Genomic DNA, 57,671 nt, shown 5'->3' on the forward strand with positions numbered 1-57,671 from the left:
TGTCGGTGCCGCAGTTGAGGACGCCGCGCTGCTTGACGTTGTCGAGGACGGCGGCGGATGCGCCTGAGGTCCACAGCGATGCCGCGGCAAACGCAGCCACCAGAAATTTGGAACGAGCCATCCGAGAACCCCTCTGTTGTCGTCACTCATCTCAGCCGGGCTTGGGATTTGGTCCTCTTGTGAAGCGCCCGGACTGCTCTGGACATGAAGGCTACAGGGGCAAAACAATTCTGGTCTACTTAATTAATTTTGCCATATACATTAGAAAATATGCATGATTGCGTTCTGGGCATTTGCTGGAGCTAACCTATGGATTTCGCCCGACTCCGCACGCTTCGTGAGCTTTCGCTGCGAAAAACAATGGCAGCGGTGGCCGAAGCCTTGTTGATCTCTCCGTCGGCCGTTTCGCAGCAAATCGCGCAGCTCGAGGACGAGACCGGGGTTGAGCTGGTCGAACGCAGGGGCCGCGGCGTGCGTTTGACGCCGGCGGGACAGCGGCTGGTGGACCATGCCGGACGTGTCATTGGCATTCTGGAGGAAGCGAAGACCGATCTTGCGGAATTGAAGAAGACCGTCGCCGGCGAGTTGCGCGTCTCGGCGTTTCCCTCCGTCGCCGCATCGCTGATTCCGCCGACGATCCGCGCGATGTCGGCGCGCTTTCCTGATCTCGCGACGATCTTCGAGGAGCTGGAGCCCGACGACAGCCTGGCGGCGCTGCGCGCCTGGCAAACGGACGTCGCGATCGTCGACGACCTCACGACGTCGGCGGGCCTTTCGGAGACGCAGGTCGAGATGCTGCATCTTCTCGACGACCATCTCCACGTCCTGCTGCCGCGCGACCACCCGCTGGCCGAGCGCCCTCACCTCACCTTGCCTGAGCTTGCGGCGGAGCGATGGGTTCTCGATACGACGTCGGCCACCTATTCGGACGTGATCGTCGGTGCCTGCCGCAATGCCGGCTTCGATCCCATCGTCAATGCCCGCTGCCACAGCTTCGAAGTGGTCAGGGCCATGGTCGAGGCGGGCTGCTCGGTCTCGATCAATCCGGGGCTACGCGGGCGCGATCATATCGGCACGCTGCGTCTCAAGGAGATCCGGCCGATCATCACGCGGCGGATCTTCGTCGCGTTTCGCACCGGTGAACGGCGCAATCCGGCGATCGCCGAATTCGTCGGCGAGCTTCGCGCGGTGGCGGCGTCGATGACGGCGCGGCGGTGAAGGGCTAATCTTCGTCATTGCGAGCGCAGCGAAGCAATCCAGAATCCCCCCGCGGAAAGACTCTGGATTGCTTCGCTGCGCTCGCAATGACGATGTGGAAAGAGCGCGCCTCGCTGTTCGATGCGCGCCTCGGACGCAGCGTAGCGTCAGCAATTTCTGGACGCTACGCTCGCAATGACGTGCGACGACTATTCCTGATCGACGAGATCGTCTTCCAGGATCGCCATCTGGAACTGGAACGAGCGATCGTCGTCCTCGTCGTCGACGAAGAGCACGCCGATGAATTCCTCGCCGATGTAGACCTCGGCGGAATCATCCTTCTTCGGCCGCGGCACGACGCGGATCTTGGGATTGCCGAATACGCGCTTCAGATACGCGTCCAGCTTTCTGACTTCTTTGACGTCCACGGCAAGTCTCCGATCGAAATTGGCTGGCCGCGTTTTAGGACGAGACGCGACGAACCGCCAGCACGAATTGCCAAAGAATTTGGGGACGAAAAGGGCTGGAGAATCCGGCCCTTAACTCACGAGCTTAAAGGCCCATGGCGTTGATCATCTGATCCATGGTGCGTGACGGTTCGGCGCAGCCGGCCTCGCCGACGATCTTGGCGGGCACGCCGGCGACCGTGACGTTGTGCGGCACGGGCTTGACCACGACCGAGCCGGCCGCGATGCGCGCGCAATGTCCGATCTCGATGTTGCCGAGAATCTTTGCGCCGGCGCCGATCAGAACGCCGTGACGGATCTTCGGATGACGGTCCTCGTTCTCCTTGCCGGTGCCGCCGAGCGTGACGCCGTGCAGGATCGAGACGTCGTCCTCGATCAATGCCGTCTCGCCGCAGACGAAGCCGGTGGCGTGGTCGAGGAAGATGCCGCGGCCGATGCGCGCGGCGGGATTGATGTCGGTCTGGAACACCGCAGACGCACGGCTCTGAAGATAATACGCAAAGTCCTTGCGGCCCTTCAGCCAGAGCCAGTGCGCAAGGCGATGGGTCTGGATGGCGTGAAAGCCCTTGAAGTACAGCAAGGGGTCGATGAAGCGCGAGGTCGCGGGATCGCGGTCGTAGACGGCGACGAGATCGGCGCGGAAGGCGTTGCCCAAGTCGGGATCGTCGCGCAGCGCTTCGTCATAGGTCTGCCGCACCAGATCGCCCGACAGCGCGGAATGATCGAGCCGGTCGGCGACACGATGGATCACCGAATCTTCCAGGCGGCTGTGATGCAGCACCGTCGAATAGATGAAGGTCGCAAGCTCGGGCTCGCGGTGGACGATGTCCTCCGCCTCGCCGCGGATCCGATCCCAGATCGGATCGAGCGTTGCGAGCTTTCCTCCCGGATTGACCTGATGCACTGCCATGGAATCTGCTCTTCCGATTGCTCGTTTGGCTGGCTCTATAACACAGTCTAGGCGACGAAGTCCTGACGGGCTTGCCTGAGAGTGAACAGCATCTTGCCCCGCGAAAGCATGCCAACGCGTTGAAACACAACAGTTTCTTTTGGCGCCCCCAAGCGGCAAGTCGGCTCAAAATGGTCAGGGTTTCGCCAAATTCAAGCCGGGCGGCCTCAAACTATTGGTGAATTCTCTCCCTACCTCCGGTGCGGGCATGGTCCGGACGAGGACGGAGCGGATTTGAGCATCACCACCGAACAATCGCGCGCACGCGCCGCGGATACCCTTGGCCTGCGGCTGGCGGCGATGGCCCTGCCCCTGCTCCTGATCGCGCCGGCGTTCTGGAACGGCTATCCGCTGTTGCAATGGGATACCGGCGGCTATCTGGCGCGCTGGTACGAAGGCTATCTCGTCCCCAGCCGCTCCACCGTGTTCGGCCTCTATCTGCATTATGGCGAAAGCTTCGGCTTCTGGATCAACCTCGCGGTCCAGTCGCTGGTGACACTGTGGCTGCTCCAGCTCACCTTGCGCGTGCTCGGCCTGATGCAGACGTTTCGCTTCGTTGCGATCAGCCTGCTCCTGATCCTGTCGACGGCGCTGCCCTGGATTGCGAGCATGCTGCTCACCGACATCTTTGCCGGGCTCTCGATCCTGTCGCTGTTCCTTCTGGTGGTTGGCGCAAGCCGGACCTCGACGTTCGAAAAAATCTCGCTGTTCGTCTTCACCGCCTTTGCCGCCGCGACCCACAGCGCCACGCTCGGCGTGCTGCTCGGGCTGTGCGTCGCCGGCTGGATGGCGCGGCCGTTGCTTGGGCGCCGTCTCCCGATTGCCGGCTTGGTGCGAGCGAGCCTGACCATCGTCGTGGGCGGCCTGATGCTGGTGGTGGCGAACCACGCGCTGTCGGGCAAATGGGCCTGGACGCCAGGCGGCTACGGCGTCGCCTTCGGCCGCATGATGCAGGACGGTATCGTCGCGCGCTTCCTCAGCGATCGCTGCCCGCGCGAGCACTTCAAGCTCTGTCCCTATCGCAACGAATTGCCGGCGACCGCCGACGAATTCCTGTGGGGCAAGAGCATGTTCAACACGCTCGGCCGCTTCGAAGGCATGAACGACGAGATGGGATACATCGTCGTGCATTCGCTCGCCGACTATCCGGCCTGGCAGGCCGGTGCAGCGCTGCGGGCGATGGGCCAGCAATTGGTGCATGTCGCGACCGGCGAAGGCGCCAGTGTCTGGCTCGGGCACACCTGGGGCATCATCGAGCGCTACATCCCGGGGCAGGTCGCGCAGATGCGCGCGGCGCGGCAACAAAATCACGGCCTCGATTTCGATTACGTGAATTGGCTGCACGTCCCGGTCGCGCTGGCCTCGATGCTGGCACTGGTCGCGCTGCTCGCGCATGCGCTGGCGAACCGCCGGTTCGACGATTTGACGCTGCTGGCCGCGACCGTCACGCTGGCGCTGCTCGGCAACGCCTTCATCTGCGGCGTGATCTCCGGGCCTCACGACCGCTACGGCGCGCGAATCGTGTGGGTCGCGACCTTCGTGGTGCTGATGGCGCTGTTCCGTACGTTCGGCGACGACAGCAAAGCGGACGATCCATCAGCCGCGGCGTGAGAGAAAATCCAGCACGCCGGTCTTGTAGACCTTGTCGCCGACCGCACGCATGTGGTCGCGGTTCGGGATGTCGAGCACTTCCGAACCCGGAATGATCGCGCCGAGCGCGCTGGCGGAGCCCGCGACGTCGTCGGTCGAGCCGACCGCGATCAGCACGGGCACGTCGATGCGCGCGGCCTCCTCCTTTGTCATGAGATCGCGCGTGCCGCGCAGGCACGCGGCAAGCGCCACGCGATCGGAGCGGGTCTGATCGGCGAACGCACGAAACGTGCGGCCGACGGGATCGGTGACATCGTCGAGCGAGGGTGCCTCCAGCGCCTTCGCGACATTCTCGCCGGGACCGGTGCCTTCGATCAGGCCGCCAATGCCGATGCCGCCGAGGATCGCCGAGCGCAGGCGCTGCGGTTCGTTGAGGGAGAGCCAGGCCGTCATCCGCCCGCCCATCGAATAGCCCATGATGTCGGCCTGCGGGATCCCTAGATGATCCATCAGCGCGAGCACGTCGCCGGCCATGGTCGGGATCGAGTACTGCGCGGGCTCGTAGAGCTTTGCGCTTTCGCCATGACCGCGATTGTCGAGCGCGATGACGCGACGGCCGTTCTTGCGCAGTTCCGAGACCCAGGTCGGATAGACCCAGTTGACGTTCTTGCTGGAGGCAAAGCCGTGCACCAGGATGATCGGATCGCCCTTGCCTTCATCGAGATAGGCAATTTCAACGGCGCCGTTGTGAAAGCTCGGCATCAGCAGTTCCGTGGTGTTGTGGGGAGGAGTTGATCTTAGGCCGTCGCGGCCGCATTCGCCAGAGCGGCTTCAGCGGCGGCCTGCGCCCGGCGAAGCCGCCGCGCCCGTCTGCGATCGCACCAAGCCTGGGTCAGACGCTCGGTCATGGCCTTGATCGAGGACAACAGGCCGAACAGCGTCAGTGCCGCGCCGAACAGCCAGAGCGCCAGATCAAACATGCCGCCGACCAGCAGCAGCGCGCCGCGGCCGAGCAGCTTCATGATCGCGCGCGTCTTGCCCCCTTGCGCTTCCGCAAGCCGGGCCGCGCGCGCGACGTCCTTGGGGCCTTCGGCGATGCGCAGCGTATCCATGGCGCCGCGGGTGCCGGTCTTTTCGGCGACGCGGGTGACGTCCTTGCCGAGCCGCACCAGCGCGCCGGCCTTCTCGACGCGGAACGCGGCCTTGATCGCGCTGACGGTCTCGCCGGGACGGAACACGGAACCCTTGGCGACCGCGTTCTGCAGCATCGGCCCATCGATGACCTCGCGCGCCGACCTGCCGGCCCACACGGCAAGTCCCTCGCCGAGCCGCCCGACCTTGCGCGCATCCTTCACCAGCGTCAGACCGGCCCGAACCGGCGCGGCACCGCCGACCGACACGTAGGTCACGGCCGTCACCGCAAGGCCCGCGGTGGCCAGACCGAGCACGAGGTGGTCGGTGTCCTCGCCCATCGCGAGGTGCTTGCCCTCGCGCACGACGTCCCTGATGTCGCCGATCACGAAGAGATCGCCGGCGACGGTTCCGGACAGGCTCGCGACGTCGTCGGCGGTGCCGGTGACGAGACCGGTCGCGAACCGTTTTGCGAAGTACGACGTGGAATTCTGGTCCTTGACCGCGTCGCTCACGCGATTGAGCAGGTCGTCCGGCAGCGCGATGTTGCGGTCACGCGCCAGCGCGACGAAGCTGTCGGCGAGATCGGCATCGCCGGCAGCGAGCGCGGTCTCGATCTGGTCCTGAACCAGCCGATCGTTCTGCTTCAGCAACGCGTCGAGCTTGAGCTCGGACAGCGCGGCCGGATCGTCCTGGGCGGCAAAAAGCGCACCGGCCTCGCGGGCATGCGGCGCGACCTGCGCGAGCACGAAGCCGAACGCGGCAATCCCGGTCAACGCTGTGCTGATTCGCAGCCACTTCATGTCGTGAGCCTGGACGGTCCTGAGATCATTTGCCTGAGATCAGTTGCGGTCGATGGTTCGTCTTTCGTCGCAATTTCGCTCGTCCCCAGACATAGTATGCCAAAATTGCGACACAACGTCCCCGACGAAAGAAGGGCTTCTCTCAGGCCGCAAGATTGTGTCGAATTTGCATGAGCAAATGAGCATGGGGCAATTGCGAACCTTTCGGTTCCGCTGGACTAGCAATCATCAACACCCGCCAGTATGGTCCGCGGCGCCTTAAAGATGCCGCGTCAGTTTTTGATTGTATCTGCCGCCATTGCCACTCCAGGATGAACTACGATGTCCGACCATGTCGTCCCGCACTTCCATAACGATGCCGGTGTCCCCGTCATCGAGATCGGCTCGCAAGAGTTCATGTGCGTCGGCGCCAACCCTCCGTTCGATCATCCGCACGTCTTCCTGGACCTCGGCAACGACAACGAGATCATCTGCCCCTATTGCTCGACGCTGTACCGTTTCGCCGCCGACCTGAAGCCGGGCGAAGCCCGTCCGCCGGAATGCGTGCTGAAGGACAAGGTGGCCTGACCGCGTCCCCGGTCAGGGGTGGCGCTCTCCCGAACGATTGTCATCGCCGGTGCCGGCATCGGTGGACTGACGGCCGCGCTGGCGCTCGCGGCCCGCGGCTTCCGCATCGTCGTGCTGGAAAAGGCCGAGCGGCTCGAAGACGTCGGCGCCGGCCTGCAACTCTCCCCCAATGCCAGCCGCGTGCTGGTCGGACTCGGCCTGACCGAACGCCTCAAGCTGCGCGCCGTCACGCCCGAGGCGCTCTGCGTCATGAGTGCACGGGCCGGCGGCGAGCTGCTGCGCATGCCGCTGGGTGAAGCGGCCTCGGCGCGCGCGGGTGCCCCCTATTGGGTGGTGCACCGTGCCGATCTGCAAGCGGCGCTGGCCGGCGCGGTTGCCGATCATCCCGACATCGACCTGAAGCTGGGTGCGACCTTCGAGGATGTCGCGCCCCACGCCAAGGGACTGACGGTGGTCCATCGCAGCGGCACGATCCGCCGCAGCGATCTCGCCAGCGCGCTGATCGGCGCCGACGGCATCTGGTCAACGGTCCGCCAGCATCTGTTTCCCGAGGTGCAGCCGCGCTTCTCCGGCCTGATCGCCTGGCGCGGCACGCTCGACGCGACGCAGCTGCCGAAGGATTTTACCGCGCGGCGGGTGCAGCTCTGGATGGGGCCGAATGCCCATCTGGTCGCCTACCCCATTGCGGGCGGGCGCCAGATCAACGTGGTCGCGGTGCTGCCGGGCACCTGGAACAGGCCGGGCTGGAGCACGCCGGGCGATCCGTTCGAGGTGATGGACGCCTTCGCCGCGCCGCGCTGGCCACCGGCAGCCAGGATGATGCTCACCGCAGTCGACAATTGGCGCAAATGGGCGCTGTTCGGCGTGCCCGACGGCTGCCCCTGGAGCGACGGTCCGGTCGCCCTGCTCGGCGATGCCGTGCACGCGATGCTGCCTTTCGCCGCGCAAGGCGCCGGCATGGCGATCGAGGATGCCGCCGTGCTCGCGCAGCATCTGAGCCTCGAGACCGCCGAGAACGCCGCGGGCATCAGTGCGGCGCTGAAGCAATATGGCCGCGCGCGTCAGGCCCGTGTCAGGAAAGTGCAGCGGACGGCGCGGCAGCAGGGCCGCATCTATCATCTCGGCGGACCGCTCGCGCTCGCGCGCGATCTCGCGATCCGCGCGCTCGGCCCGGAGCGCATGCTGGCGCGGCAGGACTGGATCTACGGCTGGCGCGTCTAAAGCGCGATGAATCGTCATCGCGCTTTAGGTTGTTGTTTGCACATGATGTTTCCGGAAAACCGCTTCGCACTTTTCCGGATCATGCTTTGGCACGGACGCACCCGTGGCCCACTCACCGATTGGTGCTGCCGGGCTTTGGGGCGGGCTTGATGTCCGGCCGTTGCGGCGGCGCAGAGGCCGGCGCCGGCGCACCGGGCGGCGTTTCCCGGCACCTGTTGCGGCGCCAGGCGTCTTCGGCGAGCTGCGCCCGCCCGCGCACCGCAACATAGTCGTTGCGATAGGCGAGCTCGGAGACGACGGCGCCACCGGCCCCGGTCTCGGCCTTTTCCATCAGCTTCTGCAACTGCTCGGTGCGGGCCGCGAGCGACTTGCGCTCGGCCTCGAGCTGCTTGCAATCGTACAGTTCGTACGCCCCGGGGTCGGCAAAGGCCGGAGCGATCGTCTCGCTCACGCCGGCGCAGCCGGACAGCACGGCGCCCGCCGCAAGCAGCGCGAGAAGCGCGCCCGCGCCGCGCAGGCGATGAGACAACGAAGCAGTCATGAGCGATGAATAGTCCCCGTGGATTGAGAATGCCTAAAGCAACAACAGATGTCCGGATTGAGGCTTTGCCTTGCGCGGCCGGCTCGCTTAAGGAAGAACCACCCCTCCGGCCCGCGCAACACCAATTCCAGACGGCCGGCAAGGGACTTAAGTCTTTGATCTCCTTGGATCAAGCGGGCATGGCGGAATTGGTAGACGCAAGGGACTTAAAATCCCTCGGCGCGCAAGCGCTGTGCCGGTTCGACCCCGGCTGCCCGCACCATCGGAGCTGATTGGCAAGACGCAGAATGGAAGCACCCAAGAGCAGACCTCCGCGGTAACGAGGCGAACTGCCCGCCAGGCACACGGGGTTGCGTAATCCCGAAGCGTGCCCGCGCAAGTACGTGCGTCGGTGGTAGTGTGCACTGTCACCGTAATTCCGAGGGTTGGACATTTTAACTCCTTGACGGCCGAAACGTGCAGGGGATCGCCGAATGAATTTGTCACCAAGCCAATCGCGCTTTGCGAGCATAATTTATGGCCAGCCACCTAGGAGTTGCCTATAATTTCCAAGATGCCACAATTCTACATTCACAGGAAACTGCATCGGAGCGACACGCTCGTTGAAGACAATGAGCTCATCGGGCGAACCGGCGTATTCGTCGTGTTGGCGGAACCGGGCGCCGGCAAAACCGAACTGCTCGACTTTTTCAGCCGCAGCTATGGAGTCGCCCGTGAAGCAGCTAGCCTCTTCGTTCACAGATCGCCCACACAGCAGACCGTTTTAATAGTCGACGCCCTAGACGAAGTCGCTCGCATCGGCGAAGAGAGAATCAACGAGATCATCGTTAAAGCCCGCGCAACGTCGGCAGGTACAATCATCTTTGCTAGCCGTTCTTACGTTTGGGATCAGGCCCGCAGCGCAACCGTACGCGACTGCTTCGGAAGCGAACCAACAGTCTTGCGGCTCGAGCCTTTCGACGATGATGAACAACACGCCCTTTTTACCAACTATTTGCCGTCAGAGAGCTTCCAGGTATTCAAAGCGGAAGTAGCCCGCTTCGAACTGTCACCTCTGCTCGGTAATCCTCAGTTCCTGAAACTATTCGCCGACGCATACATCGAGGGTGGAAGACGGTTCACGTCTAAGAAGCAAATCTACACTGACGCTGTACGCAGGCTCGCAAGCGAACGAAGAACGGTGGCGACCGCAACGCAACGGCCAGAAATAAGGGCTATCATAGCCGCTGCGAGTGAAATCTTTTCCAAGCTGCTTCTTTCCGGAGCGACCGGCGTTTCTGTCAGCGAGGAGATCGACGGCAACGACTATCCCTACTCCCGCGTTGTCAGCTCCGACGCCCACCTTGCGGCTTACGCCTTGGACACGCGTCTTTTCAAGCCGACGGATTTCGTCAACCAACACGACCCCGTGCATCGCATTGTCGCTGAATATTGTGCCGCCGACCATCTCGTCGGGTGCATCGAAGCGCCGACAAACACACTTTCACTCAAGCGGTGCCTCGCTGTGATCGCGCCAAACTCAACAGTGAGAGATGAACTTCGAGGCCTTTTAGGTTGGATGGCATCGTTGGGTAGTCGCGATATGCAGGAGACCATTGTTAAGCTAGACCCGTATGCTGTCTTTGCGAACGGCGATGCATCACAACTTCATCCGTCGATCAAACACCTCTTGCTGGATGGACTACGGACACTCGCAGAAGACGATCCGTTTTTTCGACGCATGGACGCGTGGCGAAGGTTCAATGTCGCTGGCTTTTTCACCGCGGACATGGTCGCACACGTCCGGCCCCTACTCTCCCCAAAGCATTCCGACACACACTTGCGCGGGCTGATGCTAGAACTTCTATACGACACTGAAGCCGGCAAGGGTCTTGAATCGGAGTTTCGGCAAATTCTTCGAGATACTGGCGCTGAAGAAACTGAGCGACAGCAGGCGTATCAGAATCTTGCCGTTATATCGAAGCCGGGCCTAGGCGGTGATTTTGACGCATTGGTCAAAGAGGCTTCGCGCGACTCTCTCGATATCGCTTCCACGATGTTGAAAGAAAACGGAATACATTATTTTGGTCAAACCCGTACTTCAAGGCTACTTGACGCACTCTCAAGGCTATACCGCACCGTTAAAAACCCCGGTTATCGCGATGGGTCGCGATACTTCATCAGGCGGCTGATATCGACCTTTGGCCTAAATGACACGCAGCACTTTTTGGATGCCATCTCACGAAACATCCGCTGCACCTGCGGACAAGCGAATCAACACCGCTGCACGTGCCGAAGAGGTAATAGCAAAATTGCCGGGTATCTTCTTGATCGCTACTTTGAAACAATGGTCGGTCCGCACGACCCGCGCCAGATCAAACGATGGACGGAACCGCTTCATTTCCGCGGACGTGTACACGCGGATCAGAGCTTCTCTGTCGGCGCGCTGACGCGCGATACGGGACTCAGAAGAGCCGTCCAACTGTTGATGCTCGACGGGCTCACCGAGCTCGAAGAGATAGGCGACAGGATGGTGAACTTTTTCATGAGTTCGACCCATTCCGGCTTAAGCTTCTGGGACGGAGATTATGAAGCACTGGTTGACCATGCGATGGCGACCAACAACTACGCTCTCTGGCAGCACCTAATTGTAACTCATAGTCCCTACGATTCTCGGAAAGGACCCTACCCGCTTCGCGCAAAAATGCGTTCCCAGGCGCGTTCCTCTCTCCACCTGCTTCAGGTTTGGTCGAAGGTGAACCGCGATCATCGCATACGTCAGCAGCGGGATTTTGTTAGATTTGGTCGCTCAAACAAACGACTTCGCCGGGAAAACGCGGAGCGAAAGGCTGCTTTACTTTCTAATTTTGAAGAAAATCGCCAACTTATCGAAACTGGACGCCACTGGGGTTGGCTGAGAGCTTTAGCGCAGCGCTTTCTTTTCGGCGCTCATGAGGATGACTTGGTCATTGAGGATCAAGTTATAGAGTCCGCCTTACTCAACTGCTTCGACTTCTTGGCCTCGGTAATCCCCTCGCTGGAGACTTTAGCCGAGCGCGGAAGAACTGACATTCAAATGGCACTAGAAGCAGCGTGCCTTATGACTTTTCGCAAAACGGGCAGGCTCGATAACATCTCACACGATATTTTGCGTGCGGTAAAGGCGGGAACTATCGGTGGATCAGCATACCGTGAGGGTGAAGCAGGGCAGCTTGAGGACCATATTGATTCACTTATTTTTCTTTCCGATGCGGACCGGATTGAGTTTGCCAGGCGACTCATCGAACCCCATGTCAACCGCACCGGTGATGCGCCCACTAATGTGCCGTTGCTTAACCACCGTCATACCTTCGACAGCGTTAAGGGCGCTCTCGCGATTGATTGGCTGACTCGCTATCCTGCCATGCCGTGGTATGCCCTCGAAACGCTTTTCGGTATCGCCGCCACTCACGCTGACAGGTTCGATCTTCACGCCTTAATCGAGGCGCGCTGTAATGACCCAATTGACCGGTCAGAAAGCGGTGCACAGCGGCGCACGTTTTGGCTACTCCGTCACTTCTTTTTCATCCTTCCTACCTCTGATGAGAAATGGACCGAGCTCAGCGCATGTTCGAAGGCCATTTTTGAGATTGAGCGTTACGCTGGAAGATTTGAACGCCACGACGCGAAAGGTTGGCCTCAGCTCAACGCCCGGCAGGTTTTCCGGGTTCTCGACGCATTCGTCGTGGCATGGCCTAAAGTGCCGCTGCCGAGCAGTTGGGGTACTGGAGATCCGGAAGAGGAAACGGCTTATCGATTCTTGACTGACGTGATTTTCCTCATAGGACGGGATAATCCTTCAAACGCGATCCCGATATTCGATCTGATATTGGCCGGTCAAAAATTTGAAGGGTTCTATAACGCCATAAAGAGCCAGCGCGCAGATGCAGTTAGGAAACAGGCGCTTTCGGGCTTTCGTCCGCCTGCTCCAGAGGCTGTGGCCAAGCTGTTGGATAACAACAAGATTGCATCGGTCGAAGACATGCGCGCTCTCCTCGTAGAGCTGCTCGATGAACTTCAGCACCGACTTAAGGGAGCCGCGACAAATCCCGTTAACGTCTTTTACGCGGGCGATAGGCGCGTAAACGAAAATACGGCGCGCGACCGCGTTGTTGAAATGCTAGACGCTAGGCTCCGCGCCTTGAATCTTGGAGTTGTGGTTGAGCATCAGATGGTCGATTCAACGCGTTGCGATATTACCGCCTCCACCGTCATCGACGGCATCCCTGTCGTCCTCGTGACTGAAGTCAAGGGACAATGGAATCCCCAGCTCTTTACCGCAGCCTCCGTTCAGCTTGCCCGCCGATATACAATTTATCCTGGAGCCGCAGACCAAGGTGTGTATCTGATCTTGTGGTTCGGCGATGATGTCACTGTCGCGGGACGCAAAATGCCGTCTCTCAATACACCCGCGCTGCTTCGCAGTGAGACCATCGGGAAAATGCCCGCTGAGCTCAAAGGCCGCATCGACGTCTACGTGCTCGATGTCTCTCGCACAAAGGCCGCAAACTCGAAGAGGAAAAAGGTAGCGAAGAAGATCCCGCCGCTGAAGTCGTTTGCAACGCGGCCAGCGAGATCTCGAAAAAAGGCTGGCCCAAAGCGGTTGGAACAGCCATCGCAAAATGATGCACCTAAGTTTCTCGCGAAGAGACACACGAAAGGAGCAGCAAAGTCTGGCGCAGGGAAACTGAGGGCTACCTCACCGCGGACTAAAAAGATCAAGACAAAGAGAACTAAGAAGTCTCATGGCTGATGAGGCACTGAGTGGACGATCGCTAGAGTCTCGCTACGCGCGCGTATGAATTGATGGGCCGGGCTGGATTGCCGCTGAGCTTCGACATCTCCCGGTCAATGCGCTCGGGATAGCAGAACATGCTCCCGCCCTTTAAAATCCGGACCGTGCGGATGTTCCCCGACCAGTCATAGACATTCTGGAACAGGTGCCGGTGAATGGCCCGGTAGTGGTGGTATGTCAGCTTGCCGGGCGGAAGAGGTCCCTCGGCCCTTGAGCGACGATTTCCGCCTCAAATGCGTCGAGGTCCCGCTGGGCCTTAAGGTTGAGCTTGTTCTTGAGAACCGTCGTGCCCGGATAGCAATACGGGTCTTCACCGGCATCATACATTGAGCTGACTAGCCCTTCTTGTGGGCTTTGACGATTTCGCGACGCCGTTCTGCGGCAGACAATCCGAGGCGGCCGAATTGCGCTACGCGCTTCCGCATCGCCGTTGACGGCGAAATGCCCTCAACGGCACTGATCTTGGCAAAGCGCTCGCGGCCGATAACGACCTTGGCAACGCGCTTCTTGGCGGAGGACTTCTTGGCGGGCATGGGCGAGTTATACCACAAGTCGCAACGCACGCCACTTCGGCGCACAACCGCTGTGCTGGTTCGCCCCCGGCCGCGCGCACCATCGGAGCTGACGTCCGACGCGGCGACGTTCGTCACGATTACGAGCCTGCTGTCTCCAGCCGCGTCGGCTCAGCGCGAAAGTCGAGCAGTAGAATCCAGAAGCCGATGAGCGCGATGATGAGGAGGATGAAGCTGCCTTCGAATGGCGTCCCCAGCAGAGAGATCAGCGCCGGGAATGCGAGACCGGCGGCGAGGAAGGCCGCGAGTGCCATTGCCGGAAGATCGACGATGAGAACCGCGGCATAGAGCGCGAGTTCGAAGAAGGCATATTCCTTGAGGCGCGGCGAGCTGAGATAGAGCGCGAACATCGCGAACACCGTGATGCGCATGGCGGCACGGGGATGATCCATCAGCCAGCGATCCAGTCGCGCAGGAAGCCGCTCCCCTGCTTGCGCCGGCCGGCTCGCGACCGCGCGCAGCACGGACAGCGCAAACGGCACCACGACGAGCGCCAACGCGGCGAGCGCATAGATTACGAGCGCGACCGGCTTGCTGTCACCGAGCCCGATATGAGCCATCAGGTCATGCGCCGCCAGCAGCAGCGACGGATTGAGTTCGAAGAGATCGACGAGGTGCTGGTCGGGGATCTTGCCGGCCATCGCCAGCTGCCAGCTCGCGAACAGATCAGGGTATCCCAGCCGCGATATCAGGATCGGCAATGCGAAGCCGACCGTCGCCGCTGCGATCAGCGTCAGCTTGCGGCCGCGCGGCAGCGGCAGGAAATAGAGCGCGGCCAGCACGGGAAAGAACACCAGCTTGAACGACATCACGACGCCGAGCAGTGCCGCCCCCGCGAGACGCAAGGCGAAGCTTTGCTTCTCTGACGCTTCAGGTGTGAGAGGAAGCAGCAGAAGCCTGAGCGCGATCGCGGTCATCACGCCGCTCAGGATCGCGAAATTGCCGGACGCCTGCACCCACTCGAAGCCGACGAACGCACCGAATACGCAGAGCAGCCTGAGCGCGACATCGCGTGCGCCCGGACGCGTGCGGCCGAGACCCGGCAGCAGGAGCCCGCAGAGCACGGCGAGCACCGGAAAGATGCTCTTGAAATGATCGACCAGAAACCCGCCGGCGCAGAACGGGCGGAAGACGTCCAGCGTCACCGGCAAATAGGGATAAGAGAGCTTGGTGCCCTTCAGGTTCTTGACGAAATAGGGATCGAGCCCGTCGGCATAGGCATCGACCGCCGCGCAATTGACGCGGGTGTCCCAGCCATACTTCATGTCGAGCGTGGCGTCGTTGGCGAGATTGCCGAACACCAATAGCGCCGTTAGTGCGATCACGCAGGCCAGCCAGATGTTTCGCCGCGACGCTGTGTCGGCCGAGGGTTCCAACCATCGTGCTGCACCGGTGACATCGGACACAATCGAATACCTTGCTGGCTGGTTTCGCTCGGCGCCAGGCCGGCGCCCTGTCCGGCCAACATGGACAGGATGGGTTGCAGATTCATCTCCCTGATGCACCGCCCCCGCTCTTATGGTGAATCCCTGGTTGCCGGCGCTCCGTCCGGACGGCACCCGGGGCGACCGCCAGCTGCGAATCCCCGTGGTGCGGACTTCACCATTTCTTGTCCGCCCGCCTGCCAGCCATCCCGAAACATGGGTTGTGCGCCGCACCATAGCGAATAGAACAGCCTCACATTTCAGAGGTGAGCTGCTTGTCCGACGTCAATGCCGACGATTGGGTGTCCTCGGGACACCGCCCCATGGGTTTTCCGGAATTCGTCATCGTGATCGCGTCCATCATGGCGCTCAATCCGCTCGCGATGGACATGATGCTGCCGGCGCTGCCCAACATCGGAGCAGCCTTCAACATTCCCAACGCCAACCACCTGCAACTGGTGCTGTCGACCTTCCTGATCGGCTTCGGCGCCGGCCAATTCGTCATGGGGCCGTTGTCGGACCGCTTCGGCCGCCGCCCGGTACTGCTCGGCGGCATGGCGGTCTATGCGGTGGCGAGCGTGCTGGCGATTGCCGCGCCGTCATTCGAGACGCTGCTGCTGGCGCGCGCGCTCCAGGGCTTCGGCACTTCGGCAACGCGTGTCATCGCCACGTCGATCGTACGCGACTGCTACGTCGGCCGCCGCATGGCGAGCGTGATGTCGCTTGCGATGATGATCTTTATCGCGGTCCCCGTGGTCGCCCCCTCGTTCGGACAGGCGGTGCTGCTGGTGACGGCGTGGCGCGGCATCTTCGTCGTGCTGATGCTCTATGGTCTGTTCGCGCTTGCATGGAGCGTGTTGCGGCTGCCCGAGACGTTGCCTGAGAGCGAACGCAGGTCGCTCGCACCGGCCGACGTGCTCGCCGCGTATTGGCAGACCGTGACCAACCGCCAGACCATCGGCTACGCGCTTGCGGCCGGCTGCGTCATTGGCGCGCTGTTCGCCTACGTCTTCGCGGCCCAGCAGGTTTTCGTCGGCATCTATCATCTCGGCCATTATTTTCCGCTCGCCTTCGCCGCGATCGCGGCCGGCACCGCCGTCGCCGGCTTCCTCAACGCCAAATTTGTCGGAACTCTCGGCATGCGCGTGATCTCGCACGGCGCGCTGAGCCTCTACACCGCGGTCGCGGGCGTGATGCTGCTGACGGAAATCCTCGGCATATTGCCGCTTCCCCTGTTCATGGTGCTGTCCGCCCTGATGATGTTCTCGTTCGGGATGATGGTCGCGAACTTCACGGCGCTCGCCATGGAGCCGCAGGGCCATATCGCCGGCACCGCATCCTCGCTCTACGGCTCGATCACGACGCTGATCGGCATCGTCGTCGGCATGGCGATCGGCCAGAGTTTTGACGGCACGCTGCTGCCGTTCTCGGTCGGCTTCTTCCTGTCGACGCTCGCCGCGCTTGCGATCGTGCTGGTGGTGGAAAAGGGACGGCTGTTCAAGCCGCATCACCGTCCCATCGGTTAAGGAACATACCGGCCGCGTCGATGTTGTAGTGCAGCAATTCGAAAGGCGCTCCAATGGAACCGGAACATCGACAAGACCGCACTGCCTCGGACCGGCCAGTGCCGGAGCGATCGGCGCCGAAGACCGACAAGACGGCCTTCACCGCACCCTTCGCAAGCGAAGGCCTCGAACAGGTGCGCGGCAGCCATTGCTGAGCGCGCGCCCTACTCCGCAGCACGTCTGCTGGCACTGAAATCGTCGGCAGCGCTCTCGGGCGCCGCGCTTCCCGCGCGCGGCGGCACCATCAGCACCACCAGTTCCCGTGTGACGCCGGGCCGTCCCCACAACGCGGCCTGCACGGCGAGTTCGCGCTTGACGACGTGTCCGGCGCGAGCGGACACCCACTCCATCCATCGGTTGCAATAATCCTGGCCACGAAAACAGAGCGCGGCCCAGCCGCGATCGAGCGTCGTCTTGCGCGGCAAACCCCACGTGTATTGATACTCGAACGGTCGCGCATAGTGCGGATGATCCGGGCTGTAGAACGCCGTCGCGAAGGCGAGCGAGTCGTCGCCGCTGACGGCGGCCAGCGGCTGGCCGGTCAGCTCGCGCCACTCGCGCGTCAGCTCGTTCGCAGCCTGGACGTAGAAATTCCGGCCCTCTTCATAGCCGTGATCGTTCCGATAGACCGCGTGGATCGGTGCGGCGACAAGGACGGCCGCAAGCGCGACGCCGGCGGCGGTCACCGTGACATTGACGGTGTAGAAGCGCTCGATCGCATAGCGCGTGCCGCAGACCACGAGAACCGCGAACAGGAACAGCCCCTGCAATGCCCAGAGCGACGGCAGATCCGTGCCCATCGCGAGCGAGGTCAGCACCGGCAGCACGATCGTGCCGATCGCAACATAGAAGAGCAGCCGCAGGCCCGGACTCATTTCGGCGAAATCGGCTGGAAACTGTTTGAGCCGCGGGCCGGCGACGAACACCCACAGCACGGCCGACACGCTCATCGCCGCCATCAATCCCAGCAGGAAATTCCTGACCTCACCGAGCGAGCTGATGGCGTTTCCGTTGGCGTGGTTCATCGCATAGGTGAACGTCGAGGCGCCCGTCGTCGCGAGCCAATAGAGGTGCGGCGACAGCACGGCGAGGCCGACGACGAGCGAAATCCAGGGCGAAGCCGAGGTGAAATAGCCGCGCCGCGCCGGATGCGCCAGCGCAGCAAAAGCAAAGCTGGCGACGAGAAAGATCGAATAATACTTGCCGACCATGGCCAGCGCCGTCGTGCATCCCACCGCGACCGCCCACAGCGGGGCGCGGGTCTCGAACGCGCGCAGGAAGCACCAGGTCGCCAGCGGCCAGACCGCGAGCAGCACCGCATTGGCATTGAAGCGCTGGGCGTGGAATTGATAGGCCGGCGTCAGCATCAACAGCAGCAGCACCAGGATGCGCTTGTGCCCCGTCACGAATTGACGCGCGACCAGATCGACGAAGACCAGCGCCAGTCCCGCATTGGCCATCGCCATCAATTGCAGCGACCAGTCGCTGAGCGGAAAGACCGAGGTCCAGCCGGCGGCGATCCAGCCCATCAGTGGCGGATGCTTGTGATAGCCGAAGGCGAATTTCCGTCCGAGCGTCCAGGCTTCGAGCGTGTCAGGATGCAGGCCGCCACCGGCATAGGCGATGGCCAGATAAAGCGTCCAGATCGCAACGAAGCACGCGATGAGAAGCGGCACGGCCCAGCCCGCTTCGACACCATCGAGCCAGCACAGGAATGGCCGGCGCCATCGCGCCGGCGCGCGATCGGACCGTTCGGCCATCGCCTGAAATGCAAAATCAATCGGCAAGGGAATCAAATGAAAGAAGGGACGTGATGTGCGAGCGATGCACATCTAGTTCAGAGCAGAAACAAATAGCAATGAAAGCAGACTGGAAGAGCTCAAAGCTGACGCGAGGCTGACAAGCGACAACGGCGCCGCTGATGACAGCGACGCCGTTCGATTGATCGGGAAGAAAAGTGCGAGACGCACCCTCGCCTTACTCGGTCTTGTCGATGTTCCAGAACACGGGGGTCGCCGGGCCGTCGATCACGCCGGTGAGCGACTTCCGCCATGCGCTCGGAATCTGGAACTGACCAAGCGGCATGTAGAGCACCTGATCGTAGGCTTCCTTCTGGATCTCGGCCGCGATCTTCTTCTGATCGTCGAGCGAGGCGGCCCGGACGAAATCGTCCTTGAGCTGCTCGATCCTGGCATCCTCCGCCCAACCGAACCAGCCGCCCTTCTTGCCCTGGCCGCCGACGGCAACGTTGGAGATCGGGTTGGACGCGTCGGCGCTGACCCAGTTGGTGATGAAGATGTTCCAGCCGCCCTCCTTCGGGGGCTTCATGCTGGCGCGCCGGCTCACCACCGTCTGCCAGTCGGTGGCCTGAAAATCGACCTTGAAGCCGGCGTCGCGCAGTTGCTGGGCCACCACGATCGGTTGAGCCTTCAGCGTCAGCACATCGCCCGGCGCCATGAGCACGATTGGTGTTCCGTCGTAACCGGATTCGGCGAGCGCCTTCCTGGCCGCGGCCATGTCGCCGCCTTTCGCAAGCGTCTCGCCGCCAATCTCCGTCGCGAACGGCGTGTCGCAGATGAAGGCCGCCGCGCATTCCTTGTAGAACTTGGGATTGCCGATCAGCGCATCCAGGACGTCCTTCTGCTTGATCGCCAGGAAGGCCGCGCGGCGGACCTTGACGTTATCGAATGGCGGATGGAGGAAATTCATCCGCGCGCCGGTCTGGAAGCCGAACTTGTTCAGGATGTCGAGCTTGAGCTGCTTGTCGGCTTCGATGGTGGGCAACATGTCGATGGCGAGATTTTCCATGAAATCGACGTCGCCCGACTGAAGCGCGTTCAACGCCGTCTGCGCGTCAGGCATGGTGATCCATTCGACGCGGTCGACCTTCACCACCTTGCCGCCGGAGGTCCAGCTCGCCGGCTCCTTGCGCGGCACGTAGTCGGTGTTCTTGACGTAGATCGACTTCACACCAGGCTGGAATTCGCTCTGCACGAATTTGAACGGGCCGGAGCCGATCTGCTCGGGGATCTGCTTGTCCACCGGCGTCTCGGCAAGACGCTTCGGCATCATGAAAGCCACCCGCGACGACGGCTTGCCGATCGAGTCCAGCACGAGCGCGTAGGGCTCCTTCAGCTTCAGCGTGATGGTCTTGGGGTCGCTCGCCTCGATGCCGGCGGTGAACAGCATCATCTGCTGCCCCATGCCGTCGACAGCGGCCCAGCGCTTCAGTGAGGCAACGCAATCTTCCGCGGTCACCGGCGCGCCGTCATGCCACTTCAGACCATCGCGCAGCGTGAAGGTGTAGGTCAGCTTGTCGTCGGAGATCTTCCAGTCCGCCATCTGCGGCTGGATCTTGAAGTTCGAATCCGTCGCGATCAGGGTGTCGAAAACCATGTAGCCATGGTCACGCGCGATATAGGCGCTGGTGAAAATCGGATCGAGAACGCGCAAATCCGAATGCATCACGGCGGTGATGGTCTTGCCGGCGGCAAGAACCGGCGAGGCGAGAGCCGAAAGCGCGACGACTGAGATCGCAAGTGTGGAGACGAACGTCCGGCGCCGCATGAGTTGGAACACTGAAGTTCTCCTGGAAGTTTTCTTGAGAAGCTCTCTTGTGAAGTTCCTTTGGCGAGCGGCGCCGCTGATGACAGCGGCGCCGCGTATTGGTCGGGACGAAAGGGTTTTGGATACGCCCTCGCCTTACTCGGTCTTGTCGACGTTCCAGAACACCGGGGTCGCCGGGCCGTCGAGCACGCCGGTCAGCGACTTGCGCCACGCGCTCGGCGCCAGGTACTGACCGAGCGGCACGTAGATCACCTGGTCATAGGCTTCCTTCTGGATCTCGGTCGCGATCTTCTTCTGATCGTCGAGCGAGGCGGCACGGACGAAGTCGTCCTTGAGCTTCTCGATCTTGGCGTTCTCCGCCCAGCCGAACCAGCCCTTTTTGCCCTGGCCGCCGATCGACAGATTGGAGATCGGGTTGGAGACGTCGGCGCTGACCCAGTTGGTGAAGAACATGTTCCAGCCGCCCTCCTTCGGGGGCTTCTGGCTGGCGCGACGGCTCACCACCGTCTGCCAGTCGGTCGCCTGAGCGTCGACCTTGAAGCCGGCTTCGCGGAGCAACTGCACCGCAACGGTCGGCTGCGCCTTCAGCGTCACGACGTCACCGGGCACCATGACCACGACGGGGGTGCCGTCATAGCCGGACTCGGCGAGCGCCTTCTTGGCTTCGGCCATGCCGTTGCCCTTGACCAGCGATTCCGAGCCGACATCGGTTGCGAACGGAGTGTCGCAGATGAAGAAGGCGCCGCAGATCTTGTAGTATTTGGGATTGCCGACGAGCGCGTCGAGCACATCCTTCTGGTTCATGGCCAGAAGTGCTGCACGGCGGATCTTCGGATTGTCGAAGGGCGGATAGAGGAAGTTCATGCGACCGAGGGTCTGGTAGCCGAACTTGTTCAGCGTCTCGACCTTGAGATCGGCATTGCCTTCGAGCACCGGCAGCAGATCCCACGGCGGCACTTCCATGAAGTCGATGTCGCCCGATTGCAGCGCGTTCACCGCGGTCTGCGAGTCCGGCATGGTGATCCACTCGACGCGGTCGACCTTCACCACCTTGCCACCGGCAGTCCAGCTCGCCGGCTCCTTGCGCGGCACGTAATCGGTGTTCTTGACGTAGACCGCCTTCACGCCGGGCTGGAATTCACCCTGCACGAACTTGAAGGGGCCGGAGCCGATCTGCTCGGGGATCTGCTTGTCCGCCGGCGTCTCGGCGAGGCGCTTCGGCATCATGAAGGCCACGCGCGAGGACGGCTTGCCGATCGATTCGAGCACCAGGCCGTAGGGCTCCTTGAGCTTCAGCGTGATGGTCTTGGGATCGGTCGCCTCGATGCTGGCCGTAAAGGTCATCATCTGCTGGCCCATGCCGTCGACCGCGGCCCAGCGCTTGAGCGAAGCGACGCAGTCTTCCGCCGTCACCGGCGCGCCGTCATGCCATTTCAGGCCGTCGCGCAGCGTGAAGGTGTAGGTCAGCTTGTCATCGGAGATTTTCCAGTCCGCCATCTGCGGCTGGATCTTGAAGGTCGAATCCGTCGTGATCAGCGTGTCGTAGACCATGTAGCCATGGTCTCGCGTGATGTAGGCGGTGGTGAAGATCGGATCGATGATGCGCAGATCCGAATGCATCACCGCGGTGATGGTCTTGCCGGCCGCAAAGACCGGCGAGGCCATTGCGGTGGACAACGCGACGACCGACAGCGCGAGTGTGGAGGCGAACGCGCGACGCCCCCGGCGCATCAAGCTCAACATAAAAGTTTCTCCTGACGTGAAACTGTTCAAAGGCAGATTATTGGTTGAGCATTCGGTTCGTTCCTTGGGCGAACTAACCTCATGCAATGCCTTTATCTTTTCGAGACTTGCAGACAGTGTTGAGCGCGTCAATCCGGTTTCGGTGCAGCCCATGGCATCGCGTGCACGGGCTCCACAAAGATCGGTTTGGCACTACAACACTCTCCACGCGTCCTCCTCGCGCCAATGCAATGCGCATTCCATCTTTCGAAGCTTGAGAGACATTGAGATGAATCCAGCCAATCTTCCCTTCGATTCCGAAGCGATGCTCGAGGGCCTGCGCACCTGGGTGGAATGCGAAAGCCCGACCTGGGATGCCGGCGCCGTTAACCGCATGCTCGATATCGCAGCGCGGGATATGGCGATCATGGGTGCGACGATCGAACGCATCGGCGGACGCCAGGGCTTTGGCGGCGTCATCCGCGCGCGCTTTCCCCACCCGAAGCAGGGCGAGCCCGGCATCCTGATCGCCGGCCACATGGACACGGTCCACCCCATCGGCACGATCGAGAAGCTGAAATGGCGGCGCGAAGGCAACAAGTGCTACGGCCCCGGCATCTACGACATGAAGGGCGGCAACTACCTTTCGCTGGAAGCGATCCGGCAGCTTGCGCGCGCCTCCTTCACGACGCCCCTGCCGATCACCGTGCTGTTCACGCCGGATGAGGAAGTCGGCACGCCCTCGACGCGCGACATCATCGAGGCGGAAGCCGCCCGCAACAAATATGTGCTGGTGCCCGAACCAGGCCGCGCCGACAACGGCGTCACCACCGGACGTTACGCCATCGCGCGATTCAATCTCGAAGCGACGGGACGGCCGAGCCACGCCGGCGCAACATTGTCGGCGGGACGCTCGGCGATCCGCGAGATGGCGCGGCAGATCCTCGCCATCGACGCGATGACGACGGAGGATTGCACCTTCTCGGTCGGCGTCGTGCATGGCGGGCAATGGGTCAATTGCGTTGCCACAACTGCGACCGGCGAGGCGCTCTCCATGGCCAAGCGCCAGGCCGATCTCGACCGCGGCGTCGAGCGCATGCTGGCGCTGTCGGGCACGTCCAACGATGTCACCTTCAAGGTGACGCGCGGCGTGACGCGGCCGGTGTGGGAGCCGGATGCCGGCACGATGGCGCTGTATGAAAAGGCGCGCGGCATCGCCAAATCGCTCGGCCATGAATTGCCACATGCGAGCTCGGGCGGCGGCTCCGATGCCAACTTCACGGGCGCGATGGGCATCCCCTCGCTCGACGGCCTCGGCGTGCGTGGCGGCAACGGCCACACGCTCGAAGAGTTCATCGAGGTCGACAGCCTGGTCGAACGCGGGCGCCTGATGGCGGGATTGCTGGCGACGCTGGCGTAAACTGAATCGACTTCGCACTGCACAATACGTTGGCAGTCGCGGTTGAAATTTAGCCTTGTCTAAAAATGAGGCGCATCGTACTGCTCGATGGTCCACGCGACGATGCGGGAGAGATCGCAACGAAGGCCACCAGCCTTTTTTTTGCGGCGCCGACGGAGCAACCGCCCCGGAAACTCTCAGGCAAAAGGACTGTATCGTCAGGACGATCTGGAGAGAGACGGCACGATTGAAAGTCGTGACGTCCACCGAAGGGGATAGTCCGCATAGACGTCATGAGGTCAGGCCTCGTGGGTCCGTGCCGGATCAAGCTCTCAGGTAACCGTGACAGATGGGGCGCCGAACGGCCTTGCGGCCGGCGGTCAGCCGTCTCTAACTCACGGGAGCCCTGAACTTTCCATGACCCATATCGCCATCATCGGCGCCGGCATCACCGGCGTAACGACTGCCTATGCCCTGCTCGATCGCGGCTACAAAGTCACGGTGCTCGACAAGCACCGCTACGCCGCGATGGAGACCTCGTTCGCCAATGGCGGGCAACTCTCCGCCAGCAATGCCGAGGTGTGGAACAGCACCGCGACGATCCTGAAAGGCTTACGCTGGATGTTCCGGCGCGATGCGCCGCTGCTGATGAACCCGCGACCGAACTGGCACAAATATTCGTGGATGAGCGAGTTCGTCGCCAACATCGGCAACTACCGCGCCAACACCATCGAGACGACGCGGCTCGCGATCGAAGCGCGCAAGCATCTGTTCGAGATCGCGACCCGCGAGGGCATCGACTTCGATCTCGAACGCCGCGGCATCCTCCACATCTATCACGACAAGAAGGGTTTCGAATCCGGCCTGCGCGTCAACGCGCTGTTGCAGGAAGGCGGATTGGATCGCCGCCCGGTGACATCCGAAGAAATCCGCACGATCGAGCCGACGTTGCGCAAGGATTGTTACGGCGGCTTCTACACGCCCTCGGATGCGACCGGCGATATCCACAAGTTCACCCGCGGGCTTGCGGACGCCTGCAAACGGCGCGGCGCGACCTTCATCCACGAAGCCGACATCGACTCCGTAGCCCAGGCCGGTGGCGGCTTTGTCATCGGCTGGGCTGATCTTTCTGCCAGTGATGCTGTCGCATCCGCGCGCGGCATGCTGAAGGCGGACGGCGTCGTGGTCTGCGCCGGCGTCGCCAGCCGTCACTTCGCCAGCCTGCTCGACGAGCGCGTCAACGTCTATCCGGTGAAGGGCTATTCGATCACCGTGCAGCTCGACACCGCTGAAAGCCGCAACGCGACGCCGACCGTGAGCCTGCTCGACGAAGCCGCCAAGATCGTCACCAGCCGGCTCGGCGCCGATCGTTTTCGCGTGGCCGGCACCGCCGAATTCAACGATTTCAACCGCGACATCCGCGCCGACCGCGTGCAGCCGCTGGTCGACTGGGTCCGCGGCAACTTCCCGGCCGTCGAGACGTCCAGGGTGGTGCCGTGGGCCGGGCTGCGGCCGATGATGCCGAACATGATGCCGGTGGTGCGCGCGGGCCGGATGCCCGGCGTCTTCTTCAACACCGGCCACGGTCATCTCGGCTGGACCCTGTCCGCCGCGACCGCGCAGATGATTGCCGGAACCATCGACGGCTGGCGCGGCCTCAACGCGCCGCCAACCGCGCCTTCGCTTCAGCAAAAACTTGGGGTTGAGCGCGAGTTACGTCATGCATCCTGAGTGGTCGATATCAGCCACCGGGCGGCCCCTTGCGACCGCCCTGCCCTTGGCACACAATTTGCCCCGAAAGATCGGCTTCTCCGGCCGGCTTTCCAGCCCGAGTGACAGGCGTGCATGATAGACACAATCGATTCCACGGGCGCTTCTCGGCCCCACCAGTTCCGCAGCCGGAGATAGGTGCATGCTAGGTTATCTCATTCGCCGCGTTCTGGCCGCCGTGCCTGTGATGGGCGTCGTCGCGCTGTTCGTGTTCCTGTTGCTGCGGCTGACGCCGGGCGATCCCGCCGCGATCCTCGCCGGCGACAACGCGACACCCGAACGGCTCGAGCGCATCCGCGACTCGCTCGGCCTCAACGAGCCGCTGATCGTGCAATTCGTCACCTGGGTGAACAAGCTGCTGCATGGCGATCTCGGGACATCGCTGATCTCCAACCTGCCGGTCATCAAGATGATCAGCCAGCGCATGGAGCCGTCGATCTCGATCGCGCTCTCGACCATTATCCTCGCCGTCATCGTCGCCGTGCCGCTCGGCGTCATCGCGGCGTGGAAGCACGGCACCTGGATCGACCGTTTCGTGATGGGCCTCTCCGTGCTCGGCTTCTCGGTGCCGGTGTTCGTGGTCGGCTACATCCTGATCGAGGTCTTCGCGATCGACCTGCGCTGGGTGCCGGTGCAGGGCTTCCGCAGCATCTTCAACGGTTTCGGCCCGTTCTTCGAGCGCATCATCCTGCCGACCTGCGCACTGTCCTTCATCTACATCGCGCTGATCGCGCGCATGACGCGCGCGGCAATGCTCGACGTGCTCGGTGAGGACTATGTGCGGACAGCACGCGCGAAGGGCATCAACGAGGTCGCGGTGATGATGCGGCACGCGCTGCGCAACGCCGCCGTGCCCGTGATCACCGTGATCGGCACCGGTTTTGCGCTGCTGATCTCCGGCGTCGTCGTGACCGAGAGCGTGTTCAACATCCCCGGCATCGGCCGGCTCACGGTGGACGCGGTGCTGGCGCGCGACTACCCGGTGATCCAGGCCATGATCTTGCTGACGTCGCTGATCTACGTCGTCGTCAATCTCCTGATCGACGTCGCCTACACGCTGCTCGATCCCCGGATCCGGTACTAGGGCCAAGGATAACAACAACAATGTCCGTCGATAGCCTTCCCCAGTCCTCCATTCCGATCACGTCGCCGCTGCGACCGCGCTTCGGATTCCTGACCTCGACGCCGATCATCGCGGCGGCCACGATCCTGCTCACCTTGATCGTGCTGGTTTCGATCCTGGCACCCCTGATCGCGCCGCATGATCCGGTCCAGCTTGCCCCCTCGCAACGGCTCAAGCCCTCGTCGGCGCAGTTCCTGCTCGGTACCGACGCCTATGGCCGTGACCTGTTGTCGCGCGTCATCTATGGCGGCCGCATCTCGCTGCTGATCGGCATCGGCGCGGCGATCATGTCTGTCGTCATCGGCCTCGCGATCGGCCTCGTCTCCGGCTTCTTCAAGCTGGTCGATTCCGTGCTGATGCGCGTCATGGACGGCCTGATGGCGATGCCGAGCATCCTGCTCGCGATCGCCGTGGTGTCGCTGTCCGGCGCCAGCATCTGGACCGTGCTGATCGCGATCACCATTCCCGAAGTCCCACGCGTGGCGCGACTGGTGCGTTCGGTCGTGCTGTCGGCGCGCGAAGAGCCTTATGTCGAAGCCGCAATCTCGGTCGGCTCGTCGCTGCCGAAGATCATGTGGCGGCATCTGATGCCGAACACGATCGCACCGCTGATCGTCCAGGGCACCTATGTCTGCGCCTCCGCGATCCTCACCGAGGCCATCCTCTCCTTCCTCGGCGCCGGCATCTCGCCGGAGACGCCGACCTGGGGCAACATCATGGCCGAAGGCCGCCAGTATTTTCAGCTCAAGCCAACGCTGATCTTCTGGCCGGGCCTGCTGCTCTCGATCGCGATTCTCAGCATCAATCTGATCGGCGACGCCGCCCGCGACGCACTCGATCCGCGCATGAAGCAGCGGGAAGGCAAGTGATGAGCGATAAAGCGATGACCAGCCCCATCCTCGACATCAGTAACCTCGTCGTCTCCATCGGCAAGAAGCCCGGCGCGCACAAGATCATCGACGGCATCTCGATCCAGGTGCACGAGCGCGAGACGCTGTGTCTCGTCGGCGAAAGCGGCTCGGGCAAGTCGGTGACCTCGCTCACCACCATGGGCCTGCTACCGAAGGGCACGCTGGTGCCGACCGCCGGCAGCGTCAAGCTCGTCGGCGAGGAGATTCTTACCGCGACCGACCGCCGGCTGCGCCAGCTGCGCGCCACGCAGATGGCGATGATCTTCCAGGAGCCGATGACCGCGCTCAATCCGGTCGTGCCGGTCGGTCGCCAGATCGACGAAGTGCTGCGCGCCCACACCAATCTCGACGCGCGGGCGCGCAAGAAGCGCATCCTCGACATGATGGAGCAGGTCCGCCTGCCCCAGGTCGAGCGCATCTTCGCCTCCTACCCGCACCGCCTCTCCGGCGGTCAGCGCCAGCGCATCATGATCGCGATGGCGCTCGTGCTGGAGCCGAAGCTGCTCATCGCCGACGAGCCGACCACTGCGCTCGACGTCACCACGCAGAAGCAGATCTTGACTTTGATCCGCGACCTCCAGCGCGATCACGGCACGGCCGTGCTGTTCATCACCCATGACATGGGCGTGGTCGCGGAGATCGCCGACCGCGTCGCGGTGATGCGGCAGGGTCGGCTGGTGGAGACCGGTCCGCTCGAGACCGTGCTGCGCAATCCGACCATGGAGTACACCCGCAATCTGCTCTCGGCAGTGCCGAGCCTGGTGCCGCGTGCGGCGCGGCCGGAGACCAAAGAACCTGTCGTGCTGGAGGCCAACGACCTCAGCAAGGTCTACAAGGAGCGCGCGTTCTTCGGCAAAGGCCGCGAGGTCGTCGCTGCCGACAAGGTGACGCTGACTCTGCGCAAGGGCCGCACGCTCGGCATCGTGGGCGAAAGCGGCTCGGGCAAGTCCACCGTCGCACGCTGCATCGTGCGCCTGATCGACCCGACCTCGGGCGGCGTGCGCCTGGCCGGCCGCGAGATCGCCGACATCTCGCGGCGCCTGCTCCAGCCGCACCGGCAGAAGATCCAGATCGTGTTCCAGGACCCCTACCGCTCGCTCAACCCGCGCATCACCGTCGGCGAGAGCATCGCGGAGGGCCCGATCAATTACGGCACCTCGCATGCCGATGCGATGAAGCGGGCGCGCGAGCTGCTCGAGCTGGTCGGCCTGCCCGCCGACGCCGTGACCCGCTATCCGCACCAGTTCTCCGGCGGCCAGCGCCAGCGCATCGCCATTGCGCGCGCGCTCGCGCTCGATCCGGACGTGCTGGTCGCGGACGAAGCGGTCTCCGCGCTCGACGTCTCGGTGCAGGCGCAGGTGCTGGAACTGCTCGACGAGATCCAGAAGCGGCTCGGCATCGCGATCCTGTTCATCACCCACGATCTGCGCGTCGCGGCGCAAATCTGCGACGAGGTCGTGGTGATGCAGCACGGCCGCGTCGTCGAACAGGGTCCGGCCGCCGAGGTGCTGACGCATCCGAAGGAGGCCTACACCAGGGCCCTCCTCGAGGCCGCCCCCGGCCGCGACTGGGACTTTGCGAACTTCCGGCCGGTGTCGGAAGGCGCGGCGGCCACGGCCTAGGTCTGTCCACTCGTCATTGCGAGCGAAGCGAAGCAATCCAGAATCCCTCCGCGGAAACGGTCTGGATTGCTTCGCTTCGCTCGCAATGACGGCGATTGCCTCAAGCATTCCCAAAACGGCTTGACGCCATGCACGGCGCGATTGCTTCCCGGCTTGCTCTCGCCGCAAGCACGGGGCTAACGTCGCGCACTTTCAATCGCTGGACCTGTATTGATGACACGCATCGCCGTCGGCGGCTTCCTGCACGAGACCAACACCTTCGCTCCGACGAAGGCGACATTCGCGGACTTCCAGCATGGCGGCGGCTGGCCGGCGATGACTGAAGGTGCCGAATTGCTGAAGGTGATGCGGCGCATCAATGTCGGCCTCGCCGGGTTCGTCGACAGTGCCGAAGCCAATGGCTGGGAACTGGTTCCGACCATCGCCTGTGGCGCAAGCCCCTCGGCGCACGTCACCAAGGACGCCTTCGAGCGCATCGTGAGGGTGATGGTGGACGGCATCGCGGCCGCAGGCTCTCTCGACGCGGTCTATCTCGATCTGCACGGCGCGATGGTGACCGAGCATCTCGACGACGGCGAAGGCGAGATTTTGGCGCGCGTGCGTCGCGTCATCGGCAAGGATGTTCCGCTGGTCGCGAGCCTCGACCTCCATGCCAATGTCACCCCCGCGATGATGGAACATGCGGACGCGCTGATCGCCTACCGCACCTATCCGCATGTCGACATGGCCGAGACGGGCCGCGCTTCCGCGAAGCATCTGGCGCTCCTGCTGAAGACCAAACAGCGGTTTGCAAAGTCGTTCCGGCAATTACCGTTCCTGATCGCGATCAGCTGGCAGTGCACCAACGACTATCCCACCAAGGGCATCTACGAAAAGCTCGCCGCGCTCGAAAGCGATGCGGTTCCGACATTGTCCTTTGCGCCGGGATTCCCCGCCGCCGATTTCCGCGACTGCGGCCCAAGCGTGTTCGCCTATGGCAAGACGCAGGAAGATGCCGACGCTGCGGCTGATGCGATCGTGAAACTGATCGAAAGCCACGAGGATGATTTCGACGGCAAGATCTGGTCGCCCGACGACGGCGTCCGCCACGCCATGGAACTCTCCAAGGCAGCGAGCAAGCCGATCATCATCGCCGACACCCAGGACAATCCCGGCGCCGGCGGCGATTCCGACACCACGGGCATGCTGCGTGCGCTGGTGCGCAACAAGGCCAGTGCGGCGACCGGCGCGATCTACGATCCGGAATCGGCGAAGGCCGCGCACGCGGCCGGCGTCGGCGCCACCGTGACGCTGTCGCTCGGCGGCAAGTCCGGCATTCCCGGCGACGAGCCCTATACCGAGACCTTTGTCGTCGAAAAACTCTCCGACGGCCGCTTCATCGCGCCCGGCCCCTATTATGGCGGCCGCGAGATGGAGATGGGTCCCTCCGCGGCCTTGCGCATCGGCAACGTCCGAATCGTCGTGTCCTCGCACAAGGCGCAGCTCGCCGACCAGGCGATGTACCGCTATGTCGGCATCGAGCCGACGCAGGAAAAGATTCTGGTCAACAAGAGCTCGGTGCATTTCCGCGCCGATTTCGAACCGATCGCGGAAAAGCTGATGATCTGCGCCGCGCCCGGCGCAATGCCGGCCGACACCGCCTCGCTGCCCTGGACGCGCCTGCGGCCTGGCATCCGCATCAAGCCGAACGGCCCCGCTTTCAATCCCTCCTCACGCTAACCGGACAGGACCCATGCCCACGATCGACCGCATCGACGGCTATGCCGACGAACTCACCGCCATCCGCCGCGACCTCCACGCCCATCCCGAGATCGGTTTCGAGGAAGTGCGCACCTCCGGCATCGTCGCCGACAAGCTGAAGAGCTGGGGCATCGAGGTGCATCACGGTCTCGGCGGCACCGGCGTCATCGGCGTTATCAAGGGCAAGGGTTCGGGCGGCAAGCGCATCGGGCTTCGCGCCGACATGGACGCGCTGCCGATGGAAGAGAACACCAATCTGAAATGGAGTTCGAAGATTCCCGGCCGCTTCCACGGCTGCGGCCATGACGGCCACACCACCATGCTGCTCGGCACCGCGCGCTACCTCGCCGAGACCAAGAATTTCGACGGCACCGTGCACCTGATCTTCCAGCCGGCCGAGGAAGGCCTCGGCGGCGCCCGCGCCATGATCAAGGACGGGCTGTTCGAGAAGTTTCCCTGCGACGAGCTCTATGGCCTGCACAACGCGCCCGACCTCAACCACGGCGAGATCGCGATCCTGCCCGGCCCGGCGATGGCCAGCGCCGACTTCTTCGACCTCCGCATCACCGGCTACGGCGCGCACGGCGCGATGCCCGAGCGTTCCAAGGACGCGGTGATCATCGCGACCACGCTGGCGCAGGCGATCCAGACCATTGTCAGCCGCAACGTCGAGCCGCTGCAGGCCGCGGTGGTGTCGATCACCCAGATCCACGCGGGCTCCGCCTACAACGTCATTCCCGGCGACGCGCATCTTTGCGGCACCATCCGCACCTTCTCGAAGGACGTCCGCACCCTGATCAGCGAACGCATCCGCACCATCTGCGCCGGCATCGCGAGCGCCTACCAGTGCGTGATCGACGTCGACATCCGCGACACCTTCAACGTGCTGATCAACCAGGTCGAACAGTCCAAGGTGGTCGAGGACGTCGCGCGCACGATCGTCGATCCAGCCAAGGTGATCACCCGCGCGCAGCCGAAGATGGGCAGCGAGGATTTCGCCGACATGCTGGAGACCATCCCCGGCGCCTATTTCTGGGTCGGCCACGACGGCTCGGTGCCCGTGCACAATCCCGGCTTCGTGCTCGACGACAAGATCCTGCCGATCGGCGCCAGCATGTTTGCCCGCATCATCGAAACGCGCATGCCGGTGGGTTAGCGATGCAGAAAAAGAGCGTCGAAGAGGCGGTCACCTCGCTGCACGATCTGTCCGCGGTCGATTTGATCGCGGGCTATCGCGCCAAGCAATTCTCGCCGAGCGAGGTGCTGGAGGACGTGCTCGGGCACGTCGCTACGTGGGAACCGCATCTGAAGGCGCTCTATGCATTCGATCCCGACAGCGCGCGCGAGGCCGCCAAGGCCTCGACCGCGCGCTGGAACGGCGGCGAACCGTCAGGCGCGCTCGACGGCGTGCCTGTCACGGTGAAGGACAACATCGCGACCAAGGGCGTGCCGGTGCCGCTGGGTGCTGCCAGCGTCAAGCTGGTGCCGGCCGAGAAGGATGCCCCGCCGGCAGCGCGCCTGCGCGAGGCCGGCGCGGTGATCTTCGCAAAAACCACCATGCCCGATTACGGCATGCTGTCCTCGGGGCTCTCCTCTTTCCATGCGCTGGCGCGCAATCCCTGGGACCTCTCCAAAAATCCCGGCGGCTCCAGTGCGGGCGCAGGCGCAGCTGCCGCGGCCGGCTACGGCCCCTTGCATCTCGGCACCGATATCGGCGGCTCGGTCCGCCTGCCCGCGGGCTGGTGCGGCCTCGTCGGCCTGAAGCCGAGCTTCGGCCGCGTGCCGATCAACCCCACCTATGTCGGCCGCGTCGCCGGCCCGATGACCCGCACCGTCGACGATTGCGCCCTGATGATGAGCGTGATCGCAAAGCCCGACCGCCGCGACGGCATGAGCCTGCCCGCCGAGCCGCTCAACTGGAAGGGCCTGGAGAAATCGCCGCGCAAGCTGCGCATCGGTTTGATGCTCGATGCCGGTGTCGGCCTGCCGGCAGAAAGGTCCGTCCGCGAAATTGCGGTGAAAGCCGCAAAGGCGTTCGAATCTGCCGGTAGCGTCGTCACCGAGGTCGACGGCATTTTGACCCGCGAGATGCTCGACGGCCTCGACAATTTCTGGCGCGCGCGGATGTGGGACGATCTGTCGAAACTGACGCCGGACGAGCAGGCCAAGGTGCTGCCCTACATTTTCAAATGGGGGGCGTCGGGTGCAAAATTGTCGGGCGTCGACGTGATCCGCGGCTTCAACCAGACCATGGCGATCCGCGCGGCGGCGTCAAAGCTGTTCTGCGAGCTCGACTATGTGATCTCGCCGACCGCGCCGAACGTGAACTATCCGGCCGACTGGGCCTCGCCCACCAACGATCCGATGAGGCCGTTTGAGCACATCTGCTATACCGTGCCGTGGAATATGTCGGAGAACCCTGCGGTCTCTCTCAATGGCGGCTTCGACGCCAACGGCTTTCCCATCGGCGTGCAGATCGTCGGCCGCCGCTTCGACGATATCGGCGTGCTCGGCATGGCCAAGGCGTTTGAAAGCCTGCGCGGCGCGCAGAAGCCCTGGCCGAGGCCGCCGGCGAAGTAGCTTTCGTCATGGCCGGGCTTGTCCCGGCCATCCACGTTCTCGTACAGGTCACCACATGCCCAGTCCGCGCAAGACGGATGGTGGCGACCATGCATCTCGTCTCGTCGAGACCGAATTCAAGACAAGGAAGGAAACCACCATGGCGTATGAGACGATCAAATACGAGGTCGCCGAGCAGATCCTCACCATCACGCTGAACCGGCCCGACAAGCTCAACGCCTTCAATGCACAGATGCAGTCCGAGCTGATCGACGCGTTCGATGCCGCCGACAAGGACGACAACGTCCGCGCCATCATCGTGACAGGCGCCGGCCGCGGTTTCTGTGCGGGCGCCGATCTGTCCTCGGGCGCCGATACCTTCGACCGCGACGCGCGCCGTGGCCCCGTGAAACGCTTCGCAGACGGCAAGGTCGACTACAGCGATCCGCAGGTGCGCGATGGCGGCGGCCAGGTCACCTTGCGCATCTTCAAGTGCCTGAAGCCCGTCATTGCCGCCGTGAACGGCCCGGCAGTGGGCATCGGCGTCACCATGCAGCTCGCGATGGATATCCGTATTGCGTCAGACGCGGCGCGCTTCGGCTTCGTGTTCTCCCAGCGCGGCATCGTGCCGGAGGCCGCCTCGAGCTGGTTCCTGCCGCGCATCGTCGGCATCTCGCAGGCGCTGGAATGGTGCTATTCCGGCCGCGTGTTCCCGGCGCAGGAAGCGCTGGCGGGCCGCCTTGTCAGCAAGGTCGTGGCGCCCGACGATCTGCTGCCGACCGCCCGCGCGCTCGCCAAGGAGTTCGCCGCCAAGACCGCACCGGTGTCGGTGGCGCTGATCCGTCAGATGATGTGGCGCATGATGGGCGCCGACGATCCCATGGAAGCCCACAAGGTCGACAGCCGCGGCATCTACGCCCGCGGCCGCTCCGACGATGTGAAGGAAGGCGTGGTGTCGTTCCTGGAGAAGCGCCCGGCGCAATTCAAGAACAAGGTGTCGAGTGATATGCCGGATTATTTTCCGTGGTGGAATGAGCGGGAGTATAAATAGCGCGAGGGACTCGTCCCTCGTTCACCGCTGTCATTACCCGCGAAGGCGGGTGATCCAGTATTCCACCAGCGCCAATTATCACGACCGCTGGTGATTACTGGATGCCCCGCCTTCGCGGGGCATGACAACCTCACTCCATCACCAGCGCAACGCGCCCGATGGCCTTGCGGTCTAAGAGCAATCGCATCGCCTTGGCGTAATCTTGCAGCGGCAGGCGGTGCGAGATGTTGGGGCGCAGCTTGCCCTCCTCCGCCCACGCGAGCAGTGCCTTGAGCCGCACCTCGCCGAGCGCCGGATTTTTTCGTACGGCTTCACCCGCGCGCACCCCTAACACGCTGGCACCCTTGATCAGCAGCAGGTTTGTCTTGGCCGAGCCGATTCCACCCGTAAAACCGATCACCAGCAGCCGCGCGCCCCAGGCGATGCAGCGCATCGAGTTCTCGAACACCTCGCCGCCGACAGGATCGAACACGACGTCCGCGCCGCGCCCGTCGGTGATGCGCTTGACGGCATCGCGAAATGGCTCGCGGTCGTAGCGGATGAGATGATCGGCGCCGCGCGACTTTGCGATGGCAAGCTTCTCGTCGCTGGACGCCGTCGCGATCACGGTTGCGCCCAGCATCTTGCCGATCTCGACGGCAGCCAACCCCACGCCGCCACCGGCGCCATGCACCAGCAGAACTTCGCCGGGCTCGACCCGGCCGCGATCGATCAACGCATGATAGGCGGTGCCATGACCGGCGAGGTAGGTCGCGGCTTCCGCGTAGTCGAAGGTCGATGGCATCGGCGTGAGTTGTGACGGCGTCACCACCGCTTCGTCCTTGAAGGCACCATGGCGCATCTTCACGATGACCTTGTCACCGACGGCGACGCCCCTCGCCTCCGCGCCAACCTCGGTGACATCGCCGGCGGCTTCCATGCCGGGCGTGAACGGCAGCTCCGGCTTGAGCTGATACTCGCCCGCCGCCATCAGCACATCAGGGAAATTCAAGCCGGCGGCGCGGATCGCGACACGCACCTCGCCCGGCTTCAGGGCGCGCGACGGAAACTCTTCCAACCGCAGCGTTTCAGGCGCGCCGAGCGCGTGGCAGACGACAGCCCGCACCATCAGGCCGCGCTCGCCTTGTTGCGGAGCAGCGCCTCGCGGATCAGCGGCAGGCGGTCGTTGCCAAAATACATGTCGGTCTTGTTGACGAAGATCGTCGGCGAGCCAAACCCGCCGCGTGCCACGACCTCCTCGGTATTGGCCTTGAGCTGATCCTTGATGCCCTGCTCGGAAATGCCGGCAAAGAATTTTTTCTCATCGATGCCGCCCTTCTTGCAGATCTCGGCCAGCACAGCGTCCTGCGAGATGTCCTTGTCGCCGCCCCAATAGGCCTCGAACAAGGCGGTCGCGAACGGCACCATGTCTTTGCCGAGCCAGATGCAGCCACGCATCGCTTTGACGCTGTTCACCGGAAACACCGTCGGCGGCATCTTGATCGACAGGCCCGCCGAGCACGCCCAGTCGGCGAGGTCCTTTTTCATGTAGCGCGCCTTCAGCGGCACCGGCGTCTCGCGCTGCGCATAGACGCTCGGATTGACGGTGTTGAAGATGCCGCCGACCAGGATCGGCCGCCACACGATCTCCGCGCCGACCTCTTTCGCAAGCGGCTGGATGTTGTGGAAGGCGAGATAGGTCCAGGGGCTGGAACAGTCGAAGAAGAATTCGATCATGGCGTTTCCTCAGTTAGTTTATTCCGCTCTATCCCGTCATTGCGAGCGCAGCGAAGCAATCCAGAGTCTTTCCGCGGAACCAGTCTGGATTGCTTCGTCGCAAGGGCTCCTCGCAATGACAGGGAGAGAACGGAGGCCTAGCTCTTTCCCCGCACTTCCTTAGCCCTCTGGCCGAACATGATCTTGCGTGATTCCTCGTCGAACGGCTCTTTTACGAATTTGCCGATCGCGAGCCCCGCCTGCACCTGCGGCCGGGCACGCACCTCGGCGTACCAGCGTTTCACGTTCGGATAGTCGTCGAGCGTAAAGCCCTGCGCCTTGTGGGTCATGGTCCAGGGGAAACAGGCAATGTCGGCGATGGAATAATCGCCGGCGACATAGGCGCCGGTCCGGCCGAGTTGCCGGTCGAGCACGCCATAGAGCCGCGCCGCTTCGTCGCGATAGCGCTCGATCGCGTAGGGAATCTTTTCCGCCGCATAAAGCGCGAAATGGCCGTGCTGGCCGAGCATCGGTCCCAGCCCCGCCATCTGCCACATCACCCACTGGATGGTGGTCGAGCGGCCACGCAGATCCGCCGGCAGAAAGCGACCGGTCTTCTCCGCCAGATAAATCAGGATCGCGCCGGTCTCGAACGCGGAGAATGGCGCACCGCCATCGGCGGGATCGTGATCGACGATCGCAGGAATGCGGTTGTTCGGGGAGATCGCGAGAAACTCAGGGGCGAACTGCTCACCGGCGCGGATGTTGACGGGCTTCACCGTATAGGGCAGCCCGAGTTCCTCCAGCATGATCGAGATTTTCAAGCCGTTCGGCGTCGGCGCGTAATAGAGGTCGATCATGACCTTTCCCTTGGCCTTCCTTGGCCCTTTCTCTGGGCCTTCCCTGTCGTCGCCAATGGAATAGATGACGACTTTTGTTGTTCTGTACCTTGACGTTAAGACATGGCAGGAAGGGGCGCAACATAACCTGCCGGGAGGGCCGCCATGCTGTTTCCAACCACGATCGCCGGCTCCTTGCCGAAGCCTGAATGGCTTGCCGAGCCCAACATGCTCTGGGCGCCCTGGAAGGCGCAGGGCGACGAGCTTCTCCGCGCCAAGCGCGATGCGACCATGCTTGCCGTGAAGGTGCAGGAAGACGCCGGCATCGACATCGTCACCGAGGGCGAGCAGGCCCGCCAGCATTTCGTGCACGGTTTTCTGGAGAAGATCGAGGGCATCGATTTCGCCCACAAGGTCGAGATGGGCATCCGGAAAGACCGCTACAAGGCGATGGTGCCGCAGGTGGTCGCGCCGCTGCGGTTGAAGGGCCGCGTCCACGCCGACGAGGCACGCGTCGCGCGCACGCATACGAAGAAGAAGTTGAAATTCACCCTGCCCGGCCCGATGACCATCATCGACACCATCGCGGATCGCTACTATGGCGACCGCGTCAAGATGGCCTTTGCCTTCGCCGAGCTGCTGAACGAGGAAGCCAGGGCGTTGCAGGCCGACGGCGTCGATCTCGTGCAATTCGACGAGCCCGCCTTCAACGTCTACATGGACGAGGTCAACGACTGGGGCATCAAGGCGCTGGAGCGCGCCGCGCAAGGCCTGACCTGCACCACGGCCGTGCACATCTGCTACGGCTACGGCATCAAGGCCAACACCGACTGGAAGGAAACACTCGGCGCGCAGTGGCGGCAGTACGAGCAGATCTTTCCGGCGATCGACGCCAGCCCGATCCAGCAGGTCGCGATCGAGTGCCGCAACTCGAAGGTGCCGCTCGATCTGCTTGCGCTGCTCAAGAACAAGATCGTGCAGGCCGGCGTGATCGACGTCGCCAGCGACGAGGTGGAGACCGCTGAGGACGTCGTGCAGGTGATCGATGCGGTGTCGAAATTCGTGCCCAAGAGCAACATCATCGCCACCACCAATTGCGGCATGGCGCCGATGCGGCGCGAGATCGCCGAAGCCAAGCTGATGGCGCTGGGCGCGGGTGCGGCGCTGGCGCGCGAGAAGCTGGGCTGATGATGGTTCGAGCGGTACTCGTCGTCGCGGCTCTCGCGGCGATCGCCGCACCTGCGGGCGCGGAGGATCGCTCCGTGCTGTTCAATTGCAAGGCAATGGTGGAACGCGCATCGAAGGATGCGGGCAGCGCGAGCGAAGCCGAGCTGACCCGTTGCCGCCAGGTGATCCGCGAATGGGCTCTGCGCGACGCGCGGACGACGGTGGACGAGCAAGGGCGGCCTCTGCGCTAGTCCAGAGCCGTCGGATGCGGCAGCGGCTTGTATCCGGCGATGATCGCGCGCAGTGCGGATGGAGGCGTCAGCAACATTGGGCTCGCCAGTTCGCGCTTTGCGCGGGCATAGCCCGATAGCGACCACAGCAGCGTCCTGCCCTGCATCACCAGGAAACTCTCCTCGCCCCGCTGCACCATTGCGCCGTCGGGCAATTCCGTGAGCGGCATCGGCAGCGCGTGCAGGCGCTTGCGTCCATGATCAAGCCGCTCCTGATGCAGGACGGCATCCATCGCCTTTGCACTGACGCCGCTCACGCCATTGCCTGCCTCCCACGCCGCGCGAAAGCGCTTGGCATCGTCGCGGCGGCAGAAGAAGCAGGGCCGGTGACCTGCGGCAAAGGCGGTGGCCTCGTCGAGAAAGAACAGCTCGGTCCAGCTCCGCCGCGCCATCACGGGGCGACGCCAGCCTCGGAATTCACACAGGCAGGTGATCCAGGCCGGCGACGACCAGCGCTTGTTCAGAAGCGTCTTCGTCGCGGGATCGTGGATGATACCGCGGTTGCCGGTGAACAGGCCGCGATGCGGGGTGGCGATGATGTCGCCGGTGGGCGTGACGCGGTTTTGCAGGGGCATGAAAGCTCTCTTCTCCTTCTCCCCGCTTGCGGGGAGAAGCTCGGGATGAGGGGGAGCCTCCGCAAGGTCAGTGAGAATTAGACTCGCGGAGAGTCCCCCTCACCCGCGCCTTCGGCGCGACCTCTCCCCGCAAGCGGGGCGAGGTGAAGAAAGTTCATGCCGCCCCGTCGCGAAGCGGCGGGTGATAGGAGAGCGCGGTGTCCCAGGGGAAGAAGATCCAGGTGTCCTGCGACACTTCCGTGATGAACGTGTCGACCAGCGGACGGCCCATCGGCTTGGCGTAGACGGTGGCGAAATGCGCATCGGGCAGCATCTTGCGCACCAGTCTGCCGGTCTTGCCGGTGTCGACGAGATCGTCGACGATCAGAAGCCCCTTGCCGGTGCCGCCGCCGAGTTTCATCGCCGATTCGGAAATGCCCTTGAGCACCTGAGGCTCGCCCTGCTTGTCGTGGTCATAGCTGGCGATGCAGACCGTATCGATCACGCGCACCCCGAGCTCGCGCGCGACGATCGCCGCCGGCACCAGGCCGCCGCGGGTGATCGCGATCACCGCGTGGAACGGGCCGACCTCGTTAAGCCGCCAGGTCAGCGCCCGGCAATCCCGGTGGAACTGGTCCCACGAGACCGGGAAAGCTTTGCCAGCGCGCTCCTGCGCACTCAGTTCGGGGGCCTCACCAGCCATTGTCGTCTCCTGCTTGGTCTGCCGTGCTAGCGGGTGATGTTCAGTCCCGCCAGCATGTCCTTCACCGCCGCCATCGCGGATGCGAGCTTGTCCGCATCGCGCGAGCGCACCACCAGATTGGTGTTGGGCTTTTGCTCTTCATCCATGAACGGATAGCTGCCGATGATGGTGTCGGGATGGGCGGCGGCGATTTCCCGCAGCGGGCTGCCGATGTCGCCTTCCCGCGCATTGGCGCGGACTGATTCGGACAGCATGCGCACGCCCGATTTCAGCTTGGGCGAGACGATGTCCATCATCGCCTGCATGATCGAGGGCACGCCGGCCATCACGATGACATTGCCGATCTTGAAGCCGGGGGCGAGGATGGTCGCGCTCTGGATCAACTCGGCGCCATCGGGGATGCGGGCCATGCGCAGGCGGGCCTCGTTGAGATCCTGCTCGCTCCAGCGCTCGCGGAAACGGGCGACCACCTCGGGGTGGTGGTCGATGCCGACGCCGAACGCCTTGGCGATGCTGTCGGCGGTGATGTCGTCATGGGTCGGCCCGATGCCACCGGTGGTGAAGACATAGGTGTAGCGATGCCGCAGTGCATCCAGGGCGGCGATGATGTCGGGCTCGTCGTCGGAGACGACCCGGACTTCCTTGAGGTCGATACCGATATTGGTCAGGTATTCGGCGATGAAGCCGATATTCTTGTCCTTGGTCCGGCCGGACAGGATTTCATCCCCGATGACCAGAATGCCCGCCGTGACGATGTCGCTCATACCTCAAGTCCCTCACCAATGGTCCCGACTTTGCCGAGGTAACGCGTTGAAGTCACGCGGTTTTGCTGCCGAAATAAGCAGTCCTCAGCCATTTTTTCAGGCATGCCGCCGGCTGTCCCCGGCAAATGCCTCTCCTCCATGCTTATAGCGCTGGCCCGGCCCTTGCTACCTCCTCCGAGTCATGCACTCTTGCCGCATGGCCAGGACGTTGCGGTCTTCACCAAGGCCTCGCGACCTGTCACATGGCGCAACGCCTTGCGGAGACAAGTCGGGATCTATGGCAGTCGCGTTTGACGAAATGAACATTCCCGGTGGGGACCTGCGCCCCGCCTATCAGGAGCTGGCGCGCTGGCTCAAGGAGACGCCTCCCGAGGCGCTCGAATATCGCCGCCAGGAGGCCGAGCTCCTGTTCCGCCGGATCGGCATCACCTTCGCGGTCTATGGCGATTCCGAGTCCACCGAGCGCCTGATCCCCTTCGACGTGATCCCGCGGATCATGTCCGGCAAGGAATGGACACTGCTGGAGAAGGGCCTGAAGCAGCGCGTCAAGGCGCTGAACATGTTTCTGCGCGACATCTATCACGGCCGCGACATCCTCCGCGCCGAGATCGTGCCCGACGATTTGATCTTCCAGAACCCGGTGTTCCGTCCCGAGATGAACGGCCAGCAGGTGCCGCACGACGTCTACGTGCACATCGCCGGCATCGACATCGTCCGGGTCGACGCCGAGGATTTCATCGTGCTCGAGGACAATGCGCGCACGCCGTCCGGCGTGTCCTACATGCTGGAAAACCGCGAGATCATGATGCGGTTGTTTCCGGACCTGTTCGCGCGCCACAGGATTGCGCCGGTCGAGCGCTATCCGGACGAGCTGCTCTCGGCACTTCGTTCGGTCGCGCCGCATAGCGCCTCCGGCGAGCCGACGGTGGCCCTGCTCACGCCCGGCGTCTACAACTCGGCGTACTATGAGCACTCGTTCCTTGCCGACAAGCTCGGCATCGAGCTGGTCGAAGGCCGCGACCTCATCGTCAAGAACAACGAAGTGTTCATGCGGACGACCGAGGGCGTGAAGCGGGTCGACGTGATCTATCGCCGCGTCGACGACGATTTCCTCGATCCCCTCACCTTCCGTCCCGATTCCGCGCTCGGCGTGCCCGGGCTGATGTCGGCCTATGCGGCCGGCAACATCACGCTCGCCAACGCCGTCGGCACCGGCATCGCCGACGACAAGGCGATCTACTCCTACATGCCTGACATCGTGAAGTTCTACCTCGGCGAGGAGCCGATCCTGAAGAACGTGCAGACCTGGCGCTGCCGCGAGCCGAAGGATCTCGCCTACGTGCTCGACCATCTCGGCGATCTCGTCGTCAAGGAAGTGCACGGCTCCGGCGGCTACGGCATGCTGATCGGCCCCGCCGCGACCAAGGCAACCATCGAGGCCTTCCGCGAAAAGCTCAAGCGCGAGCCGGAAGGCTTCATCGCGCAGCCGACGCTGGCGCTCTCGACCTGCCCGACCTGCACGGCGTCCGGCCTTGCGCCACGCCATGTCGATTTGCGGCCCTTCGTGCTCACCGGCAGCAAGGGCACCACCATCGTGCCCGGCGGGCTCACACGCGTCGCGCTGAAGGAAGGCTCCCTGGTGGTCAATTCGAGCCAGGGCGGCGGCACCAAAGACACCTGGATTTTGGACGAGTAGAGAGATGCTGTCGCGTACCGCCGAAAACCTCTACTGGCTCGCCCGCTACGTCGAACGGGCCGAATATCTCGCGCGCACCATCGATGCGACGCTGCGCGTCACCGCGCTTCCTGCCGCCTATATCGGCAAGACCAACGAATGGGACTCGGCGCTGCTCACCGCAGGCGTCGCCACGAGCTTCTATCAGACCTATGAGGAAGCCAACGAGCGCAACGTCGTCGACTATCTCTCGTTCTCGGCCGACAACCCGTCCTCGATCAGGAACTGCATCGAGGCGGCGCGGCTGAATTCCCGCTCGGTGCGCACGGCGCTCACCAGCGAGATGTGGGACAACATCAACTCGGCCTGGATCGAATTGCAGGAGGTCTGGAGCAAGGGCACCTCGACCCGCGAGGACCTGGCGAAATTCCTGCGCTTCGTGCAGGAGACTTCGCTGCGCTTCGACGGCTCGGCTTACCGGACCATGCTGCGCAACGACGCCTACTGGTTCTCGCGACTCGGCCTGCACCTGGAACGCGCCGACAACACGGCACGCATCCTCGACGTGAAGTATCACGTGCTGCTGCCCGAGGAGGAGCATGTCGGCGGCCCGCTCGACTTCTATCAGTGGAGCTCGATCCTGCGCTCGGTGTCGGCGCTGACGGCCTATCACTGGGTCTATCGCGAGACGCTGAAACCATGGCTGGTCGCGGACCTGCTGATCCTCAACGGCACGCTGCCGCGCTCGCTTGCGAGCTGCTACGACAATCTCACCCGCAACCTCGACCAGATCGGCGTCGCCTATGGCCGCCAGGGCCCGGCCCAGCGCCACGCCCGCGGCATCCGCAACAGGCTGGAACACAGCAATATGAACGACATTTTCCAGCATGGCGTGCATGAATTCATTCAGGAATTCATCACGGACAATTCCAGGCTGGGCGAAATCATCACGAAGCAGTATTTGATCTGATGTCCTCCGACTGACGGCATGGGATACCGTCATGGCCGGGCTCGTCCCGGCCATCCACGTTCTCGCTTTCGCGCGACGAAAAAGAACGTGGATGCCCGGGACAAGCCCGGGCATGACGAGCTTCTTTGCGGCCACAGTCGGCTAACCACCAACGACACGGTCCACCATGCGCCTGCGAATCCTGCACACCACGACCTATCGCTACGAGCCGCCGGCCACCAGCGTGATCCAGATCCTGCGCATGACGCCGTGCAGCCATGACGGGCAATATGTGGCGGAGTGGCAGATCGACGTCTCGACCGACACCAGGCTCGACACACACGAGGATGCGTTCGGCAACGTCACCCATGTGCTGTCCTGCGGACCCGTCAGCGACATCAAGATCATCGCCGAGGGCCTGATCGAAACCCATGACACCGGCGGCGTGCTGCGCGGCGCCGACGAGCGTTTTCCGGCCGGCATGTTCCTGCGCCCCACCGATCTCACCACCGTCAGTCCGGCAATGGCGGCGGTCGCACGGCAGTTGCGCAGCGAGGCCGAGAGCGACACGCTCGGCTTCCTGCACACGCTGATGAGCGAGATCAGCGATCACATGACCTTCGACGAGGACCCGACCAACAGCGGCACCTCGGCGGCCGAAGCGTTCACGCTCAAGCGCGGCGTCTGCCAGGACTATGCGCACATCTTCATCGCCTGCGCCCGCAGCGGCGGCGTGCCGGCGCGCTTCGTCTCCGGCCATTTCCTGCGCTCCGACGGCACGGTGCATCAGGACGCCGGCCACGCCTGGGCGGAGGCTTACATCGACGGCCTCGGCTGGGTCGGCTTTGATCCCGCCAACTGCATCTGCACCACCGACGCCCATGTCCGCATCGCGATCGGCCTCGACTATCTCGGCGCCGCTCCCGTGCGCGGCACCCGCTATGGCGGCGGCGCGGAGACGCTGACGGTGGCCGTGAAGGTCGAGCAGGCCGGCCGCGGCGGGCAATCGCAGTCGCAGTCCCAGCGGCAGAGCTAGCCGCATCTGCGGCGCAATCCAGGCGTGGCGTTACAGCTGTAATCGACGACCGCCGGGCTGAAACCGCGCCGTAGCGCCGCCTGTTCAACCTTCCCTTGCGATCCATTCCCGCAAGCGAGGTTGAGACAATGCGGCTTCAGGAAAAGAACAAGACTCACTCCGTGCCCTTGCGCGATCCCCACAAGGACATGCTTGCAGGAATCCAGCAGTTGGCCCCCGAGATCAAGGCACGCGCCGCCGAGATCGAAGCCGCGCGCCGCGTGCCGCCCGACCTCGTGGAACGGCTGCGGTCGATCGGGATTTTCCGGATGTTCGTGCCGCGAAGCCATGGCGGGCTGGAGCTGGATTTTCCGGCCGGACTGGAGGTCATCAAGGCACTGGCCCGCCTCGACGGCTCGATCGGCTGGATCTCGATCGTCGGCGGAGTCGGCGCGCTTTTCGCCGCCGCGTCACGCCCTGAATTGTATCAGCAAATCTATCGGGACGGGCCTGATGTCGCGATCTGCGGCTCGTCCCAGCCGGCCGGAACGGCGGAGCGTGTCTCGGGCGGCTATCGCGTCAAGGGCCGCTGGCCGTTCGCCAGCGGCTGCATGCATGCTGATTGGATGGGCGGTTTCTGCATCATCACCGAAAACGGCAAGCCGGTCGCCGGCCCGCACGGCAAGCCTTTGATGCGCATCGTTCTGCTGCCGGTGCGCGACTGGGAGATCGAGGACACCTGGCACGCCGCGGGGCTCAAGGGCACCGGCAGTCACCATATCGCGCTACGAGAGATGGTGGTTCCGGAGGCCCATGTCTTCGATCTCGATGCGGCCCCAAGTCTGCCGGGCCCGATCTATCAGGCCTTGCTGCCATGGGCGCCACTGCTTCACGGCGCATTCTCGCTGGGTTTGGCCGAGGGAACGGTCGATGACCTGCTCGCACTCGCCCATACCGGGAGGCAGCAGCTCTATGCGGCCACACCGCTGCGGGACTCCGAGATCTTCCAGTTCGGCCTCGGACGGATTACGGCAGACCTCAGTGCTGCGCAGGCCTACCACGAAGTCCAACTTGCCAGCCACTGGCGTCACGCTCTCGCTGGCACATTGAAGAACGAAGATGTCCATATCGAGGGGGCCCGATCCGCGACCTGGCTCGCCACGACCTGCGTCGGCATCGCGGATGCCTGTTTTGCGCTGGCCGGAAGCAGCGCGGTCTACGACAGCTCGCCGCTGCAGCGGCGCTTGCGCGATCTTCACGTCGCAGCACAGCACGCTCACGCGCAGCAGAGGCAGTATGTGGACGTCGGCAAGCTGGCTTTGCGGCGTTCGGCGGACCAGGCCGGCTGAGCACGAGCCGTGCTACGATCGCAGGGTCACATCAGACCCTGCGAGGACCCCCATGGCGACCGTCAAGCTGCTTTCGGACGATGAACTCTCCACTGAAGCGCGCGCCGTTTTCGACGATATCCGCAAGGTGCGGAAGTCAGATTTCGTCAACAATTTCTGGCGCGCGCTGGCGCATGATCCGAAGACGCTGCGGCGGACCTGGGAGAGCATCCAGGAGGTGATGGCGCCGGGCGCGCTCGATCCCAAGGTCAAGGAAATGCTCTATGTCGCGGTGTCTATCGCGCATGGCTGCAGCTACTGCATCCATTCCCACACCGCCGCCGCACGGGCCAAGGGCATGACCGAGGCCGAATATGGCGAGCTGCTCGCCATCGTCGGCATGGCCGCGGAGACCAACCGGCTGGTCACGGCGCTCGGCGTCCCCGTCGACGCGGCGTTTCTCGCCGATGCGGCTGACTGAGGTCCCGCCCCCGGGAATCGGGGGTTGGAGCGGCCGGCGAAATTGGCTAGTAATTCCGCGCAAACGCGTTCGGGGACCGGAAATGACCTATTGCTGCGGAATTCTGGTTCGGGACGGTCTGGTGATGATCGCCGACACCCGCACCAATGCCGGCCTCGACAATGTCTCGACCTTCCGCAAGCTGCATATCTTCTCCAAGCCCGGCGACCGCATCATGGCGATTGCCAGCGCCGGCAACCTCGCCATCAGTCAATCGGTGCTCTCCACGCTGACCGAAGGCCTCGAAGACCCCAACACGGGCGAGATCGAGACCCTGATGAACGCGCCGACCATGTTCCAGGCCGCCCAGCGCATCGGCCGGGCGATCCGGGCGGTGCATGCGACCGAAGGTCCGGCGCTGAAATCCGAAGACGTCTCCTTCGACGTTTCCTTCCTGTTCGGCGGCCAGATCAAGGGTGCGCGGATGCGCCTGTTCATGGTTTACACCGCCGGCAATTTCATCGAGTGCACCACCGATACGCCCTACCTTCAGATCGGCGAGCACAAATACGGCAAGCCGGTGCTCGACCGCGCCATGCATTACGACGTCGAGCTGTACGAAGCGCTGAAGACCGGCCTGATCTCGATGGACTCGACCATGCGCTCGAACCTCGGCGTCGGTCTCCCGATCGACGTGCTGGTGGTGCGGGCCGACGCCTGCGACGCCGATCTCAATCACCGCATCGAGGCGGGCGAGCCCTATTTCCACGATCTGCGTTCGCGCTGGTCGGCGGCCTTGCGCGCGGCGCATCAGAACATTCCGCGGCCGCCCTACAAGAACGAAAAAGAACCAAAAACCTGACAGCCAACTTGAAGATAGAAAAGGCAGGAAACGATGAGTGAAGCAAAGAAGATCGCAGTGGTGACGGGCGCCGGCACCGGTGTCGGCCGCGCCGCGTCGCTGGCGTTGATGAACACCGGCTTCACCGTGGTGCTGGTCGGGCGCCGCCTCGACATGCTCGAGGAGACCGCAAAGCTCGGCCCCGCCGGCAAGAGCCTGTGCGTCACCGCCGACATGACCAAGCCGGAGCAGATCGCCGCGCTGTTCGACAAGGTGAAGGCGACCTATGGCCGCCTCGACGTGCTCTTCAACAATGCCGGCATGGGCGCTCCGCCGGTCAACTTCGAAGATCTGAGCCTCGAGCAGTGGCAGGCCGTGGTGAATACCAACCTCACCGGCCCGTTCCTGTGCACCCAGCATGCCTTCCGCATCATGAAGGACCAGAGCCCGCGCGGCGGCCGCATCATCAACAACGGCTCGATCTCGGCGCATGCGCCGCGGCCGTTCTCGGCGGCCTACACCTCGACCAAGCACGCCATCACGGGCCTCACCAAGGCCAGCAACCTCGACGGCCGCATGTACGACATCGCGGTCGGCCAGGTCGACATCGGCAATGCCGCGACCCCGATGACCGATCGCATGGTCAACGGCCCCGGCGTGCTGCAGCCCGACGGCACGTCGAAGCAGGAACCGCGCATGGACGCGAAAGCGGTCGGCGACGCCGTCGCCTACATGGCCGGCCTGCCGCTGGATGCCAACGTGCTGACGATGACCGTCATGGCGACGAAGATGCCGTTCGTGGGACGGGGTTAGTCGCTGCTCTCGTGCCCCGGACGCAGCGCGGCATGCAATGACGCGCTGCTGAGCCGGGGCCCATGCCTCGACAAGTTCGTTCCTGGCCTTCTGGGTCCCGGCTCTGCGGCGCACCGCTATGCGCTGCACCGCGTCCGGGACACGAGACCTTCCGCCTACTCCAGACTCTCCACCTTCCGCAGGCTTGGAAACAGCTTCATCCACAACAGCGCCACTGCGACCGTGCAGACGCCGCCGAGGACTGCAGCGGGCATGGCACCGAACAATGCCGCCGCCACGCCGCTCTCGAACTGGCCGAGCTGGTTCGAGGCGTTGATGAAGAGGAAATTCACGGCGCCGACGCGGCCGCGCATCTCGTCGGGCGTTGCCAACTGCACCAGCGAGAAGCGGATCACGACGCTGATCGTGTCGGCCGCGCCGAGCACGGCGAGCGCGAGCACCGACAGCCACATCCACGACGACAGCGCGAACACGATGGTGGCGACGCCGAAAACGATCACGGCCTGGAACATGCGCAGGCCGACATGCCTGGAGATGGCGTGACGCGCCAGCACCATCGTCATCAGAAGCGCACCGACCGCGGGCGCGGCGCGCAAGATCCCGAGCCCCACCGGACCGGTCTGGAGGATATCGCGGGCATAGATCGGCAACAGCGCGGTGACGCCGCCGAACAGCACCGCGAACAGATCGAGCGAGATGGTGCCGAGGATCGCCGGATTGCTGCGGATGAAGCGGACGCCGGCGAAGATGTTGTCCGCGTCCGTCCCTGCCTTGGCGACCGCCTGCGGGCGCGGCCGGAGGAAGCCGGTCAGGATCATCCCGAGAATCCAGAACAGCAGCATCATGGCATAGGCGAGATGCGGCGCGATCGCATAGGCAAAGCCGCCGAGCGCGGGGCCGGCGATGGTCGCGACCTGCCCCGCACCGCTCGCAACCGCCGTGGCGCGCTGGAGCGATCCCTGCGGCGCAATCGCCGGCAGCAGCGCCGCGGTGGTCGGGCTCTCGAAGGCACCGGCAATGCCGAGCACGAAGGTCGCGATGAAGATCTGGACTTCGCTGACCGCGCCAAGATAGGTGAGGACGCCAAGATAAAGCGCGATCGCGGCTTCCACGAGCTGGCAGAGCTGAACCACGCGCTTGCGCTCGAAACGGTCGGCGGCGTGGCCCGCGACGAACACCAGAAGCGCCGTGGGCAGGAATTGCACGAGGCCGACCATGCCGAGGTCGAAGGCCGAGCCGGTGAGATCGTAGATCTGCCAGCCGATCGCGACCGCCGCAATCTGGCTGGAGAAGCGTGACAGGCTGCGCGAGAGCACGAAGAGCAGGAAGGCGCGGTGGCTGAGGAGCTCGCCGGCGGTCACCGGCGGATTTATGGCTATTGGCTGCTCTGGCATCGCCTGTTGGGTCACCCCTGACCGTCGCTCCTGTGGACGTGCGCTCCGCGTGGCTGACGCAGACCGGCTTGTCAACAGCGGGCGGCCCTGGTGGCCTTCCGGCATTGCGTTTGCAGCGCAGGCGCGGCCATAATCATTGGGGGTTTGGGGACATCATGCTGCGGCTGCAATCGGCACTCGGCGTTTTCGCATTGCTGGCGATCGCTTTCGCGCTGGCGGAGAATCGTCGCGCCGTCTCGTGGCGGCAGGCGGCGATCGGCCTCGTCGCGACCTTCGTCACCGCGTTCGTGCTGCTGAAAGTACCCGTGGTCGCGCGCGCCTTCGGGGCCATCAACGATGCCGTCGGCGCGATCTCGGCGGCCTCGCGCGCCGGCTCCTCTTTCGTGTTCGGTTATATCGGCGGCGGCACCCTGCCCTTCGACGTCAAAGTGCCGGGCGCGGACTTCATCTTGGCGTTCCAGGCGCTGCCGATCGTGCTGGTGATGAGCGTGCTGACGACGCTGCTGTTCTATTGGCGCGTGCTGCCGCCGGTCGTGCGCGGCATGGCCTGGCTGCTGGAGCGCACGCTCGGTGTCGGCGGCGCGGTCGGGCTGTCGACCGCCGCCAACATCTTCCTCGGCATGGTCGAGGCGCCACTGTTCGTGCGGCCTTACCTCGCACAGATGACGCGGAGCGAATTGTTTCTGGTGATGACCGGCGGCATGGCCGGGATCGCCGGCACCGTGCTGGTGCTCTATGCGACGCTGCTCGACCCGCTGATTCCGGACGCGCCTGCACATTTCGTCATCGCCTCCGTGATGGGCGCTCCGGCCGCGATCCTCGTCAGCCTCATCATGGTGCCTGAACCATCGGACAAGCGCACCGGCGGCGCGCTGGAAGACCCCGAGATGGAGGTCGCCAGCACGATGGACGCGATCGTGAAAGGCACCACCGCGGGGATCGAGCTGCTGATCAACATCGTTGCGATGCTGCTGGTGCTGGTGGCGCTGGTCTATCTCGTCAACGCCGTCCTCGGCCTGCTGCCGAATGTCGGCGGCGCCGCGATCTCGCTGCAACGCCTGCTCGGCCTCGTGATGGCGCCGGTGTGCTGGCTGATGGGATTACCCTGGGACCAGGCCGTCACCGCCGGCAGCCTGATGGGCACCAAGACCGTGCTCAACGAGCTGATCGCCTACGTCGACTTCTCGAAGCTTTCGCCCGACGCGCTCGATCCGCGCTCGCGCCTGATCATGCTCTACGCGATGTGCGGCTTCGCCAATTTCGCCAGCCTCGGCATCATGATCGGCGGCCTCGGCGTGATGGCGCCGGAGCGGCGCGAGGAGATCAACGCACTCGGGCTGAAGTCGATCGTGTCGGGGACGCTGACGACGTGTTTGATGGGGGCGGTGGTGGGGGTGTTGTCGTAAGTCTCTCCACCGTCATTGCGAGCGAAGCGAATCAATCCAGACTGTGTCCGCGGAAACATTTCTGGATTGCTTCGTCGCTTCGCTCCTCGCAATGACGGGGAGAGAGCTTAGGCCTTCAACTCCGTCGTCTTGAACTCCGCCGGCAGGATCACCTCCAGCAATTCCACATCATCCGAATAGTCGAGGATCATGTGCTTGATCTTCGGCGGCTGGGTCCAGGCGCTGCCTTCCTGCATCAAGGTCTCGCCCTCTCCTTCCATGTAGGTCTTCACCCAGCCCTTCAGCACGTAGACCATCTGGAAGTCGACGTGGTGGAGGTGCAGCTTCGACACCTCGGCCGGATCGCAGGGGCCTTGCAGCCGGATCACGTGCGCCTGCGCGAGGCCGTGGCTGGCGGCGGCGATACCGAGGTCGCGGTATTTTGCGTAGGTCCGCAGGCCGTCGGCTTTGAAATCTTCCTCGCGGTGATGGCTGATGGCGATGCGCTGCCTGGGACGTGAGGGTTTTTTCGGAGCGGTCTTGGCGGGCGCAGTGCGCGGCTTCGCCTTCACGGCCTTGCGTGCGGAGGATCGCGCGGCGGACTTGGTGCTGCTTCGCTTCCTCACCGCGGTCTGGGCTGCGCTGCGCAATTTTGTTTTCTTGGCCATGGACCGGCCTCCCCTGTTGTTATGGCGAGAGGCTAACAGAAACGAGATGCCGTAGGGTGAGCAAAGCGAAGCGTGCCCACCTTCCGCGTGCAATCGGAAAGAGATCGTGGGCACGGCGCTTGCGCACCTTTGCCCACCCTACGAAACCGGCGGTCGTTGCGAGACCGGTGCTCTCTCAATGCAGCCTGAACACGCCATCCACGGCGCGGAGCTCGGCCGGCTTGATCAGCTTCGAGTGCGCGACGGTCACCGAGAACAGCGGGCCGTCGAGCCTCTCCTGCCAGAACGCGAGGAAGTCGGTCAGCGCCGGAAATTTCGGGAACAGATCGTAGTTCTGCCAGACATAGGTCTGAAGCAGCGAGCGATGATCCGGCATCCGGTAGAGAATTTGCGCCGTCGTCAGCCCGTAACCCAACACCTGTTTCCGGAAATCGTCGGAAACAACCCCAACCCGCGAGACCATGCCAACCTCCTTTGCAGGAGCGCATATTCAGGGGTGGCTTGCCGGTACGCTGCTTGAAGAGCCACCCGGAAACGATGCGCTCACATGAGAGAAATGTGACGCAAACTGACAATCCATCTCAAGCCCAAAAGTTTAACAAGCTGTTGAAATTCAATGCGTTAGCAGCAGAGCACGCTCCGTGCTAATACGGCCCCGCCATCCGGTTAACGATGGTAAAGGAATTTGGCACCCTGGCCTTCAGAGTGCCGAATTTTCTGCTAGAAGCCCTTGCCCCCGCAAAATTCCTGTCCTATTTGAGCTTCACCCGCATTGGCACTCGCGGGCACTGATTGCCAACATCCTTAAAACATCAATCTGAGCAACTGCTTAGGAGAGCTGCATGAAATTCCGTCCGCTTCACGACCGCGTCGTGGTCAAGCGTATCGACGCAGAAGAGAAGACCGCCGGCGGCATCATCATCCCCGACTCTGCCAAGGAAAAGCCCTCGCAGGGTGAAGTCGTCGCTGTTGGCCCCGGTGGCCGCGACGAAGCCGGCAAGCTGATCCCGATCGACCTGAAGGTCGGCGACCGCGTGCTGTTCGGCAAGTGGTCCGGTACCGAGGTCAAGATCGACAACGTCGATCTGCTGATCATGAAGGAAAGCGACATCATGGGCGTCCTCGACGTCCCCGCTTCCAAGAAGAAGGCGGCCTAAGAGCCCCTCTCTCCATCCCGTCAAAACCTTAAGGAAAAAATCCACATGGCAGCCAAAGAAGTCAAATTCTCGGTTGAAGCGCGCGACAAGATGCTGCGCGGCGTCGACATTCTCGCCAACGCGGTGAAGGTCACGCTCGGTCCGAAGGGCCGTAACGTCGTGCTCGACAAGTCGTTCGGCGCTCCCCGCATCACCAAGGACGGCGTCACCGTCGCCAAGGAGATCGAGCTCGAGGACAAGTTCGAGAACATGGGCGCGCAGATGGTGCGCGAAGTCGCTTCCAAGTCCGCTGACGCGGCCGGCGACGGCACCACCACCGCCACCGTGCTCGCCCAGGCGATCGTGCGTGAAGGCGCCAAGTCGGTTGCCGCCGGCATGAACCCGATGGACCTCAAGCGCGGTATCGACCTCGCGGTCGAAGCCGTCGTTGCGGACCTCGTCAAGAACTCCAAGAAGGTCACCTCGAACGAGGAAATCGCCCAGGTCGGCACCATCTCGGCGAACGGCGATGTCGAAATCGGCAAGTTCCTCTCCGACGCCATGAAGAAGGTCGGCAACGAGGGTGTCATCACCGTCGAGGAAGCCAAGTCGCTCGAGACCGAGCTCGACGTCGTCGAGGGCATGCAGTTCGACCGCGGCTACATCTCGCCCTACTTCGTCACCAACGCCGACAAGATGCGCGTTGAGATGGACGACGCCTACATCCTCATCAACGAGAAGAAGCTCTCCTCGCTGAACGAGCTGCTGCCGCTGCTCGAGGCCGTGGTGCAGACCGGCAAGCCGCTGGTGATCGTCGCCGAGGACGTCGAAGGCGAGGCTCTTGCCACGCTCGTCGTGAACCGCCTCCGTGGCGGCCTCAAGGTTGCGGCCGTCAAGGCTCCGGGCTTCGGCGATCGCCGCAAGGCCATGCTGCAGGACATCGCGATCCTGACCGGCGGCCAGGCGATCTCGGAAGATCTCGGCATCAAGCTCGAGAACGTCACGCTCAACATGCTCGGTCGCGCCAAGAAGGTGATGATCGACAAGGAGAACACCACGATCGTCAACGGCGCCGGCAAGAAGGCCGACATCGAGGCGCGCGTGGCCCAGATCAAGGCGCAGATCGAGGAAACCACCTCGGACTACGACCGTGAGAAGCTCCAGGAGCGTCTTGCCAAGCTCGCTGGCGGCGTCGCGGTGATCCGCGTCGGCGGCGCGACCGAGGTCGAGGTGAAGGAGCGCAAGGATCGCGTTGATGACGCGATGCATGCGACCCGCGCGGCTGTCGAGGAAGGCATCGTCCCGGGCGGCGGCGTCGCCCTGCTCCGTGCTTCCGAGCAGCTCAAGGGCCTGCGCACCAAGAACGACGACCAGAAGACCGGCGTCGAGATCGTGCGCAAGGCGCTGTCGGCTCCCGCTCGCCAGATCGCGATCAACGCCGGTGAAGACGGCTCGGTGATCGTCGGCAAGGTGCTGGAGAACAAGACCTACGCGTTCGGCTTCGACTCCCAGACCGGCGAATACGGCGACCTCGTCAAGAAGGGCATCATCGACCCGACCAAGGTGGTCCGTACCGCGATCCAGAACGCAGCCTCGGTTGCGGCCCTGCTGATCACCACGGAAGCCATGGTCGCCGAGCTGCCCAAGAAGGGCGGCGCCGGCCCCGCAATGCCCCCGGGCGGCGGCATGGGCGGCATGGACTTCTAAGGCGACGAAGTCGTCCCGGACGCAGTGCAGCGCGAAGCGGTGCACTGCAGATCCGGGATCTCGCTCTACAACTACGAAACCCCGGCAGCGATGCCGGGGTTTTTGTTTTTGAGTTTCGTCCGGAAGTACGAAGCTACGCTTGCTTGCGTCGATGGGCCTCGGCAGCAGCGTCCATCAAGAGGCGAGGTGCTATCATGCGGCAAGGGACTTAATTTCACCTCCGGATTCCGCAATTGCATCTTGAAGTATCACATACAGCTTGTCCAAGAAATCGCGCGCATCTTGCGTCATCGCCGCACTCATATGAGGAGCGGCTTCGTGATGGATATCGTTGATCAAATCGGCTCGAAGGCTCGCCGAGCCTTTCCCTGAGAATTGGTACGCTTCCCTCCATCTGGACAACTGATCGTCACGAAGCCTCGTAGATACAAGATCATGCAGCTTTGAAAATACAAGCTGACGTATTGGATCGAGCGCAGCCTCCCGCTCTTCATCGTTAGCTGGCACTCCCCTCCATTCGGCCGGTCGATCAAGCCATTTGGCAGCCTCTTCTTGCAGACAGCCAAGGAGATCAGCTACGGGACGGAGATTACTGTACTCATCCACTCCATTTGCCAGCCGCCGACTGAGCGCCTTAATGCGCGTCCAATGTTCCTTTGAGACGCCGTCGTGATAACCAAGGCCTAGTCGCCCGTGCCAAGGGTTTCTGAAGGCATCAATCGCATCTCTCATTGCGATCTCAAGGCCCTTAAACTGATAGACCGGCGCAACCGTGACGGCCGCCGATGGAGCGATCGCGTCCTGTACGATTTTCAGAAGCTTCAAAAGTTCCTTGATGAAGCCCGCTGGAATCTTATTAGTCGGCCGATCTAATCCACCAAGAAACACAGAATTCCTCTCAATCTGTCGATCTAACGTGCCGGCTATCCCCGATCCAATGCTATCGCGAATACTTGAGATGGCATTTTTGATCGATGCCGTCACGTGATCCGTCTTTTGAGCAAAAGTAGAGAGATTCGCACCCTTCACCTGGTCGAAGTGAGTGAACGCAACAGCCAGCTTTCGCGAAAATCCGCTGGTACCAACGGTACGCAGCAACGCCAACGGGGCGGCCTGCATTGGCTGCTGCGCATTGTCGACAAGAAGTATCACATCCACCGATTCGAATTTTTGCGTGATGCGCGTCGACACAGATGAAGCGTCGTTCGCGGTATGACCAATTCCTTCGCCGTCAATTAAGACAAGCTTCGGTTGGCCTGCCTCATCAAACTCAGGATAAAATGGCCCGCGCACCCGAATGCCATCGACCAAAGGCGTGAGAAGCCTTCCAAATTGGAGATGATGATTGCTGGCGAACCACCTTACACTGGAGAGAAACTTCGTGCGGTCAGCCTCAGCATACGTCCAACACGTCGGCCACTCTGAGACAGCACGCTCGATGACCCCGGCCGACACCATATCAAATCGACGCGCGATATCTTCCATGAGGTCGAGCCCGAGCTCCGCGAACGCACCATCGTAAAAAATTTCATTTGCAAAGATTTCAAGCCAAGCAGCACGATCATCTGCCGACATTTCCGATCTCAGCTCACCTAGTTCTCGCTTCACTCTAGCTTCCACGGCGGAGACAACCGTACCGATTGCCAACAGATAACGCTCCAAGCGCCCTCGATTCTCTTCTTGCTCCTTACCGCTCACCATTTCATCGGGAGCAATTTCGACAACCTCAGCGGACTCGTCATCGAACGAAAATTCATCGTCGTCATGCTTGCTCTGCGAAGAGGAATACCCTCCCAGCACATAGGAAAGCCGGAATCTCTGCTCTTCATGTTGAAGCAGGGCCGCCATAATTTTTGCGGGCGGACTACCCTGCACGGCCTCAAGACATGCGGCCTCGAGACATTCGTCGATGTATGCACGCACCTGATGCTCGGGCATGAATGTGACCACGGCCTCAAAGCCGCCATCCGAGGTAACGATCTCCGTATCGGCAGTTGTCGTCTTAGCAGTAGACGTTGAGGGGAAGCGATCCAACTCGTGATCTGAGCCAATGAGATGGCGAAGGAGCGTGGTCTTCCCCGCTCCAGTGGTCCCGAGCAACAGCGCGCGGCTATATCCATCGGTCGCTGTCGGCAACGGAATTACTTGATCTCGCTTCGCGACCGAATTGAAGGATCCGGTCTCCATTCCCTCGAAGAAGATGGACACCACGACCGGATCAAATAGATGATTGGCATCCTTGCTCTTGTCCCCATTCCACCACGCCTCGTCCGCCAAGAGGGTATTCAACTGACTGACCAGTTCGTCGGCCCGCGCATCGTCGGCCGTACCCAGCCCCTTTCTTACCTTCAGCCCCTTCTTGTTCTTGCTGTCAGTCCGAACCGGGTGACGGAACGTGACGCTCCAACCGGGACGGTTTGAGCGAACTTTTGTTGCGGTGAAGCGTAAAGCCATTTTCTCCTCCGTTGTTCTGCGTTGTTCCTGCTTACCAATTTGCAATCACGCCGTCAAGAACAACGCAGAACAACATTCTGCGAAGCCGAAATGCTAAATATACCAAATAGTTAGGTCATCTTTCTGCGACGCTCCAAGAGGAGCGTCTTGCCAAGCTCGCTGGCGGCGATCCGCGTCGGCGGCGCGACCGAGGTCGAGGTGAAGGAGCGCAAGGATCGCGTTGATGACGCGATGCATGCGACCCGCGCGGCTGTCGAGGAAGGCGTTGTCCCGGGCGGCGGCGTCGCCCTGCTCCGTGCCTCCGAGCAGCTCAAGGGCCTGCGCACCAAGAACGACGACCAGAAGACCGGCGTCGAGATCGTACGCAAGGCGCTGTCGGCTCCCGCTCGCCAGATCGCGATCAACGCCGGTGAAGACGGCTCGGTGATCGTCGGCAAGGTGCTGGAGAACAAGACCTACGCTTACGGCTTCGACTCCCAGACCGGCGAATATGTCGACCTCGTCAAGAAGGGCATCATCGACCCGACCAAGGTGGTCCGTACCGCGATCCAGAACGCTGCCTCGGTTGCAGCCCTGCTGATCACCACGGAAGCCATGGTCGCCGAGCTGCCCAAGAAGGGCGGCGCAGGTCCCGCGATGCCCCCGGGTGGCGGCATGGGCGGCATGGACTTCTGATCCAGCCGTTCAGGCAAACGACGAAATGCGAAACCCCGGCAGCGATGCCGGGGTTTTTGTTTGAGATAAGTGTCTATGATCTAGCTATACTCAATTTATAATTGCACCAAGTGAGAGGACATCACTTGCAAGCGGACGATGTACGCACTCTCGTTCGAACCGTTGAATGCGGTGCCGCAGCGGATTGCCCATTCTGCATCGGTCGAATGATCGCCTCTGTCTCCGTCGGCGACCGGATCGTCTTCCTTCAGGGCTCAAATGCTGGAAGAGAGGCAACCGTAACGGCCGAACGAGGCTTCAACGACGGCGAATTTCTCGTACACTTCGATCTTGAACCCCAAGAGCACCAGAGCAGAGTAATTTACAATCTGGATAGATTTTCCTTTGCCCCGATTGAAAGCATTCCGGATTGGTTGTGCCACCTTTCGACTGACGACCTGTCGGCGCTCGACGAAGCAATTGTGCAGACCTCGGTCCTATTCCGACACCACTCCGGCTGGTCAATAGACGTACTCATACCAATACTCAGCACTATTCGAAGCCGACGACTTCCCGTAGCTGGCACCGATCTTTGGCCAACCCTAGAGGCCCACGGATGGCCCACTGCCACAAGAGACGATTTTGAAGATCGCCTTGCTTTCGCGATTGAAACTTTAGTTGCGATGGTTGGAAGACCAGCCATAAGACGCAAGCTAGTTCCTCCAATGTCAATCGGACGTTATCGGCCACAAGCTCATCGCGGAAGATCATCCCCCTAGCGAAGCATAAGGCCCGAACATTTATGGATTCGGAATGGATTGAATTATGATAAGCGAAGACGAGTATTTAGAACGAATTGTAGCCGGAATTCATTTC

Annotated in this window: 50 protein-coding genes, 1 tRNA gene, 1 pseudogene and 2 riboswitches (2 of these 54 only partly in view); of the genes and pseudogenes, 30 read left to right on the top strand and 22 right to left on the bottom strand. The window is 62.9% G+C overall.

What is annotated here, in order from left to right; all coding sequences use genetic code 11:
• A protein-coding gene (locus AB7532_RS22980) for a transporter substrate-binding domain-containing protein (protein WP_441236983.1) crosses the window boundary here: on the bottom strand, positions 1-121 show its 5' portion. 908 nt of this gene lie to the left of the window's left edge; 121 of the gene's 1,029 nt are visible here — the first part of the coding sequence; the start codon lies at positions 119-121; its stop codon lies beyond the left edge, outside the window.
• Between the two features lie 188 nt (positions 122-309).
• Here AB7532_RS22980 and AB7532_RS22985 point away from each other — a divergent pair, with 188 nt between their 5' ends.
• The gene (locus tag AB7532_RS22985) at positions 310-1,218 is read left to right on the top strand and encodes a LysR substrate-binding domain-containing protein (RefSeq protein WP_441236984.1); all 909 of its coding nucleotides are present in this window, start codon (positions 310-312) and stop codon (positions 1,216-1,218) included.
• A 188-nt stretch (positions 1,219-1,406) separates the two neighbouring features.
• On the opposite strand, the gene AB7532_RS22990 is transcribed toward AB7532_RS22985, so the two are convergent.
• Together AB7532_RS22990 and cysE are read right to left on the bottom strand one after the other, a co-directional pair.
• Positions 1,407-1,625: a DUF3126 family protein gene (locus AB7532_RS22990; RefSeq protein WP_007602550.1), complete on the bottom strand. Its 219-nt coding sequence runs from the start codon at positions 1,623-1,625 to the stop codon at positions 1,407-1,409.
• Positions 1,626-1,749: 124 nt separating this feature from the next.
• Complete coding sequence (cysE, locus tag AB7532_RS22995; RefSeq protein WP_441236985.1) at positions 1,750-2,574, bottom strand: serine O-acetyltransferase; 825 nt, start codon at positions 2,572-2,574, stop codon at positions 1,750-1,752.
• 273 nt (positions 2,575-2,847) lie between these two features.
• On the opposite strand from cysE, the gene AB7532_RS23000 reads away from it, so the two are divergent.
• Positions 2,848-4,224, top strand: coding sequence for a hypothetical protein (locus AB7532_RS23000; RefSeq protein ID WP_441236986.1), 1,377 nt, complete (start codon positions 2,848-2,850; stop codon positions 4,222-4,224).
• On the opposite strand, the gene AB7532_RS23005 is transcribed toward AB7532_RS23000, so the two are convergent.
• Positions 4,210-4,965 (bottom strand): alpha/beta fold hydrolase, encoded by a 756-nt coding sequence (locus AB7532_RS23005; protein ID WP_441236987.1) that lies wholly within the window; start codon positions 4,963-4,965, stop codon positions 4,210-4,212. The genes AB7532_RS23000 and AB7532_RS23005 overlap by 15 nt on opposite strands.
• A gap of 35 nt (positions 4,966-5,000) precedes the next feature.
• Positions 5,001-6,137: a hypothetical protein gene (locus tag AB7532_RS23010; RefSeq protein WP_441236988.1), complete on the bottom strand. Its 1,137-nt coding sequence runs from the start codon at positions 6,135-6,137 to the stop codon at positions 5,001-5,003.
• Between the two features lie 321 nt (positions 6,138-6,458).
• Between AB7532_RS23010 and AB7532_RS23015 the strand changes: the two genes are divergently transcribed.
• A complete protein-coding gene (locus AB7532_RS23015; protein ID WP_008562814.1) occupies positions 6,459-6,704 on the top strand; it encodes a zinc-finger domain-containing protein in 246 nt (81 codons plus the stop codon).
• An 18-nt stretch (positions 6,705-6,722) separates the two neighbouring features.
• Positions 6,723-7,925, top strand: a complete 1,203-nt coding sequence (locus AB7532_RS23020; RefSeq protein WP_441236989.1) for an FAD-dependent monooxygenase — start codon at positions 6,723-6,725, stop codon at positions 7,923-7,925.
• A gap of 112 nt (positions 7,926-8,037) precedes the next feature.
• Here the strand turns inward: AB7532_RS23020 and AB7532_RS23025 are convergent, their stop codons facing one another.
• The gene (locus AB7532_RS23025) at positions 8,038-8,466 is read right to left on the bottom strand and encodes a twin-arginine translocation pathway signal (protein ID WP_441236990.1); all 429 of its coding nucleotides are present in this window, start codon (positions 8,464-8,466) and stop codon (positions 8,038-8,040) included.
• 173 nt (positions 8,467-8,639) lie between these two features.
• On the opposite strand from AB7532_RS23025, the gene AB7532_RS23030 reads away from it, so the two are divergent.
• Together AB7532_RS23030 and AB7532_RS23035 are read left to right on the top strand one after the other, a co-directional pair.
• A tRNA-Leu gene (locus tag AB7532_RS23030) sits at positions 8,640-8,728 on the top strand.
• A 291-nt stretch (positions 8,729-9,019) separates the two neighbouring features.
• Positions 9,020-13,237, top strand: a complete 4,218-nt coding sequence (locus AB7532_RS23035) for an NACHT domain-containing protein (protein ID WP_441236991.1) — start codon at positions 9,020-9,022, stop codon at positions 13,235-13,237.
• A 22-nt stretch (positions 13,238-13,259) separates the two neighbouring features.
• Here AB7532_RS23035 and AB7532_RS23040 read toward each other — a convergent pair whose 3' ends face one another.
• From AB7532_RS23040 to AB7532_RS23050, 3 genes are all read right to left on the bottom strand, one after another.
• The gene (locus tag AB7532_RS23040; RefSeq protein WP_441239339.1) at positions 13,260-13,460 is read right to left on the bottom strand and encodes a Fic family protein; all 201 of its coding nucleotides are present in this window, start codon (positions 13,458-13,460) and stop codon (positions 13,260-13,262) included.
• 154 nt (positions 13,461-13,614) lie between these two features.
• On the bottom strand, positions 13,615-13,929 hold the full coding sequence (locus AB7532_RS23045; protein WP_441236992.1) for a hypothetical protein: 315 nt from the start codon (positions 13,927-13,929) through the stop codon (positions 13,615-13,617).
• A gap of 2 nt (positions 13,930-13,931) precedes the next feature.
• A complete protein-coding gene (locus AB7532_RS23050) occupies positions 13,932-15,176 on the bottom strand; it encodes a hypothetical protein (protein ID WP_441236993.1) in 1,245 nt (414 codons plus the stop codon).
• A 374-nt stretch (positions 15,177-15,550) separates the two neighbouring features.
• Here AB7532_RS23050 and AB7532_RS23055 point away from each other — a divergent pair, with 374 nt between their 5' ends.
• Positions 15,551-16,801, top strand: a complete 1,251-nt coding sequence (locus tag AB7532_RS23055) for a multidrug effflux MFS transporter (protein ID WP_441236994.1) — start codon at positions 15,551-15,553, stop codon at positions 16,799-16,801.
• 203 nt (positions 16,802-17,004) lie between these two features.
• Here the strand turns inward: AB7532_RS23055 and AB7532_RS23060 are convergent, their stop codons facing one another.
• The 3 genes from AB7532_RS23060 to AB7532_RS23070 all read right to left on the bottom strand — a co-directional run bounded on the left by AB7532_RS23060 (position 17,005) and on the right by AB7532_RS23070 (position 22,150).
• On the bottom strand, positions 17,005-18,600 hold the full coding sequence (locus AB7532_RS23060; protein WP_441236995.1) for a glycosyltransferase family 39 protein: 1,596 nt from the start codon (positions 18,598-18,600) through the stop codon (positions 17,005-17,007).
• Positions 18,601-18,817: 217 nt separating this feature from the next.
• The gene (locus AB7532_RS23065) at positions 18,818-20,419 is read right to left on the bottom strand and encodes an ABC transporter substrate-binding protein (protein ID WP_441236996.1); all 1,602 of its coding nucleotides are present in this window, start codon (positions 20,417-20,419) and stop codon (positions 18,818-18,820) included.
• 123 nt (positions 20,420-20,542) lie between these two features.
• Positions 20,543-22,150 (bottom strand): ABC transporter substrate-binding protein, encoded by a 1,608-nt coding sequence (locus AB7532_RS23070; RefSeq protein ID WP_441236997.1) that lies wholly within the window; start codon positions 22,148-22,150, stop codon positions 20,543-20,545.
• Between the two features lie 268 nt (positions 22,151-22,418).
• Here AB7532_RS23070 and AB7532_RS23075 point away from each other — a divergent pair, with 268 nt between their 5' ends.
• The 9 genes from AB7532_RS23075 to AB7532_RS23115 all read left to right on the top strand — a co-directional run bounded on the left by AB7532_RS23075 (position 22,419) and on the right by AB7532_RS23115 (position 34,304).
• Positions 22,419-23,549 (top strand): M20/M25/M40 family metallo-hydrolase, encoded by a 1,131-nt coding sequence (locus AB7532_RS23075; RefSeq protein WP_441236998.1) that lies wholly within the window; start codon positions 22,419-22,421, stop codon positions 23,547-23,549.
• Positions 23,550-23,644: 95 nt separating this feature from the next.
• Positions 23,645-23,751: riboswitch (glycine riboswitch) on the top strand.
• A gap of 3 nt (positions 23,752-23,754) precedes the next feature.
• A riboswitch (glycine riboswitch) is annotated at positions 23,755-23,879 on the top strand.
• Between the two features lie 66 nt (positions 23,880-23,945).
• On the top strand, positions 23,946-25,259 hold the full coding sequence (locus AB7532_RS23080) for a D-amino acid dehydrogenase (RefSeq protein ID WP_441236999.1): 1,314 nt from the start codon (positions 23,946-23,948) through the stop codon (positions 25,257-25,259).
• A gap of 181 nt (positions 25,260-25,440) precedes the next feature.
• Positions 25,441-26,382, top strand: coding sequence for an ABC transporter permease (locus AB7532_RS23085; protein ID WP_441237000.1), 942 nt, complete (start codon positions 25,441-25,443; stop codon positions 26,380-26,382).
• A gap of 20 nt (positions 26,383-26,402) precedes the next feature.
• Positions 26,403-27,290, top strand: a complete 888-nt coding sequence (locus tag AB7532_RS23090; RefSeq protein ID WP_441237001.1) for an ABC transporter permease — start codon at positions 26,403-26,405, stop codon at positions 27,288-27,290.
• Between the two features lie 14 nt (positions 27,291-27,304).
• The gene (locus AB7532_RS23095; RefSeq protein ID WP_441239340.1) at positions 27,305-28,954 is read left to right on the top strand and encodes an ABC transporter ATP-binding protein; all 1,650 of its coding nucleotides are present in this window, start codon (positions 27,305-27,307) and stop codon (positions 28,952-28,954) included.
• 213 nt (positions 28,955-29,167) lie between these two features.
• Positions 29,168-30,673 (top strand): M81 family metallopeptidase, encoded by a 1,506-nt coding sequence (locus AB7532_RS23100; protein WP_441237002.1) that lies wholly within the window; start codon positions 29,168-29,170, stop codon positions 30,671-30,673.
• Between the two features lie 13 nt (positions 30,674-30,686).
• Positions 30,687-31,850 (top strand): M20 aminoacylase family protein, encoded by a 1,164-nt coding sequence (locus tag AB7532_RS23105; RefSeq protein WP_441237003.1) that lies wholly within the window; start codon positions 30,687-30,689, stop codon positions 31,848-31,850.
• A gap of 2 nt (positions 31,851-31,852) precedes the next feature.
• The gene (locus tag AB7532_RS23110; protein WP_441237004.1) at positions 31,853-33,274 is read left to right on the top strand and encodes an amidase; all 1,422 of its coding nucleotides are present in this window, start codon (positions 31,853-31,855) and stop codon (positions 33,272-33,274) included.
• A 139-nt stretch (positions 33,275-33,413) separates the two neighbouring features.
• Positions 33,414-34,304: a crotonase/enoyl-CoA hydratase family protein gene (locus AB7532_RS23115; RefSeq protein ID WP_441239341.1), complete on the top strand. Its 891-nt coding sequence runs from the start codon at positions 33,414-33,416 to the stop codon at positions 34,302-34,304.
• Positions 34,305-34,434: 130 nt separating this feature from the next.
• Here the strand turns inward: AB7532_RS23115 and AB7532_RS23120 are convergent, their stop codons facing one another.
• The 3 genes from AB7532_RS23120 to AB7532_RS23130 form a co-directional block, all read right to left on the bottom strand.
• On the bottom strand, positions 34,435-35,412 hold the full coding sequence (locus AB7532_RS23120) for an NADPH:quinone oxidoreductase family protein (protein WP_441237005.1): 978 nt from the start codon (positions 35,410-35,412) through the stop codon (positions 34,435-34,437).
• On the bottom strand, positions 35,412-36,020 hold the full coding sequence (locus AB7532_RS23125; protein WP_441237006.1) for a 2-hydroxychromene-2-carboxylate isomerase: 609 nt from the start codon (positions 36,018-36,020) through the stop codon (positions 35,412-35,414). Before AB7532_RS23125 ends, AB7532_RS23120 begins: the two co-directional genes overlap by 1 nt.
• 137 nt (positions 36,021-36,157) lie before the next feature.
• Entirely contained in the window at positions 36,158-36,859 is a 702-nt protein-coding gene (locus AB7532_RS23130) for a glutathione S-transferase N-terminal domain-containing protein (RefSeq protein ID WP_441237007.1), read from the bottom strand.
• Between the two features lie 144 nt (positions 36,860-37,003).
• Here AB7532_RS23130 and AB7532_RS23135 point away from each other — a divergent pair, with 144 nt between their 5' ends.
• Complete coding sequence (locus AB7532_RS23135) at positions 37,004-38,026, top strand: methionine synthase (protein WP_441237008.1); 1,023 nt, start codon at positions 37,004-37,006, stop codon at positions 38,024-38,026.
• Positions 38,026-38,256, top strand: a complete 231-nt coding sequence (locus AB7532_RS23140) for a hypothetical protein (RefSeq protein WP_441237009.1) — start codon at positions 38,026-38,028, stop codon at positions 38,254-38,256. The genes AB7532_RS23135 and AB7532_RS23140 overlap by 1 nt, the downstream gene beginning before the upstream one ends.
• Here AB7532_RS23140 and AB7532_RS23145 read toward each other — a convergent pair.
• From AB7532_RS23145 to AB7532_RS23155, 3 genes are all read right to left on the bottom strand, one after another.
• Positions 38,253-38,870 (bottom strand): hypothetical protein, encoded by a 618-nt coding sequence (locus AB7532_RS23145; protein ID WP_441237010.1) that lies wholly within the window; start codon positions 38,868-38,870, stop codon positions 38,253-38,255. The genes AB7532_RS23140 and AB7532_RS23145 overlap by 4 nt on opposite strands.
• Positions 38,871-39,024: 154 nt before the next feature.
• Entirely contained in the window at positions 39,025-39,552 is a 528-nt protein-coding gene (gpt, locus tag AB7532_RS23150; protein WP_441237011.1) for a xanthine phosphoribosyltransferase, read from the bottom strand.
• A 26-nt stretch (positions 39,553-39,578) separates the two neighbouring features.
• Positions 39,579-40,316 carry a competence/damage-inducible protein A gene (locus tag AB7532_RS23155; protein ID WP_441237012.1) on the bottom strand — a complete coding sequence of 246 codons (738 nt, stop codon included), beginning with the start codon at positions 40,314-40,316 and terminating at the stop codon, positions 39,579-39,581.
• A gap of 277 nt (positions 40,317-40,593) precedes the next feature.
• On the opposite strand from AB7532_RS23155, the gene AB7532_RS23160 reads away from it, so the two are divergent.
• The 7 genes from AB7532_RS23160 (at position 40,594) to AB7532_RS23190 (ending at position 47,397) form a co-directional block, all read left to right on the top strand.
• On the top strand, positions 40,594-42,012 hold the full coding sequence (locus tag AB7532_RS23160) for a circularly permuted type 2 ATP-grasp protein (RefSeq protein WP_441237013.1): 1,419 nt from the start codon (positions 40,594-40,596) through the stop codon (positions 42,010-42,012).
• 4 nt (positions 42,013-42,016) lie between these two features.
• Positions 42,017-42,961: an alpha-E domain-containing protein gene (locus AB7532_RS23165; protein WP_441237014.1), complete on the top strand. Its 945-nt coding sequence runs from the start codon at positions 42,017-42,019 to the stop codon at positions 42,959-42,961.
• Between the two features lie 166 nt (positions 42,962-43,127).
• Positions 43,128-43,976, top strand: coding sequence for a transglutaminase family protein (locus AB7532_RS23170; protein WP_441237015.1), 849 nt, complete (start codon positions 43,128-43,130; stop codon positions 43,974-43,976).
• A 128-nt stretch (positions 43,977-44,104) separates the two neighbouring features.
• On the top strand, positions 44,105-45,304 hold the full coding sequence (locus AB7532_RS23175; RefSeq protein ID WP_441237016.1) for an acyl-CoA dehydrogenase family protein: 1,200 nt from the start codon (positions 44,105-44,107) through the stop codon (positions 45,302-45,304).
• A gap of 52 nt (positions 45,305-45,356) precedes the next feature.
• On the top strand, positions 45,357-45,764 hold the full coding sequence (locus AB7532_RS23180; RefSeq protein ID WP_441237017.1) for a carboxymuconolactone decarboxylase family protein: 408 nt from the start codon (positions 45,357-45,359) through the stop codon (positions 45,762-45,764).
• An 82-nt stretch (positions 45,765-45,846) separates the two neighbouring features.
• Positions 45,847-46,605 carry a proteasome-type protease gene (locus AB7532_RS23185; protein ID WP_011088363.1) on the top strand — a complete coding sequence of 253 codons (759 nt, stop codon included), beginning with the start codon at positions 45,847-45,849 and terminating at the stop codon, positions 46,603-46,605.
• A 33-nt stretch (positions 46,606-46,638) separates the two neighbouring features.
• Positions 46,639-47,397 carry an SDR family oxidoreductase gene (locus tag AB7532_RS23190; RefSeq protein ID WP_441237018.1) on the top strand — a complete coding sequence of 253 codons (759 nt, stop codon included), beginning with the start codon at positions 46,639-46,641 and terminating at the stop codon, positions 47,395-47,397.
• A gap of 155 nt (positions 47,398-47,552) precedes the next feature.
• Here the strand turns inward: AB7532_RS23190 and AB7532_RS23195 are convergent, their stop codons facing one another.
• The gene (locus tag AB7532_RS23195) at positions 47,553-48,791 is read right to left on the bottom strand and encodes an MFS transporter (RefSeq protein WP_441237019.1); all 1,239 of its coding nucleotides are present in this window, start codon (positions 48,789-48,791) and stop codon (positions 47,553-47,555) included.
• Between the two features lie 155 nt (positions 48,792-48,946).
• Between AB7532_RS23195 and AB7532_RS23200 the strand changes: the two genes are divergently transcribed.
• Positions 48,947-50,197, top strand: a complete 1,251-nt coding sequence (locus AB7532_RS23200) for a NupC/NupG family nucleoside CNT transporter (RefSeq protein ID WP_441237020.1) — start codon at positions 48,947-48,949, stop codon at positions 50,195-50,197.
• A gap of 107 nt (positions 50,198-50,304) precedes the next feature.
• On the opposite strand, the gene AB7532_RS23205 is transcribed toward AB7532_RS23200, so the two are convergent.
• Together AB7532_RS23205 and AB7532_RS23210 are read right to left on the bottom strand one after the other, a co-directional pair.
• A complete protein-coding gene (locus AB7532_RS23205; protein WP_441237021.1) occupies positions 50,305-50,844 on the bottom strand; it encodes a cupin domain-containing protein in 540 nt (179 codons plus the stop codon).
• 175 nt (positions 50,845-51,019) lie between these two features.
• A complete protein-coding gene (locus AB7532_RS23210) occupies positions 51,020-51,307 on the bottom strand; it encodes an usg protein (RefSeq protein ID WP_441237022.1) in 288 nt (95 codons plus the stop codon).
• A gap of 379 nt (positions 51,308-51,686) precedes the next feature.
• Between AB7532_RS23210 and AB7532_RS23215 the strand changes: the two genes are divergently transcribed.
• Entirely contained in the window at positions 51,687-52,001 is a 315-nt protein-coding gene (locus AB7532_RS23215) for a co-chaperone GroES (protein ID WP_441237023.1), read from the top strand.
• Between the two features lie 45 nt (positions 52,002-52,046).
• The gene (gene groL, locus AB7532_RS23220; protein WP_441237024.1) at positions 52,047-53,687 is read left to right on the top strand and encodes a chaperonin GroEL; all 1,641 of its coding nucleotides are present in this window, start codon (positions 52,047-52,049) and stop codon (positions 53,685-53,687) included.
• A 192-nt stretch (positions 53,688-53,879) separates the two neighbouring features.
• On the opposite strand, the gene AB7532_RS23225 is transcribed toward groL, so the two are convergent.
• Positions 53,880-56,141 carry a hypothetical protein gene (locus tag AB7532_RS23225; protein WP_441237025.1) on the bottom strand — a complete coding sequence of 754 codons (2,262 nt, stop codon included), beginning with the start codon at positions 56,139-56,141 and terminating at the stop codon, positions 53,880-53,882.
• A 137-nt stretch (positions 56,142-56,278) separates the two neighbouring features.
• Here AB7532_RS23225 and AB7532_RS23230 point away from each other — a divergent pair.
• Together AB7532_RS23230 and AB7532_RS23235 are read left to right on the top strand one after the other, a co-directional pair.
• Positions 56,279-56,816, top strand: a pseudogene (locus AB7532_RS23230) (TCP-1/cpn60 chaperonin family protein); the annotation flags it as partial.
• A gap of 804 nt (positions 56,817-57,620) precedes the next feature.
• Positions 57,621-57,671: the 5' end (the start) of a restriction endonuclease gene (locus tag AB7532_RS23235; protein WP_441237026.1), read on the top strand. Its footprint extends 1,032 nt past the window's final position; the window shows 51 of its 1,083 coding nt (coding positions 1-51); it begins with the start codon at positions 57,621-57,623; its stop codon lies off the right edge, out of view.

This window comes from Bradyrhizobium sp. 930_D9_N1_4 (assembly GCF_052076015.1).
In the GTDB taxonomy this organism is placed as follows: Bacteria; Pseudomonadota; Alphaproteobacteria; order Rhizobiales; family Xanthobacteraceae; genus Bradyrhizobium.

Coding starts and splice junctions, on each gene's coding strand:
- AB7532_RS23005 (WP_441236987.1), bottom strand. CDS start 4,965: ATGCCGAGCTTTCACAACGGCGCCGTTGAAATTGCCTATCTCGATGAA.
- AB7532_RS23115 (WP_441239341.1), top strand. CDS start 33,414: ATGGCGTATGAGACGATCAAATACGAGGTCGCCGAGCAGATCCTCACC.
- AB7532_RS23075 (WP_441236998.1), top strand. CDS start 22,419: ATGAATCCAGCCAATCTTCCCTTCGATTCCGAAGCGATGCTCGAGGGC.
- AB7532_RS23180 (WP_441237017.1), top strand. CDS start 45,357: ATGGCGACCGTCAAGCTGCTTTCGGACGATGAACTCTCCACTGAAGCG.
- AB7532_RS23155 (WP_441237012.1), bottom strand. CDS start 40,316: ATGAGCGACATCGTCACGGCGGGCATTCTGGTCATCGGGGATGAAATC.
- gpt (WP_441237011.1), bottom strand. CDS start 39,552: ATGGCTGGTGAGGCCCCCGAACTGAGTGCGCAGGAGCGCGCTGGCAAA.
- AB7532_RS23105 (WP_441237003.1), top strand. CDS start 30,687: ATGCCCACGATCGACCGCATCGACGGCTATGCCGACGAACTCACCGCC.
- AB7532_RS23225 (WP_441237025.1), bottom strand. CDS start 56,141: ATGGCTTTACGCTTCACCGCAACAAAAGTTCGCTCAAACCGTCCCGGT.
- AB7532_RS23125 (WP_441237006.1), bottom strand. CDS start 36,020: ATGATCGAATTCTTCTTCGACTGTTCCAGCCCCTGGACCTATCTCGCC.
- groL (WP_441237024.1), top strand. CDS start 52,047: ATGGCAGCCAAAGAAGTCAAATTCTCGGTTGAAGCGCGCGACAAGATG.
- AB7532_RS23205 (WP_441237021.1), bottom strand. CDS start 50,844: ATGGCCAAGAAAACAAAATTGCGCAGCGCAGCCCAGACCGCGGTGAGG.
- AB7532_RS23145 (WP_441237010.1), bottom strand. CDS start 38,870: ATGCCCCTGCAAAACCGCGTCACGCCCACCGGCGACATCATCGCCACC.
- cysE (WP_441236985.1), bottom strand. CDS start 2,574: ATGGCAGTGCATCAGGTCAATCCGGGAGGAAAGCTCGCAACGCTCGAT.
- AB7532_RS23215 (WP_441237023.1), top strand. CDS start 51,687: ATGAAATTCCGTCCGCTTCACGACCGCGTCGTGGTCAAGCGTATCGAC.
- AB7532_RS23035 (WP_441236991.1), top strand. CDS start 9,020: ATGCCACAATTCTACATTCACAGGAAACTGCATCGGAGCGACACGCTC.
- AB7532_RS23060 (WP_441236995.1), bottom strand. CDS start 18,600: ATGGCCGAACGGTCCGATCGCGCGCCGGCGCGATGGCGCCGGCCATTC.
- AB7532_RS23015 (WP_008562814.1), top strand. CDS start 6,459: ATGTCCGACCATGTCGTCCCGCACTTCCATAACGATGCCGGTGTCCCC.
- AB7532_RS23165 (WP_441237014.1), top strand. CDS start 42,017: ATGCTGTCGCGTACCGCCGAAAACCTCTACTGGCTCGCCCGCTACGTC.
- AB7532_RS23080 (WP_441236999.1), top strand. CDS start 23,946: ATGACCCATATCGCCATCATCGGCGCCGGCATCACCGGCGTAACGACT.
- AB7532_RS23100 (WP_441237002.1), top strand. CDS start 29,168: ATGACACGCATCGCCGTCGGCGGCTTCCTGCACGAGACCAACACCTTC.
- AB7532_RS23170 (WP_441237015.1), top strand. CDS start 43,128: ATGCGCCTGCGAATCCTGCACACCACGACCTATCGCTACGAGCCGCCG.
- AB7532_RS23025 (WP_441236990.1), bottom strand. CDS start 8,466: ATGACTGCTTCGTTGTCTCATCGCCTGCGCGGCGCGGGCGCGCTTCTC.
- AB7532_RS22985 (WP_441236984.1), top strand. CDS start 310: ATGGATTTCGCCCGACTCCGCACGCTTCGTGAGCTTTCGCTGCGAAAA.
- AB7532_RS23090 (WP_441237001.1), top strand. CDS start 26,403: ATGTCCGTCGATAGCCTTCCCCAGTCCTCCATTCCGATCACGTCGCCG.
- AB7532_RS23110 (WP_441237004.1), top strand. CDS start 31,853: ATGCAGAAAAAGAGCGTCGAAGAGGCGGTCACCTCGCTGCACGATCTG.
- AB7532_RS23095 (WP_441239340.1), top strand. CDS start 27,305: ATGACCAGCCCCATCCTCGACATCAGTAACCTCGTCGTCTCCATCGGC.
- AB7532_RS23200 (WP_441237020.1), top strand. CDS start 48,947: ATGCTGCGGCTGCAATCGGCACTCGGCGTTTTCGCATTGCTGGCGATC.
- AB7532_RS23120 (WP_441237005.1), bottom strand. CDS start 35,412: ATGGTGCGGGCTGTCGTCTGCCACGCGCTCGGCGCGCCTGAAACGCTG.
- AB7532_RS23175 (WP_441237016.1), top strand. CDS start 44,105: ATGCGGCTTCAGGAAAAGAACAAGACTCACTCCGTGCCCTTGCGCGAT.
- AB7532_RS23010 (WP_441236988.1), bottom strand. CDS start 6,137: ATGAAGTGGCTGCGAATCAGCACAGCGTTGACCGGGATTGCCGCGTTC.
- AB7532_RS23185 (WP_011088363.1), top strand. CDS start 45,847: ATGACCTATTGCTGCGGAATTCTGGTTCGGGACGGTCTGGTGATGATC.
- AB7532_RS23070 (WP_441236997.1), bottom strand. CDS start 22,150: ATGTTGAGCTTGATGCGCCGGGGGCGTCGCGCGTTCGCCTCCACACTC.
- AB7532_RS23160 (WP_441237013.1), top strand. CDS start 40,594: ATGGCAGTCGCGTTTGACGAAATGAACATTCCCGGTGGGGACCTGCGC.
- AB7532_RS23085 (WP_441237000.1), top strand. CDS start 25,441: ATGCTAGGTTATCTCATTCGCCGCGTTCTGGCCGCCGTGCCTGTGATG.
- AB7532_RS23210 (WP_441237022.1), bottom strand. CDS start 51,307: ATGGTCTCGCGGGTTGGGGTTGTTTCCGACGATTTCCGGAAACAGGTG.
- AB7532_RS23135 (WP_441237008.1), top strand. CDS start 37,004: ATGCTGTTTCCAACCACGATCGCCGGCTCCTTGCCGAAGCCTGAATGG.
- AB7532_RS23130 (WP_441237007.1), bottom strand. CDS start 36,859: ATGATCGACCTCTATTACGCGCCGACGCCGAACGGCTTGAAAATCTCG.
- AB7532_RS23140 (WP_441237009.1), top strand. CDS start 38,026: ATGATGGTTCGAGCGGTACTCGTCGTCGCGGCTCTCGCGGCGATCGCC.
- AB7532_RS23190 (WP_441237018.1), top strand. CDS start 46,639: ATGAGTGAAGCAAAGAAGATCGCAGTGGTGACGGGCGCCGGCACCGGT.
- AB7532_RS23195 (WP_441237019.1), bottom strand. CDS start 48,791: ATGCCAGAGCAGCCAATAGCCATAAATCCGCCGGTGACCGCCGGCGAG.